The following is a 57,671-nucleotide window of genomic DNA, read 5'->3' as shown; positions in this document are numbered from 1 at the left end:
CACCCGTCGGGACCGGCGGGGCGCGAAGATCATGGATGGGACTGTCGGGTTGCGGTGGCCGCTCCTGAGCTACCTGGATCGGATCGGGCTCGTCCTCGCTTAGGATCTCCTCGAGCACCTCGGCTGCATCGACATCATCAGCGGGATCGCCCTCCTCCACCAACGTTGGCTCTTCGGGCGCAGCGTTCGGCGGCTCATCCACCGGCGCATCGCCGCCGTCCTCGGTCTTCGGCTGAGCCAGGGGGGTCTCATCGATCTGTCCGAGCTTCGGCGCCTCGGCCAGTTGACCGGCTTCCGCCAACTGCGCCGGCAGCGGCGGCTCATCCTGCGGCCGCAAGGAGAGCAGCGGGTTGCCGCAGGCGCAGCGCACGATGGGAATCCCACGGTTGTCAATCAGCACCGCCGTGCCCCCCGCGAGTCTTCTCGGACTCCCAAATGTCTCACCATTGCTAAAGCCGTGGTTGATGACGTCTAGGTGCGATTGAAGATAACCCCCTCGCAGGGCGGCCAAGCGCGCCGGCACCTCATCGCGAGGCCAGCCCAAGATGGCGGCGAAGGCGTCCCGGCGAGAAACATCCCGCGCCAGACCGGCTTGTAGGCCCGCGAGGTCGCAGGCCTGGGGATCCAAGCGAACGTACCACTCACGGGCGCCATAGCGTGCCCATAGCCCGCCTAGGGTTACGAGCTGCGGATCGAAGGCGCCGCTACCACGCTCGGGCAGATCGATGTAGGGCTCACCGACCGTAAGCACGAAGAAGGATGCGGCTCCGCGGCTCTCCGGCGCGACCAGGCGAGGTTGCTCGGCCGCGCTCCCGTTGGCAGCGTGGAGTCCGGCGATGACGAGGAGTAACCACCGCGTCCACTGCGCTCGCCCTGTATGTCGCTTCCTGACTACAGTCTCTAGAGCCACATTGGCGATTGGGCCGTCGATTCGAGCCGGAGATGTCGACGAGTACTTCACGGGCTACCATTCTAGTCTGATCTCGGTCCATAACGCAGCAGCTGCAGCGTTGTTTACCGGATAAACGCGCGCTTATGACGCGCCAATGACGCACATGAGCTTCGCCGAGACCCAGGTACTGCCCCCTTCCACGCACTATTGTCAGGTCGTTGACGCCCTCTTGTGATGATCGTCACAGGGATCTACCGATGGCTCCCCGTGTCTTGGACATCGTGAGCGCTGCGCCGCAGGCTGTTGGCCTACATCGTGGCCGTGTGCGAGGCGCTGTGGAGGTAGAGGCGACATGACCCGTATCCTGCTGGTTGAAGACAGCAAGCACCTCAGCAAGGCATTTACCATCCGCCTGGAACACGCCGGCTACGCGGTGGTCACGGCGACCCACGTGGACGAAGCCCTCGCCAAGGCCCTCGCTGAGCGCCCCGATGCCGCCATCGTCGACGTCGGCCTACCGGGTGGAAACGGCTTCGAACTCACCACGCGTCTGCGTGAGCGACTGGGGCTCCCTGTGGTGCTGGCGACCGCCAACCGCGATCCCAGCCTACAGTCTCGCGCTGAGCGGAGCGGCGCCTTTGCGCTGCTGAGTAAGCCGTTTGACGCAACGGTGCTGCTGGAGACGCTCGCCCAGGCGATCTCGATCGCCCCTGCCTTTTCCTAATGCGACTATTCGCTTAGCTTACCCCGCATCGCCGGGGGCCATGCTCAGCACTCGCCTGATCTCGTCGGACTGCAGGCCTATCGCCATCGGTCGTATGGCCCCGGGCAATACCCCTACGTCGTAGAGTTCCTCCACCACCCCACTGACCCGTAACCAGTGAGGCGCATCGCCCGTACGCAAATCCACGACCATCAGGCCGCAACGGGCCTCGACGTCGCGCTTGGCCAGGGCTTCATCCAGCGCCAGGCCGGCAAAGGTGCCCCGTTCGCCCCGTGGACGGGACAGGCCGATCACCGCATACGAACCGACAAACGCCAGGCCCCGCGCGTACCCTGGGCAAAAGGCGACTTCCTCGAAGCGCCCCGCTTGCGTGTCGACGCAACCGAAACGACCGTTCCCCGAATCCAGGACCCAAAGCTTACCCTCGTGCCAGCGGGGCGAATGTGGCATCGACAGTCCGTCCAGAACGACCTCACCAGACTCCACGTGCAGCACCACGCCACCCGTATCGCGGCGCTCACGCCAGCCATCGGCCACGTCGCTGCGACTCACGGCTGTCACGAAGCCAGGGCTCCCATCGACCATCGCCAGGCCGTTCATATGGCAGCGATCCTCCGCCGCCAAGCGAGAGATGAACGGCGGTTTCCACAGGGGCGCGAAGCTGTGCGTTTCGCTCGTCGTTGCGAGGCAGCTGAACAGGGTGCTGACGAATATCGGGCGTCCAGTGCTGTCGAGGGCGATGTCGTGGATGTCCACATCGCCCGTTGTCCACGCCGTCTGCGGTACGTACATGCGATCGTAGCCCTGGTGGCGCTCCTGCGCCCCTAGCGCGTTCTCGAAGCGCCAGAGCTGGTAGAGAGTGCTCAGGTACAGGGTCTGCGACGAGCAGTACAGCCCCATCGAGCGGTTGAAGGTCCGATTGAATAGCTCCAGGCGCCCATCCGGCTTGATTCCTATCCAAAACACCTTACCTACCTGATAGGTGGTGAAGGCAAGGCTGGCGCCCACCTCGACCAGCCAGGGCAAGAACTGGCGAGATACGGAGATTTCAAACGGCGGCGGCTGCACCGTGCCGGAGGTTCCATCCGAGACCTTGTCGCTCATGCATCCTTCCCTGCAGTAATCATTCGCTCACCAGTGTATCAGCGCGCTGGCCGCAGCGAGGGAGCCAGCCGAACGCTATACTGCTCGTAATGTCGATCGAAAAACACGCCTGATGCTCGATCTGGATCCCGTGTGGCTAACGGCGCGCCTGGCGGGCGTGACCACACTCATCCTGCTCGCCCTGGCGACTCCCCTGGCCTGGTGGTTGGCGCGCTCCCAGTCACCGTTCCGGCCCACCGTCGAGGCCATCACTGCACTGCCCCTAGTCCTCCCCCCCACAGTGCTAGGTTTCTACCTACTTACCCTGCTCAGCCCCACCGCGCCGCTTGGCCGCCTGTGGGTGCAGCTAACCGGCGATGCCCTGACTTTTTCCTTCACCGGCCTGGTGGTCGCCTCGGTGGTCTACTCCTTGCCCTTCGCAGTGCAACCCTTGCAACGAGCGTTCGAAGGCGTCGACGGGCGTCTTCTGGAAGCCGCAGCGACCTTGGGCGCCGGGCCGAGGGAGCGGTTTGCGCGCCTCGCCCTTCCGCTCGCGCGCCGCGGCTATCTGACCGCTGGGGTATTGGCATTCACCCACACGGTCGGCGAGTTCGGCGTAGTGCTCATGGTGGGCGGTGCGATACCCGGAGAGACTCGGGTGATCTCAATCGCGATCTACGAACAGGTGGAGACCCTGCGTTACGGCGAAGCGCACGTCCTGTCCCTCGGGCTGCTGCTGTTCTCGTTTTTCGTCCTGTTGCTGGTCTACGGCGGCAATAGCCGGCGTCTGTACCCCCGAGGCCCCCATGCGCGATGACTCGCGGCTGCAGCTCGACATCACAGTCGATCGGGGTACCTTCTCGCTGGTCCTCGCCGAGCGGCTCCCCCTGCGGGGCATCACCGCCGTCTTCGGCCCAAGCGGCAGCGGCAAGAGCACCTTGTTGCGCGCGATTGCAGGTTTGGATCGCGCGGCCGGGCGCATCATGCTCGCCGATCAATGCCTGCTGGACAGTGCCCGTGGGCTCGACCTCCCAGCCCACCAACGACCGGTTGGGCTGACATTCCAGGACGGCCGGCTCTTCCCCCACCTCGATGTCAGTGGCAATCTGCGATTTGCCTGGCGCCAGGTGGCGAGCCACCTGCGCCAACGGGCCTACTTCGAGGAGGTCACCGAGGCCTTCGACCTCGGCCCCCTGCTCGCCCGGCGCGTAGAGGGCCTATCGGGCGGTGAGCATCAGCGAGTGTCCCTCGCGCGGACGCTGCTGGCGAGGCCGAAGCTCCTGCTCCTAGATGAGCCCCTGTCCGCCCTGGACGCTAGTCGCAAGGGCGAGATATTGCCCTACCTTGATGCATTGTCGACCCGCTTCTCCTTGCCCGTTCTGTACGTGACCCACGCACTAGATGAAGTGACGCGATTGGCAGACCGGGTGTTGGTGCTCGACGGGGGCCGCCTGCGCCTGCTGGGCCCGGTCGGTGAGGTGTTGGCGCGGGAGGACCTCGAAGCTATCACCGGTCGCTACGATGCAGGCGTGCTGCTCCACGGCGAGGCCGATAACTACGACGAGCACTATCGCCTTATGAGCGTGAGGGTCGCCCAGCACCGCTTGGTCATCCCTACCCTCGCCCCGGTCGAGCCCGGGACGGCTCTGCGACTTCGCGTGTTGGCGCGCGACGTATCCTTGGCGCTGGATCCGCCGCAGGCGATCAGCATCCGCAACGTGCTCCGAGCGGAAGTCATCCGCTGTCGACAGGCGGGGCCAGACTCTCCCTTCGTCGAGGTGTTGTTGGCGCTCGGCGACCAGCAGCTGCGCTCACGCATCACGCGCGCTGCAAGGGAGGCGCTATCCCTGCGCGAAGGGCAAGCGCTGTACGCCCTCATCAAGTCTGTCAGCTTCGATCGGCCTGGCGACTGAACCCAGCCCCCAACAGACTCACTAGCGCTGGCGACTTTCTTCATACATGCGAGTCAGGAAACCTCTGATCGCCTGCTGCGCATCCGCTTTAGGCATCAACTGCTGCGCCTCCATCAGCGTGGCCATGTCTGCGATCGAGCGTTGACCGTCGATCATGGACATGAGAAATGCGTGGATCCGCGTGGAGGCTGCCTGCAGTTTGAACGACTCGCTGAGTGGCACGGGCGTCTCCCCCACGCTGATCCAGTCTGGCAGGCTAACGTGCGCGGCTGGTGCCGCTGCGTCTCGCGTCTTGTCGGCTGCCAGGACCAGCACCTGCTCCATCCGCGCGTGGCGACTGTGCGGCGAACGCAAGTACGGCAGCTCGTGTTCCGTCACGAGCGGCGGAGTAAAACCCGCGGCTTCCACCACCGCTAGCACTTCCTCGAGGCAATAGCGCGCCGGCGAATCCGCGCCCGAGAAGCTCAGTGATCCAAAGGAGATCCAGCGTCCCTCAGGCTTTAGCAGGCGGTTGATCCGGCGCGCCTGCTGCCCCAGATCTTCATCCACGATGTCGACCACCCACGGGGTCACTACCAGGTCCATGCTGCCCCAGATGAGGGGTGGGCGATGCACATCTGCGAGCAGGAAGTGCAGGCCCTCGCGTGCGCGCTGCGGTGCCTTAAGTCGGTGCGCGATCGCCACGTCGGCGACGCCCTTGGGCGCCAGGGGAAACTCGTGCAGCGCAATCTCACCGCCTGCGCTCAGCACATACGCGATTCGAGCCAGGAAGGGGTTGATGTCGAGCGCCAGCGTGGTGCCTTCTGCGAGGTACTGGTGAATATCGTAGCTCAGGCGCCCGGCTCCACTGCCGAGTACCAGCCGATCAGTCGTGCGATTTGGCAATGCCGCGACCACCGCCTCAAGCGAAGCGCGGTTCTCCTCGTCTCCCCAAGCCCAATCGCGAAATATGTTCGCGGTGTAAGTCAACACGCCTTGCGTCGGTGGTAGTCGCGTGCGCAGAGCGATCAGCGTGGAGAGTTCGGCGTCGATCTGCGCCGTATCCAAGGCGTCTTCTGCGAACGGTGCAAGGATCTCACCAACCTCCTGGGCGTAGCGCGCGCGGGCTTCTGCTACCTTGGCCATACGCTCGCGGCTCGGCGCCAGCACCCGCTTGCCTGCGCTGGCGAGGTGCCTGCGCAGTTCACTCGCTTCCCGCTTTGCCATCGCAATCTCTCGATGAAATCGCAATCGCCAATCGCCAAGAGCGGCCGTGGGCGCACCGTAAAGGCAGGGCAGACCCCCACGCACGGGGTATTGCGCGGAACCATCGTCAGAACACCAGGCCTGCGCAACGAGCTGGAGGGCCTGGTTGCTGATCGGGCAGGCCAACTTACCCTCCAGGGAGCTCATGGGTCCGAGCACTCACCGGTTGCGGGCTGCCGGTAACTCACTTAGCTGCGCAGGAGGTATGCGGTTTCAGCCATTGCCGTGAGGCCTCGATCGCGAAACTTCGGCTCCTCGTCCAGCACCTCCCGACGCATTAGCAAGTCGATCTCGTGCCTTGCCTCAAACAGGGCTTGAACCTCCTCCTCACGTACGGAAAACGGAGGTCCGTGCATAGCCTGCTCATCGTACTCGACCACTACCAGGAGCGTATTGCAGGCGCTCGGTAGCACCCGCGCCAGGTGATCGACGTAGCGGGCGCGCTCGGCGTCATCGAGGGCGACTAGCGCCCCTCGATCGAACACGGCGGTGACGTCGGCTAAATGCGACTGTTCGAGGGCGAAGACATCGCCAACGAAGAAGGTGACGTTTCCAGCCGCGTAGCGAGTGAGCCTGGGGCCCTCCGGCGTGACCTTCGGGGCATGTCCGTACTCCGCGAAGAACTGCTGGGCGGCGAGCTCGCTCAGGTCGATGCCGATCACCGGATGGCCGCGCGCCGCTAGCCAATCCATATCGTAGGCTTTCCCGCACAAGGGCAAAAACACGGCGCCAGGACGCTCATCGAGGCCTAGGCGGTCAACGAAGCGCTCCAGGGTCTGGTTGGTGTGACCTTGGTGAAATCCAATGGCGCCTTCGCGCCAGCGCGCCAACCAGAACTCTGCATCAGGCACCGCTGTCCCCCGTGCGTCTAGCACCACTGTGGAGGCGATTGTACCGCGCTCGGGCGCGTGGGCTAGCGTCGCGGCACGGGTACCCAGATCGCTACCTCGTCACCCATGATTCCGGTAGTCTAAGCGCCAGATTCCGACCCACAGCTAAGCCGCATGTCGCGTTGCAGACTGATCTATCGCAGCAACAGCATCGACGAGATGTTGTCCGAGACAGCCCTGGAGACACTCGCGCAGGTGAGCGCGGAAAGAAACGCCGCGCGGAACATTACCGGCATGCTCTTACTCTCGGGCGACAGGTTCCTGCAGGTGCTCGAGGGCCCTGTCCGTGCCATCAACCAGCTTTACGGCAACATCATCAACGATCCACGCCACGAGAACGTCACCCTGCTGACCTACGAGCCACTGGGTCCGGCCTACTTCGCGGAATGGGACATGGTGATGCTCGATCTGTACAACCTGCCGCTGGAACCTCGCCGATTCTTGATGAGCAAGTACGAGTCGAACGATGGGCAACTCCGCATTCCCGACCGGTTGCACGAGGTCTACGCCCTGCTCCTCGATGCCAAGGCGATTTGCCAGCTTCCCGACGCAGTCGCCGTCGGCCTGCGCCCCGTCTCCCTGGCTAAGTAAGCAGCGTCCGACGGGCAGCTACGCGTTCAAAGCCGGCGCCTCGCCATCCTGATCATTTGGCTTGGGGTCGCGAGCAAACCGCAGCGAACAGAGCAGCACCGCGGCCGCGATCCCCGCCAGCAACCAAAAGGCGGCACGCGCGCCTCCATCGAAGCTCGCAAGCACTGCAGCCTGGCCCGCCGCGGCTGCCGGCATCGCCGCCGGATCGAGCGTTGGAGCGAAACCTCCGCGGGTCATCACCAAGCTCACGGTGGCCGTGGCCAGTGCGATGCCCACCACGTTGCCCGCATTGCGCGCTAGATTAGTAAATCCGGAAACGACTCCGTAGTGCTCCCTCGGGACGGCGTTTATCACTGAACTCGTGTTCGGCGCATGGAAGGCTGCAGCGCCGAAGCTCGTGACCATCATGGCCACCACCACGAAGGCCAACGATGAAGTAGGGCCCACTAGGCCCAGTCCGATCAACCCGAGTACGCAGACGGCAAGGCCGGCGTGCGCAAAACGCCGCGCACCGAGGCGATCCGATAGGCGCCCAGTGACTGGCGAGGCGATAGCCGTCACGATGGCCGCCGGCACCAAGACCAGGCCGGTGGTGGTGGCATCTAGCGCGAGCACCGACTGGACGTGGAAAGGCACTAGGTAGCGCATAGCTGCCAGTCCCATAAAGGTGGTCAAGGTGCCGAGCACCCCCATTGCAACGATGGGAACGGAGAATAGGCGCAGATCCAGCATCGGCTCCGCTGCCACACGCTCACGCCAGACGAACAAGACCAACAGGACCAGGCCCGCGGCCAACCCAGCCCATAGTCGCGGCGAGGTCCAACCGACTCGCGCGCCACTCGACAGGCTGACCAACAAGGCGACTAGGAATGCCGCAGACAGGGCAGCGCCGAGCCAGTCAAAGCGCAGGGCTTGTTGCACCGGGCGCACCTTGCGTCGTTTTAGCACAAGCTGGGCACAGATCAGCACCGCGATGCCTGCGACGCCAACGCTCAGGAAGACCTGGCGCCAGCCGAGCGTACCGATCACCCAACCGCCAAGGGCGGGCCCTACGATCGCTCCTACGCCTACCACGCCCATCTGCAAGCCGAGCACGCGACCCCGCTCGTGGCTCTCGAAGGCGGTCGCTAGGATGGCCATGGCATTGCCTTGAGCGGCCGCGGCCCCGACCCCGGTGATCACTCGGGCCACAATGAGCATCTCGACGGAGTTGGTACTGCCCGCGACTAAAGACCCCGTAACGAAGGTGGCGAACCCAAGGAGATACACCAGCTTACGCCCGATCAGATCGCCGAGGCGCCCCATGGGCACGAGCAGGGCGGCTATCGTCAACCCGTTGCCCACAGTTACCCACTGAACGGTGGGTAGATCCGTTGCAAATAGCTGCGCCAACGTCGGCAAGGCCACAACGGTTGCGCTACTGTCCACTACAGACACGAACACGCCGAACACGACCACCACGAAGACAACCCACTTGCGATCCAAGAACCTGAACTCCTTCAGTGCGATACCAGATTGACGCTAGCTAGTGCAGCGGTTAGGTTAGCCTCAGTCTGGCCTGGAGCGATCCAAGGAAAGCAGAAACTGGATAGCCTGCTCTGCAAGCGGTGCGCTCGTCTGCGCCGATAAGGCATCCCCAGCGAGCACGTGTTGGCTTTTGTCCGCCGCGTCCTCTACCGACTGCAGGCGATTGCGTGGGTTTGCGAAGCGCTCCTGCATGGCCAGCAGCGCCGGCACGTCGAGCACTTTATCCTTCGGTGAGTAAAACGTCAGAACGGGCATGTCCAAGGCGGCGGGCGAGCCACGCTCCACGCGCTGGAGCAAACGCATCATCGTCCCCACCGCGGAGGTAGGATAGCGGGTAGTCCAATACCGTGCGTGGGCCTCATTCACGGGCGAAAACTCGCGGTACGCTCCGCCGACGATACGAGCGATGAACCCGCCGAGTGGCCAAAGAAACACGCGAGCGCCACGGTTCGCCACCCCGAAGTTAGGTGAGATGAAGACCATCGCTTTGACGGGGCCTACGTCGAGCTCATCCTCCATTGCCAAGGCCGTAGCCAGTGTTGCGCCGGTCGAACACGCGACGACGACGACTTCCTCGCCAAGTTGGTTGGCAATGGCAAGCGCCTCTCGCCCATCGTTCAGCCAGTCCTCAACGCTGGCCTGCGCCATGGCATCGCCAGTGCGGCCATGCCCGCTGAGCCTGGTGTAAAACAGGTTCGCGCCAAGGGCGTCGGCCACAAGATCCGCGAAGGGGCGGGTCTCTTGGCGAGTGGCTGAGAAACCATGCAAATAGAGCAGGGCCAGCGGTCGGCGCCCAACTTTGCCGCCATACCAGACGACCTGCTTGTCCGCGGCCTCTCGCACGTCGCCGATCGCCGCCTCGCGGGCGGCTAGCCAGGGGCTCAGCTGCGTAAGCTTGGAGGGGACGGACGGCCCGGGATCGCTCACCGCGGGCACCGCCCTGCACAAGAGGCACGCACAGAACACCACAAGCGAGCGTTGCAGCGGAACACGGACGCGAGGACGCGTCCGCAAGCGGGCAAGGTGCATAAGAAGTTCTTCACGAGCCGACGCAGAACGATGAGGCTTGGGGGCGCCGCGTTGCGTTCAGTCGAGATCCCACTCATCGGTTGCCGTCACGTCCAAGACCGCACGTCGCGCAGCCCCACCAACCCCCGATCTGCTGACGTTGCCCATCAAAGACTCTAGCGTGATCAACGACGTCGGCACGGCCAGGGGGCGCCCGGTACGTTCGCTGCGACGCGGCCCAGGCGCTCGCAGGCGCTGCGACGCGTAGGTCTGCTCGAGCACGCGCTCCCACGCATCGAAGAGGCTCCAGAGACTCTCGTCCATCGATCAGCTGTCCTTGGCTGCGCGGCGCGGCGCCGCTGCGGTGTCTGCATCATACCCACTCCGGGCCAGCGCGGGCACCGGCGGTGTATGCTCTGGCGCCATCCTCATCACAGCGGAGCTCGCGTCATGCCCCACACGCTCGTCCTCGTCCGCCACGGTCAGAGCACCTGGAACCTCGAGAACCGCTTCACCGGTTGGAAGGATGTCGACCTCACCGAGCAGGGTCGCGCAGAGGCGATCGCTGCGGGAACGCTCATCCGCGACGCCGGCCTCACATTCGATGTCGCGTACACATCCGTGCTGACACGCGCCATTCGCACCCTGTGGAGCATCCTCGATGAACTGGACTTGCTATGGCTGCCTGTCCACCGCCAGTGGGAGCTGAACGAGCGCCATTACGGCGCCCTTCAGGGGCTCAACAAGGCGCAGACCGCCGCCAAACACGGCGACGAGCAAGTACACGTTTGGCGCCGCAGCTACGACATCCCGCCGCCCCACATGGAAGGCGATGATGAGCGCCACCCCCGCCACGATCGACGCTATGCTGCGGTCGATCCAGGGCAACTGCCTGGCACGGAATCCCTCAAGGACACGTTGGCGCGCGTACAACCTTTCTGGGAAGCGGAGATCGCCCCACGCGTTCGGTCGGGTGAACGGGTCTTGATCGCCGCTCATGGCAACAGTCTTCGGGCCTTGGTCAAAATGCTCAGCGGCATTTCCGACGATGAGATTACAGGCCTGAACATCCCAACCGGAGTGCCGCTGGTCTACGAGCTCGACGACGATCTTCGAGAAATTTCCCGCGCGTACCTCGGTGACCCAGAAACGATCAAGGCTGCGGCTGCGGCCGTTGCCGCTCAGGGCCAAGCACAGGGCTAGGTACCTTGGGACAGGAAATCGAGCGCAAGTTCCTCCTACGCCATGAGGGTTGGCGACCGCTGGTGAGTCGCTCCGTGACGATGCGCCAGGCCTACCTCAGCGAGGCCGGCCGGGCATCGGTGCGCGTGCGCGTGGAGGGCGAGCAGGCAAACTTGAATATCAAGAGCAGCACACTCTCGATTGAGCGCCAGGAGTTCGAGTTTCCGATTCCCCTAGCACAGGCGCTCGCCTTGTTTCCTCTCTGCGCCGACCATCCGGTGGAAAAGACCCGTCACTACGTCCCGGACGGGCAGTTCGTCTGGGAGATCGACGAGTTCGAGGCGGCGAATGCTGGCTTGATCGTCGCGGAGATCGAACTCGCCTCGCCAGATCAAGCGCACCCAAGACCTGACTGGCTTGGGCAGGAAGTCTCCATGGATAAGCGCTACTACAACGTCTACCTAGCCAGGTGCCCCTACCGCGACTGGGACGGCACTCCGCCCGCCACGGCACGGTGATCTCACTGCAATAGCCGACCCAACGCTGCTGATAGCTAATGAGAAGGAGGCGCAGGCGAGCCTCAGCTCACCTGCGCTACCGCCCCCGCTACGGCGCGGGAGTGACGCGGGTTTCAATGATGAACTGCATCATGTCGCCGTTGCGCTCAAGGTAGGCGCGCGCGCCGTGCACCGCGTGTGACGGATCATGGAATTCGAACATGGCGTCGGCCCCGGTCTCCGCCGGTGCGAACTGGGCGAACTGTGCATCGCGGCACAAGTTAGGGCCAGAGTAGTAGTCGAGGTTCGGATCTGAGCAGTAGGGCTCGAGGAAGTTGAGAATCTGATGTCGCAGCTCGCCGCGAACGGGATGCGCCTTGCCGTGATCCCGCACCACGAGGTGCACCTCTGCCTGGGGATTCTCGTATCCCCGCCCGAAGCCCATGGGATCGACCAGCGTCCCGCTCCCAAGATCCAAGCCGCCGCCGGCCGCTGAGCGATAGATCGCCCCGACCAAGCGAATTCCACCTCGATTGGTGGTGGTACCACCGGTGGCGAAGACCACGGCGATCTGTGCGGCCTCGTTGGGGGCGATCAGCCCAGGATCAGGCGCGCCATTCTCGATGGACTCTACGTAGGCCGCGCCAAAGATATCGGTCGGGCCGCACTGCTCGGCAGCGCCGGGATTTTCCGTGCAGGCATCGGGGTTGTTGAATATCACCCACCAGACGGTAATGGCGCGGCTAAAACCCGGGTCGTCGTGATGGTCGGCGACGGCCACTTGGGCACCGAGCGCCAGGGCGGAGCCGAGCAGTAGTGCGCGAGCTAGGTTACTTGAGGTCATACGGACCCTCCTTTAGTCCGGCCGGGGAGCGAGGAGTACGATCCAGCCAGCCCAGCCTACTGGCTCGCGATCGGTGTTGGCGCCTACTCGCGGCAGGGGGATAGCTCCACAAAGGGTGATGTCCCAAGCGCGGCAGGTGCCTTGTTATTTATGCGTCGCGTGACTTCTAGAACTGTCGGAACTCTAGCGCAATCGTTGCAAATAGGCGACGACTTTTTCGGATCATGCGTTGCGCATGTAGTCGTGGCCAACTCTGACTGACAAGTGCTGGTGGTAGAAGTGGCGCCACGCCAAGGCGCAGGGCGCGCCGATGGGAAGCCTCGTCGGAGTTAGCGCGCCGCCATTCGCAGCTTGATCTCGTCCCACATTCCGCGGTACGCCATGGCTGCATCACTAGTGCTCGCGAAGCGATCGACTGGCTGACGCTTGACCCCCATTCGCTCCACGTCGACGGCGTAAGGCACACCGTGGGTCAGCGGGCTTACCTTCCCGGGAAGCTCGCTGTCCATGATCTCTCGGTGCATCTGCTTGCGTCGGTCGCACATAGAGAAGAAGGGCAGCAGCTGCATAGATGAGGAACGCTTGCCATCAAGTTCTGCCAGCAGCTGCTCCCAGGTGCGCATGGACAGGGTTGTCGGCACGATGGGGATGATGAGTGCGTCTAGGCAGCGCAGCACGCTTTGCGTAAAGCGAGTGTAGCCGGCAGGGCAGTCGAGAAAGACAAAGTCGTAGTCGTGGCGCAGGGTCTTCAGGCGGGCCGCAAGGAGCTGATGCGGTTTGCTGATCTGATGCACGAGGCGCTCGAGCTTGCGGTGCTTAGGGTCCGCTGGAATCAGGTCGAGATTGGCGTAGTCGGTGCTGCGTACGGCGTGGGCGAGCCGGCCACGCTCGCGTAGCAAGCTCTTGACCCCACCACCGGCTGCCGGCTGCATACGGTAGTAAAAGCTGACGGCGCCTTGGGGGTCGAGATCCCAAACTAGCGTCCGTGCACCTTCGCAAGCAGCCAGGTAAGCCAAGTTGACCACCGTGGCCGTCTTGCCCACGCCACCCTTGATCGCGAAACTGCCGATAATCGACGTCATAAGTTGGCAAACAGGGCCTTGCTGAGCGCTCGCATCTCCTTGCCAGCGAAGGCCCCGAGCAACGTGGCCGCCTCTCGCCCAAGGCTCCGCTGCTTGCCTTGCAGCCCGGCGCGCAGCTGTCTGATCGCGCTCGCGACGGCCGGGGTCAGAGCGTCTTGCAGGCGCATCCGCTCGGACAGTGTGCTCAGCCGCTGCTCGTGAACGTAGCAGTCGTGGTGCGTGCCAAGCTGATCCTGCAGCAGTTTGAGCTGGCGGCGCAGCGCACGCACCTCGCGCCCCGGCAGGAGCGTGGCGAAGGCATCGAGCAGGTAGCGGCAACGCTTGGCGATGATGCGCGCGTCATGCAGCCCTTGCGCGTCCTCCCCGCTTCCTGCGTTGGCGGCCGCCTTGCGCAGCTTGCGAAGGCGGCGTCGGAGGCGCTCTCGTGCAAAGCCTTCGATGGGTAGCATCGCGTGCGCTAGGGGCGTGCGCCGAGGCACCGGCGAGGCAACGAAGTCCTGAAGGGAACTCACCAAGCGCTCGAAGCGTACGGATGCCAGGCGCTCGTGGAGTCGTTCGTAGGCTTGCTCCAGCTCGCGCGCGACGAAGGCCCGACAGTGGCTCGCAAAGGCATCGCGCACCGGCCCCTCGAGCATGTCGGCATACTCATCGAGGGATAGCACCAACACGTCGAGGTCGCGCGCGTCGCCGGTAATGTCCCCGAGCCACTTTAGGTCCCGGCGGTAGCGCTCGAGCGTACGCTTAGGGAACACGCCGTCGAGCTCACCGAGCAAGGCACGCGCGCGGCGCACAGAAGTGCGGAAGTCGTGAAGAAACTCCGCGTCCGTACGCGCCCGCACGCCGGGCAAATTGCACCGCATAACCCCGAAGAAGGCGGCTAGCAGCTGTCGTGCGCCCTCGTCCGTACGCGCTTGCGGCTCGAGGACCACGCGCGGGCGGACCACGTAGCTCGCCGGTCGCCGGCCACTGAACGCCAGCGCATCGACCATCAGATCCCGTGCGGCGAGCTGCAAGCCAAGCCGCTTCACCTCGCGGGTCAGCGCCTTGCAGCTTTCCTCGTAACCTCGCAGGGGCAGCAAGCGCAGCCGCCGGCTGACCACCGGAGCGGCTTTGGAATGATTGCCGTCTGCCAGACTCCCCGTCTCGAAGATCAGCTGAGCAAGCGTCTTGCCGTGTTCGTTCTCGAAGTTCAGCGTGTGTGCCTGCGTGCGCACGATCACCTGCGGCAACAGGGCGCGGGGCTCGGTGAACCCCGACAGGCGATCGCGAAACGCCCCGACAGGAAGCTCGTGAGCGAAGTGCGGCATACGCGCATTGGGCAGCACCCGCTCTGGTGCACCGTTCACCAAACAACGCCAGTGCAAGTGATTGGAGGAGCCGTTGCGATGCTCCTCCAGCACGTAGCCCTGGTTGAAGAGCCGCCAATCGAAGGTATCGAAGTAGCAGATCACCCATCGCTGGGCGCCGAGATCCTGCAGCGCAAAGCGCTGACACAGCGTGTCGGCGATGTCTGCCGCCGCGAATTCCTCGGGCAGCGCGTATTCGTGTCTCATTAATCCCCGCGTCCAGACGCGCGGGGCGTCTGCAACCGCAGCCGCTCAGCTCCCCGGCGCCGCTTGCTCGACGCCGTGCCGCCGCTTCCCGCTAGCGCGATCCATCGTCGCTTGGGAACCCCCTGGCGGAGCGACGCTCGAGGCGCCGACTGAACTGTCTGGCCAGCCTGTCGTTCAGGCTTTTTTCCCTGCGCTTCAACGCTGCGGACGCGCGTCTTGCGGCGATCGCGATCAGCGTTTCCTGGCTTCCCTGCTTTTCTCGATGAGTTGCCGGTTGCCGTTGTACGTACGTGCCGTCTGACCTCATATCCCAAGCGCTTCTCGCATCACCGAGCTGCACGTTGAGCATCAAGCGAAGCTGTGCTCGCAAATCTGCATCTTCGATCGGGGCGATCACCTCCACCCGCGATTCTAGATTGCGACGCATGATGTCAGCCGACCCTATCCAGTATTCCTCATCACCACCGTTGTTGAAGTAAAAAACTCTGGCGTGCTCAAGAAAGCGGCCAACAATACTGATCACTCGGATGTTCTCGCTTACACCAGCGAGCCCGGGCCGCAGCCGGCATGTATCGCGAATGATGAGGTCAATCGTAACGCCTGCCATCGACGCGCGATACAGGGCACGCACCACATCGACATCTTCGAGCGCGTTGCACTTAAATTGGATGCGCCCAGGATGAGTGTCGCTATGCCGCTCGATTTCGCGCTCGATGCGTGAAATCAGCCCGGCCTTCAAGGTTTCGGGGGCGCACAATACCTTCCCATAGCGTCGCGGAGTGGGATATCCCGTCAGGTAATTGAAAAGCTCTGTAACATCGGCGCCTATGCTTTCATCGCAGGTGAACAGGCCGATATCGGAGTACAACCGCGCGGTGCCCGAGTGGTAGTTTCCGGTGCCGATATGCATGTAACGGCGCAGACCGTCGTGGTCACGGCGCACCACGTGAATCAACTTCGTGTGGGTCTTTAGTCCCAAAACCCCGTAGGTCACGTGGACGCCTGCTTCCTCCAAGCGCTTGGCCCAACGGATGTTGGCCGCCTCATCAAAGCGGGCCTGCAACTCGACCAACACGGCGACGTGCTTGCGGTTGCGCGCAGCGTCCACCAGATACTGGATGACCTTTCCCTCGTTGGAGGTCCGGTACAACGTCATCTTGATAGCTAAGACGTCGGGGTCCAGAGATGCGGTACGAAGGAAGCGTTCCACGGACGAGGTGAAGGACTCGTAGGGATGTTGCACGAGCATCGGTCCGCCGGAGCGAATCAGCTGGAACATGTTGCGCGAGTCATGCGCGAGTCGCGGGTGATCAACCGGGTGATGTGGCGCGGGCTTCAGTGATGAGATATCGAGCGCGGCGATCTCGAACAGGCTGCGCATGGCGATCATCCCCCGCACGGGGTAAACATCCTCCGGCTGCAGGCCAAGCCGGGTCATTAGGGTCCTGCGCAGCTGCGGCCTCATCTGCGCATCCACCTGCAGTCGGACGATGGGCTTGAACGGCTGCTCCTCCAGGCCGCTTTCGATGAGCTCCAGTAGGTCACCGCTGTCGACTTGCGGCAGGTCCAGGCGTGCGTTGCGAGTCACGCGGAACAGGCTGCAGCTCTCCACCTGCATCCCGGGAAAGAGCAGATCCAGGTTGTTGGCCATCACGTCTTCGAGGAGGACGAAGCGGTTGCTGTGCTCCACCCGCTGCAAGCGCGGCACCACATCGTCAGTCACGGGCACCTTGACCCTCGCGATGCGCTGCTCGCGCTCCGCCGGATAGTGCATCGTGACCAGCAGGTTGAGTGCCAAGTTCGAGATGAAGGGAAAGGGGTGACCGGGATCCATGCCCAAGGGCGTGATCAGCGGATAGACGTTGCGAATAAAGTGGTCGCGCAGCTTGGTCCGCGCTCCAGGCGACAGATCTTGCCAACGACAGATTCCTATGCCGGCTGCATCCAAGTCCGCGACAACCTCCTCGAAGATCGCCTCGCGTTGGCGCTGCACCGCAGTAATCTTAGTGCGGCAGGCCTCGATCAGTTCGCTCGGCGTACGCCCGTCTGGGCTTCGATCGGTGATGCCCGCCATCACGAGGTTGCGCAAACCACCGATACGCTTCATGAAGAATTCGTCTAGATTGCCGCTTACGATGGCGAGGAATTTCACCCGCTCGAGCAGCGGCGTGCGCGAGTCACTGGCTTCGTTGAGCACCCGAAGGTTGAAGTCGAGCCAGGTCAGCTCGCGATTTAGGTACAGGGCCGGATCGTTTAAATCGATCGCGGCTGCAGCAGGTTTGGCGCGAGAGCGGGTGGGCGGATGTCGGGTGGCAGCACTCAGAGCAGGAGTCTCCTCATTTGGGGCGCCCCCCGCGGGCCCTTTGCGGCGGGACGACAAAGCCGAGACCGCGGCGCGTTCGAACCGCAGCGTCATCATCAGGCCCGGAATCGACCAGTCTACTACGCCTGGGCCGTCTTGCGACCTGACGCGTGGACCCGCGGCAGTCTCGTCATTAGACGTGCGTGACAGCCCGGGGCAGGTACGATAGATTCGAGTGAACTTCGACTTATCCGTCCACCCACCGCCCCTTCAGGAGGTGCGCATGATTGGAGAAAGTCACGACCTGGCCGAGGAATTCCCGGAGTATCGGGATCGTATCGCTACGCTGCGGGAGTCGAGCAACGAGTTCGCTGAGCTCTACGACGACTACCAACGGGTCAACAAGGAAGTTGTGCGAACGGGCCTTCGCCGCACCGTGCACTCAGACCGCTACACCACCGAGCTGAAACGAATGCGACTCCTGCACAAGGATCAGCTCTACGCAATGCTCAGGGCCTAGCACTTAGCCAAGCCTTCGCACCGGTCGAGCCGTCCACACCAGGCGGCTCGGCCGGCCGATACCTATTGGTATTGATCGGCCTCGAGTGCTCGAACAGCTCGTTCTAGCTCGAACACGTGGTTATCCTGTTCCTTCGCCGCGCGCAGGGCGCTCGCCAACCTGAAGAGGTAGTCTCGGTTAGTCCCGCTCGGCCCTTCTGCCTGCACTATTTGACGAGCGATCTGGGCTATGGGTGCGTCGCCAAGAAAGCACGGATTCGCTGCACTGGCACGGTAGGCCACAGCGCGTAGGCGCGACGGCGAGCCGTCGGGTGAAGCCACGTGCACATGCACCTCCTCGCGCTCGTAGCCCCCCTTCTCTCGATAGTCGAGCTGATCGAACACCTGGTGCTGAACCTGACTATTGATGCGATAGGCAACGCCCCAGCAACGCTGCTCCGCTGAGCGGACCAGCGTCACGACGCGACCTGGTCGTCCCGGTCTGCCACGGTGGTCTGTGGAGCCCTGCCAGAAGCGCCGAGCCCACCCGGTGATCCATCCGCCTGCGCGCTCATCGAAGGGGAAGTCTGGCCGCCAGAGCAGGGAGCCGTAGCCGAACACCCAGCTGGATACCGATCGATCTGCGGTCGGCGCTGACCTCAACGTCTATCGGAGCCCTGTTTCTTGGCGCGCGATCACCAAGCGTTGGATCTCGCTCGTGCCCTCGTAGATCTCCGTGATCTTGGCATCACGGAAGTAGCGCTCGACGGGCATCTCTTTGCTGTAGCCCATGCCGCCGTGGATCTGCACGGCATGGTGAGCAACAAACATGGCCGTCTCGGAGGCGAACAGCTTCGCCGTGCTGGCCTCGGTGGTGAAGCGTGCGCCTGTACGCGCTGACTCCATCTTGGCCCACGCGGCACGCAGCACCAGCAGGCGAGCAGCATCGAGGCGCGTCTTCATGTCGGCGATCTTGGCCTGCGTCATCTGGAAGCTGCCGATGCGCTCACCGAAAGCGGTCCGTTCCTTCGCATACTCGATCGAGGCTTCGTACGCTGCACGGGCGATGCCGAGCGCCTGCGCGGCGATGCCGACACGACCGGCGTCGAGCACGGACATGGCGATCTTGAACCCTTCGCCTTCTTCACCGAGGCGCCCCTCGACGGGGCAACGGTAATCAGAGAGTTCGATCTCACACGTAGCGGACGCCCGAATGCCGAGCTTCGGCTCGGTCTTGCCCCGGCTGAAACCGGGCTCCTGTGTGTCGATTACGAAAGCGGTGATGCCGCGCGCACCGGCATCAGCGTCGGTCTTTGCAAACAGCACCACGTAGCGAGCCACCGGGCCTGAGGTAATCCACTGCTTCTTGCCGTTGATGACGTAATGAGTGCCATCGTCGCTGAGCTCCGCGCGCGTGTTCATGTTGCTTGCGTCCGACCCCGACTGGGACTCCGTCAAGGCGTAGGCGCCGATCGCCTCACCCGACGCCACCGGAACGACGAAGCGTTGCTTCTGCTCTTCAGTTCCGTACTGGAGGATGCCGTTGCAGTAAAGCGAATTGTTCACCGAAATGATGGTGCCGTGGGCTGCATCCGCAGCGCATACCTCTTCCATCATCAGGGCATAACCGATCGTATCGAGGCCGGCGCCACCGTAGGCCTCAGGCACCTCGACTCCCATGAAGCCAAGTTCACCGGCCTTGCGGATGGTCTGCGTCGGGAACTCCCCGCTCTGATCGTGAGCAGCAGCGACCGGCGCGATCTCCTTCTGAGCAAACTCCCGCGCTGCGTCCTGGATCATGCGCTGCTCGTCGGTGAGTGCAAAATTCATGACTGGCTCCAACCAAAAAACTGCGGCGCAAGGATACCATGGGGCTCAGGTTACGGTGACGGTCGACGGATGCGCATAAGCGCTGATGCAATAGCGGTACGTAGCCTTTCGGGAACAGGATGACATCGCACCGTACGGCGCGATGATTAGGCCACTCGGTTCGCAAAGCGTTGCAGACCCACCGCTTATGACGTATACCGGTTTGTGGTTAGAAGATTACGTTAGTCGACGTCGTCGGTGATCTTTACAGGGACGTTGAGTCGGCAGCCGGAAGGCAGATCGTTGCGCGACGCAGAATCAAAAGTTTACGGGGGCGAGGCACGGCCGTTGCATTGCCCCTCGACAGGATCAGCAACGAAGTACGGCAGCACTAGTTATGGAACGTCGTCTCAATAAACGGTACAAGGGCAGCGGTTTCGTCTACGTCTGCACCAATGGTCAGACCCGGCGCAAACTCCCGATCGGCAACTTAAGTGCCCGTGGCGTGTTCGTCCGCTCTAGCGGCTACGCCTTGCCCCTCGACACCGCCGTCGACCTGGTATTCGTGGTCAACCTCGGCAGCGTCACCAAGCTCTACCATCGAAAGGCTGTGGTCGCGCATCGCTCCCGCGAGGGCATGGGGTTGTTACTCCACCGGACGATCCGACAAGGCGTCGAACCCTCCTTGCGCATGCACTCCTGAGCGGTGAGCTGCCGGTCGCGGTCCCGCGCCGGCAGCTGCATCGCGCGCCTCAGCGGGTACCACTCGCTTCATAAATTGGCTTTCCCGAAACCCACGTCGCTCCGACCCCGATCTTCCAGATTTCCTGAGACGGAATTTCTAAGGGGTCAGCGTCGATCAGGATAAAGTCCGCCCAATAGCCGCGATCGAGGCGTCCCTGGCGGTCCTCGGCGTGCGCGGCAAACGCCCCCTCGCTGGTGAATGCACACAGGGCTTCGGTGCGGGTCATCGCCTCCTCCACGATCCACCCGGCGGCGGGCCGACCGTCGCGGCTGCGCCTGGTCACCGCCGCATGCAGGCCGAAGAACGGGTTAGCCGGCTCTACGGGGAAGTCCGATCCCGCTGCGATCTTGGCGCCACCCTCGATCAGGCGTCGCCATGCGTAAGCACCGACCAGACGCTGCGGGTCCAGGCGCTTCACCGCCATGAACATGTCACTAGTGGCGTGCGTTGGCTGCATGCTCGCAATCACGTTGAGGTCCGCAAAGCGAGCAATGTCATCTGGGTGGATGATCTGGGCATGCTCAACACGGTGCCGTCGCACCGTGCGCTCATGCGGCGGCACCTGTGCGAACGCATCGAGCACCATGCGGTTGGCGGCATCGCCGATGGCATGCACGTTGACTTGGAAGCCACGCGCAGAAGTCTCCCTGACCAGGGCCGCCAGGGCCGAGTCGGCCTTGAACGCTAGGCCTTGGTTCCCGGCCTCGTCCGCGTAAGAGGCCAGTAGCGCGGCCCCGCGACTGCCTAGCGCACCATCCGCATACACTTTGACGCTGCTCACGGTGAGGTAGTCGTTGCCCTCCCCCACCAACGGCGCCTCAAGCGCGTCGCGCGCCGATTCCGCCAACATGGCGTAGACGCGGATCGGCAGCTCACCGGCCAACGCGAGCTCACGGTAGATGAGAAGATCCTGAGGCGTGATACCGGCATCGTGCACGCCCGTAATGCCTAGGCTCGCGAGCTCGGTCAGCGCCCTCACGATCGCGGCCTTGTCATCGGCTCGAGACGGCGTCGGTACGAGGAGCTCAACCAGATTGCCGGCAGCGTCGATCAGAACTCCGGTGGGGTTGCCTCGCTCGTCCACTTCCACTCGGCCGCCCACAGGCGCATCGTCAGCGCCCGTGATTTCCGCCACCGCCAAGGCCTTCGAGTTCACCCAGGCGGCGTGACCATCGATACGGCCGAGGTACACCGGGCGATCCTTGACCACACGGTCGAGATCGCTAGCCGTGGGAAACTTGCCGCCTGGCCACTGCTCCTGATTCCACCCACGACCCACTACCCAAGGTGCCTGTGGGTGAGCTTCGGCGTAGGCCGCCACGCGTTCGAGGGCCTCATCCAGTGATCGCGTTCCCACCAGGTTGACCCGGCCGCGCGCCTCGCCGAGGGCTCGCACGTGGCCGTGCGCGTCGATCAAGCCGGGTAGCAGCGTCTGTCCTGCCCCGTCCACGATCGACATGCCGACTGGCGCCGCGGCGCGTGCCCCGACCACCTCAGCCGCGCTGGACCAGCGTTCGGCCACCCGGCCCTGGGCATCGACCTGGATAGCCACGAAGCGAGCCAAGCGACCGTTCGCCTCGCAGGTGTATCCGTTTATGTTGTGGATCAGTGTCTGTGCGTGTGCCGGCCAGGCGAGCACCGCGATAAGAGGGCCAAGCCCAATCCCGCGGGCCAACAGCGACGTGGATCGAATCATGGATGGACCTCGATGTCCTGCGAATCCTTGAGCGCTATTGGCTCACTTTAGGCACCGCGCAAGGTGCCGAGGTTGGCGATAAGTAATGCCAGGCTACTCCAAAGGACTGCCTGTGCCGCCCAGCGCCACGGCAGACGACGCAGAAGGGAGACGAAACTCGCCGTACTCACTACGGTCAGACCGGTGAAGACCGCGAGCCACATGAGCTGCCCCTCTAGCTCCGCTCGCGCGGGGTCCAAGTCGCCAGAAAAGAGTAGTACGCCCTTGATCAACATGACCAGCAGCAACACGAGCAGGATGAGTCCAGATGAGCCGAACACGATCCCTGTCAAAAACGTCAGCGGATGCACGACGACGCTTTCCGTAAGCGCGCAAAGGCGCAATCGGCGCCCTTGATCGTGCGCGGAGCCGGGTCTAGTGTTGGTTTCAAGGTGCCGCGTTCGCCATCAACTGCGACTCGCAACGCAACAACTCCACAGCGCCCGAACTCGGGCGGTCTTGGCCTCAACACCACGCTAATCCCCCAGGTGAATGAACAGATGAGAAGTATTGCATTGCCCGCCCCAGCGCTACACAAGGCGCTCGCCCTGTTCACCCTGCTCTTGTTGGTCGCTGCCGCGCCCGGGTGGGCCGGTGAAGCAAAAGCCGATGAGGAGGCGATGCCGGCGGCGAAGGATAATGTGCTGGACCAGCCACTGGAAGCTCTGCAACCAGCACAGCAGCACAAGAAGATTGTGCAGGTAGTGACCGACTTGATGGATCAGTTTCACTACGCCGGCACGGAAATCGACAATGCGCTCTCCAGTCAAATTCTTGACGGTTATATCGATGCGCTCGACGGCAACAAGTTCTATTTTTTGGCGCAGGACATCCAGCGCTTCGAACGCTATCGCACCACCCTCGACGATTCCGTCCGCGCGGGGAACGTGGCTCCCGCCTTCGACGTGTTCAACCGCTACCGCCAACGGGTGCACGAGCGCATCGTGCATGCCATCTCGCTGCTCAGCGCCGAGCCCAACTTCACGATTGACGAAGCGTACTACTTCGACCGCGAAGATCAGCCCTGGGCCGGCACGACGGCGGAGCTAGACGAGATCTGGCGCCAGCGCGTAAAGAACGATGCGCTTAGCCTAATGCTGACCGGCAAGGAGTGGGACGGGGAAGACGGCGTCGCATCCACCTTACGCAAGCGCTACGAGCGCGTTCTGCGCCGGACCAGCCAGCTCACGGAGGACGAGGTATTCGAGAGCTTCATGAACGCATACGCGGACACGCTCGATCCGCACTCGAACTACTTCTCCCCGCGCAACACGGAGGAGTACCGGATCCAAATGAGCCTTTCCTACGAGGGCATCGGTGCGTCCCTGCAGCTGCGGGAAGACTACGTGACGGTAATGAACATCATCCCCGGCGGTCCCGCCGCGATCGACGGCTCCGTCGAGCAGAAGGACCGCATCACCGCCGTCGGCCAGGGCGACGAGGGCTCGCTGGTGGACGTGATCGGCTGGCGCCTCGACGATGTGGTCGAACTAATTCGCGGGCCAGGCGGCACCACCGTCCGTCTGCAGATCCTTCCAGCAGGAGCCGCGCCCGGCTCGGCTGAGAGGATCGTGGCGCTGGTGCGCGATGAAGTACGCCTGGAAGCGCAAGCGGCGAAGCGCGAAACTCTCGATATCGAACGCGGCAACAACGCTTACAAGGTTGGCGTTATCAAGGTCCCGAGCTTCTACCAGGATTACGCCGCCCGTCAGGCCGGGCGCAAGGACTACACGAGCACCACCCGCGATGTGCGCCGCCTGATCGGCGAGCTGAAGGAAGAAGGGATGGATGCGCTAATCGTTGACCTTCGCAACAATGGCGGCGGCCATCTGTGGGAGGCACGCGCCATGACGGGTCTGTTCATAGACGGCCCGGTGGTGCAGTTCCGCGAGACCAACGGCCGCGTTCGTCAACTCAGCGACATCGAACCTGGGGTCGCCTACGACGGTCCCCTGGCGGTGCTAGTCGATCGCTACAGCGCCTCCGCCTCGGAGATCTTCGCCGCCGCCATTCAAGACTACGAGCGCGGGGTTGTGATCGGCCAAAACACCTTCGGCAAGGGCTCGGTGCAAAACCTCTACGACCTAAACCGGTGGAGCACCAAGCGGGCCACCGGTGACATGGGCCAGCTCACCCTCACGATTGGCAAGTACTACCGCGTGACCGGCGGCAGCACCCAGCTGCGCGGTGTGGCCCCGGACATTCAGCTGCCCTCCCCGGTGGACGAAGATCTGGTCGGCGAGTCGACTCGCGAGACCGCGTTGAACTGGGACCAGATCGACGCCACGCGCTTCCGCCAGGGCACGCCGCTCGACACGCAGATCGTCAGCCTCGAGCGCTACCACGGCAAACGCGTTGCCGACGACCCGGACTTCCGCCTGTGGCAGACCGAGATCGAGGATCTGGAGGAGTTCAGCTCCCGCACGTCCGTATCCCTGAACTACGATACTCGCAAGGCCGAGCGCGATGACCGTCAGCAACGTCGCCTGGCACTCGAGAACGAGCGCCGCGAAGCACTCGGCATGGAGGCGCTAAAAGACGTGGAGGCCCTGGAGGACGTGGAGCCGGTAGACGTGATGCTGCATGAGGCGGCCGAGATCATCACCGACTACTCGAGCCTCTCCGGGCTGCTGCCACAGCGCACCGCGGCGAGCACGCCTGGTCCGAGCAAGGCCGAGGCGGTGATGAACTAGCCCGGTCAAGGCCCGAGTCCCGGCGTCTTATGCGATGCGCCTGGATCACTCGAGGCGAGGGGGAGTGGTGCCCAGAGGGTGCCCTCCCCCTTTTTTGTGGCACCGGCGCGAGCCCTGTCACCAAACGGGGATCGAGCGCCTACGTCTTGTTGGGATGTGCGCAACCAATCGCGGCAGTCGGACGTCGAAGGCAGGAGGATGCTCGCGGCCGTGCTGGGGACTTGCGCATACGTAGTTTGGTGTTATACTCATCTACAACACTAATTGACCACTACGGCAAACCGGTAACACGGCTAACTCTAGTAGCTGCGGACTGACCTGCACGGCGAGGCACCCCCCATGACTGACCCCAAGCTGCAACGACTGCCCCAAGCACTACCCAACGATCGAACCCTGCGCTTGCTTCCCCTGGCGCTCCTGCTCGGCTTCTCCTTGACCGCCGTGCTGACCGGCTGCAGTGCCGGCGAGGACGCGGAGCTTGCCGATGCCGACGAGGGGGAGGCTACCATTCCCGTCGAAGTGGCCGCCGTGCAGCGCGGTGACATTCTCGCCGTCTACTCGGCTACTGGCTCCCTAGAGGCCGAGCGCGACGCCGAGGTGGTAGCCAAGGTCGAAGGCCAAATCACTGAGATCCTTGTAGAGGAAGGCGATGTGGTGAAGGCCGGCGACGTCCTCGCCCGCCTCGACGGCGACCAGCTTCGCCTCGAACTGGCCCGGGCGCGGGCGTCCCTGGAGAAGCTCGAGGCGGAGTACGGACGTAACAAGGCCCTACACAGCAAGGGTCTAGTGACGAAAGAGGCTTACGACACGATCCACTTCGACGTGCGGGCCAATCGGGCCGATGCTGAACTCTCTGCCCTGCGCCTTGGATACACGCAGATCCGCGCTCCGATAGACGGCGTGGTCAGCGAGCGCATGGTCAAGGTGGGCAATACCATCACCGCCAACACCCCCACCTTCCGCGTGACCGATCTCGAGCCTCTTATCACAGAGCTTTTCGTGCCGGAACGCGAGTACCGCAAGCTCGCCGCGGGTCAGCAGGCGCAGGTCAAGGTGGACGCCCTCGGTGACGCTAGCTTCGCCGGGCGCATCGCCCGCATCTCGCCGGTGATCGATCCCACGACGGCGACTTTCAAGGTCACGGTAGAGACCACCGATGCTGGGGGGCGCCTGAGCCCTGGAATGTTTGCACGGATCAACGTGGTCTACGACGTGCACCCCGATGCCCTCCAAGTCCCGCGTGATGCGCTCGTCGACGGCGTCGGCGACCAGGCCGTCTTCGTTGTGGGCGAGGAGAACACGGCGGAGCGGCGCACGGTCGTCACCGGCCTCGACAACGGGGGGCGCGTAGAAATTCTCGACGGCCTGAGCGATGGCGAAGAAGTCGTCGTCGTCGGCCAGTCCAGCCTGCGCGACGGCGGTCAAATCAACGTGGTCAACCGCCGCGTAGAACCGATCACCGAAGCGTTCGCCGGGGATCTCTTCCAACCCTAGTAAGGGTTCTAGGTGACGGGCCGCCTGACTGCCGGCGGCCCGCTCACCCCGCTCAACGCCACCCCTAGCCTCGTCCACCAGGGCGCGGCCTGCCACTATTCCGAGCGCCTAGTCCACGGGAGGATCCGCGCATGACTCTCGCCGAACTCGCTACCAAGCGGCGCGTCACGGTCATCATGTTCACGACGGCAGTGATCCTCTTCGGCCTGGTGTCCCTAGGGCGGCTCAACGTCAACCTGCTGCCGGACATCGCCTACCCTACGCTCACCGTGCGCACGGAGCTCACCGGCGCAGCACCCCAGGAGATCGAAAACCTGCTCAGCAAACCGATCGAGGAATCGGTGGGTGTGATCAAGAATGTTCGCCAAGTTCGATCCGTCTCCCGCTCCGGTCAGTCCGATGTGATCTTGGAGTTCCTCTGGGGTACCAACATGGATCTGGCCGCAGTTGACGTGCGTGAGAAGCTCGACACGCTACAGCTCCCGCTGGAAGCAAAGCGCCCATTACTACTTCGCTTCGACCCCTCCTCGGAACCCATTATGCGCCTGGCCCTAATGGACACGGCCTCGGACGAGAGCCAGGTCGAGTCCGGTGAGGCGCGTCTGAAGTGGCTGCGGCGTTTCGCCGAGGACAATCTCAAGACCGACCTGGAGGGAATCGAGGGTACGGCCGCGGTGAAGGTGAGCGGCGGTCTGGAGGACGAGATCCAGATCCTGGTCGACGAGGACAAGGTAGCGGCCCTCGGCTACTCCATCGATACGATCGCACAGCGGATCCGGGCGGAGAACGTCAATCTCTCTGGCGGTCGCCTCGAGCAGGGCTCACAACGCTTCTTGGTGCGCACGCTCAACGAATTCACTAGCATTGAGGACATCGCCCGCACGATCATCGCCACGCCAGAGGGGCGCACCGTATTCCTGGATGATGTCGCAACTGTCATTCGCGGCTACAAGGAGCGAGAGGCCGTCACCCGAGTCGACGGCCGCGAGTCCGTCGAGCTTGCGATCTACAAAGAAGGCGATGGCAATACGGTGCAGGTCGCCTCGCGGTTGCAGACGCGTCTGGAGACCGTCCGTGAAGCGCTGCCCGAGAGCCTAGAGCTTAGAAGCCTCTACGATCAATCGCGGTTCATCAACGCAGCCATCAGCCAGGTGCGTAACGCCGCCCTGGTCGGCGGCCTACTCGCCGTGCTGGTGCTGTTCCTTTTCCTTCGCGACCTCCGCTCGACGCTGATCATCGGGCTCACGATCCCGGTTTCGGTGATCGGTACCTTCATCGCCATGTACAGCTTCGATCTCACGCTCAACATCATGTCGCTGGGCGGTATCGCCCTCGCGGTCGGGTTGCTGGTCGACAATTCCATCGTGGTGTTAGAGAGCATCTTCCGCCGCCGAGAGTTCGGCGAGGATGTCGTGAGCGCAGCCCAGCATGGCACGGACGAGGTTGGTACTGCGATCACCGCTGCCACCTTGACCTCGATCGCGGTGTTCTTCCCAATGGTGTTCGTCTCTGGGATCGCCGGTCAGCTGTTCCGCGATCAAGCATTGACGGTGACCTTCGCCCTCGCCTTCTCACTGCTGGTCGCGGTCACGCTGATTCCGATGCTCGCCTCCGTCGGCGGCGGCGAACGCTTCCAAGAAGCGAGCGGCGCGGAACCGCCGGGGCGCTTCACCCGCGGCTTCTCGTTCGTCGTGCGCTGGCTTGCCCGCGCCGTCGGCGCCGTGACTTGGGTCGTCTTCAGCCTCCTGCTGCGCCCCTTCACCTGGCTGTTCCGACGCGCCTACGAGTTGGTTGCCGGCGCCTACCGGCCGGTGCTCGCAGGCGCCCTACGCCATCGCCTAGTGGTGACGTCGATTGCGGTGGCAATCTTCGCCGGTACGATGACCCTAGTACCTCGCCTGGGCACGGAGCTGATTCCCCAGCTCAGCCAAGGGGAGTTCAACGTCGACCTGCGCCTGGCCCCTGGCGCGCCCCTCGCGAGCACGGATAAGGTGGCCCGAGAAGTGCAGATGGCGGCCCAGGATATCCAGGGCTACGACCGTGCGTTCTCCGTCGCCGGCACTGGCAATCGCCTGGACGCCAACCCCGTGGACGCCGGCGAGAACACGGCCCAGCTCAGCATCAAGCTCGAGGCGGGGGCCAAGCGCGCCGCGGAAGCCCAGGCGATGCAGGTGTTGCGCGAGCATCTCGAGCAGCAGCCGGGCGTCGAGTACGAGTTTAGCCGGCCTGCCCTGTTCTCCTTCAGCACACCCCTGGAAGTTGTGCTGCGCGGCTATGAGCTCGATAAGCTGCAGGCGACCAGCGAACGCGTTGCCGAAACCCTACGCGGCTCGGATCGCTTCGCCGATGTGCGCACCACCATGCAGTCTGGCCAGCCCGAGATCCAGATTCTCTTCGACCACGAACGGGCCGCGCGCCTAGGCCTCGCGGTGAGGGATATCGCGGACGAGGTCGTGGCCAAGGTCCGCGGCGAGCTTGCCACGCGCTACACCCTGCGCGACCGCAAGATCGACGTGCTGGTGCGCTCCCTAGATACGGAGCAGGCCTCGATCCAGGAGGTGCGCGAGCTGATCGTCAATCCCCTATCCGAACGTCCCGTCACCCTCGAGGCCGTGGCCGATGTGCGCATTGCCGCCGGACCCGCGGAGATCCGCCGCGCCGATCAGGAGCGCGTCGCCTTGGTTCGCGCGAACCTGGCTCACGGGGATCTCGGCGAAGCGGTCGATAAGCTCGACTCATTGCTCGCCAACGTACCCATGCCGGGCGGCGTCACCGCTCAGATCGGTGGCCAGAACGAGGAGATGGAGGCGTCCTTCCAATCCATGCGCTTCGCCCTGTTAATGGCGGTGTTCCTCGTATACCTCGTGATGGCCTCACAGTTCGAGTCGCTCATCCATCCGTTCGTCATTCTGCTCACCGTGCCGCTAGCCCTGGTCGGTGCCGTGCTCGGACTCACGGTCACCAACACGAGCATCAACGTCGTCGCGCTCATCGGCGTGATAATGCTCGTCGGCATCGTCGTCAACAATGCGATAGTACTCGTGGACTACATCAACCAATCGCGGATGAAGGGCATGCCACGAGAGCAGGCGATCATGGAGGCGGGCCAGGCGCGCCTGCGGCCAATCCTCATGACCACGGCGACCACCGCCCTTGGTCTGCTGCCAATGGCCCTCGGCATCGGTGAAGGAGCCGAGATCCGAGCACCGATGGCCATCACCGTGATCGGCGGCCTGCTCGTGGCCACGGTGCTGACCTTGGTCGTAATACCCGTGGTGTATTCGCTCCTAGACCGCAAGCGCTACGCCGCCCCCGCAAGCAGCAATAACAACGCCCTGGCTGTCAGCTAGGCCCGACGAGCATCAAGGAGATCAGCCGATGAAGCACACGCGTCTGGCCCTCAGCCGCCCCGTCGGCACCGTGATGATCTTCATCGCCTTGGGTCTGGTCGGATTCATCTCCGCGCGCCAGCTGTCCCTGGAGTATCTACCGGACATCCAGTTCCCTGGGTTGTTCGTGCAGATTCCCTACGCGGGCTCTACGCCTGAGGAAATCGAAGAGCGCATCACCCGACCCGTGGAGGAGGTGCTGGCTACGCTGAGCGGTGTCAAACGCATCGAGTCGACCACGACGCAAGATCAGGCCGAGATCTTCCTTGAGTTCGACTGGGACACCGACGCCTCCGCCGGGGGCATCGAGGCGCGCAGCAAGATCGATGCGATTCGTGACGAACTGCCCGCCGATATCCAGCGCATCTTGGTCTTTACCGGGTCGCTCGGCGATCAACCGATTCTACAGCTACGTATCTCCTCTGAGCGCGATCTTTCAGATGCCTACACGATGCTCGAACGCGAGCTTAAGCGTCCGATCGAGCGCCTACCAGGGGTGTCGCGGGTGGAGCTCCAAGGGGTTGAGCCGCGCGAGATTCGCATCCTATTGGATTCCGATCGCGTAGCCGCCTACGGGGTCGACCTGGGCGCCCTCGTCGAGCTTTTGCGCAAGAGCAACTTTGCCGTCAACGCTGGTCGAATCACCGACGGCGGGCGACGCCTGAGTCTGCGCCCCCAAGGAGAGTTCCGCTCCCTGGACGACGTGCGCAACATCGCGGTCAACGGCAGCGTGCGCCTGGGCGATATCGCCAACGTCAGAGTCACCGCCCCGGAGCGCGACTACGGACGCCACTTGAACGGCACCTACGCGATCGGCTTAGCCGTGTTCAAGGAGACCGAAGCCAACATGGTCGACGTCGCCGAGCGGGTGGTTGAGGAAGTCGAGCGCATCGGCGAAAAGCCCATGATGCGCGGCGTATCCCTGTTCGAGTTGGAAAATCAGGCGGATGGGGTCAAGACCTCGCTCGCCGACGTGCTACGCTCCGGGCTGATCGGCGCCCTCCTCGCCATCGCCGTACTCTACCTATTCCTGCGCCAGCTCTCTACGACACTGATCGTCACCCTGTCGGTGCCCTTCTCGCTGCTGATCACCTTGGGTGTGATGTACTTCTCCGGGCTCACCCTGAACATCCTCACCATGATGGGCCTAATGCTGGCGGTGGGCATGCTGGTCGACAACGCCGTGGTGGTCACGGAGAGTGTCTTCAAGTACCGTCAGGAACACCCTGATGAACCGCCTACGCAGGCCACTATCAAGGGGGTAAGGAACGTGGGCATCGCCGTCCTCGCCGGCACGGCCACGTCAGTCATCGTGTTTCTCCCGATCTTGTTCGGGATCAAAGCGGAGATCACGATCTTCCTTTCCCACATGGCGATAACCATCGTCGCCTCGCTTGTCGCCTCGCTGATCATTGCGCAAACGCTAGTGCCGATGCTCGCTGCCCGCGTGGCACCTCCGCCACAGAGTCAGCGATCGAGTGTCATGCGCCGGCTCACCGACCTCTATGTGCGACTGCTCGACGCCTGCCTGCGCCGACCCTGGCTCTCCCTCTTTGCGATCGTAGTGATCGTGGTGAGCGTAGCGATTCCGGCCAAAGTGGTCACCTTCGATATGTGGCCGGAAGACGGGCAACGACGGCTGATGCTCCATTACCACGTCGACGGCGTGTACCCCGTCGAGCGTACGGAAGCCCTGGTCAACGACGTGGAGGCGTTCCTAGACGCGCATCGCGAGGAGTTTGAGATCCGCGACGTCTACAGCTACTTCGATACGGTCCAAGCGCAATCATCAATCTTGCTGTCGCCTAGGGAAGAGGCTGTGCTATCGGCCGCTGAGATCAGAAAACGCATCGAGGACGGGCTGCCGACCCTGGCGATCGCCGCCCCAAGCTTCGAGCAAAATCGCCAAGGCGGCAGCGAGGGGTTCAGCCTACAACTCAGCGGCGACTCGATGGACGTGCTAGCGCCGTTGACCGACGAGCTGGTGCGCGCGCTGGCTAGCATCGACGGGCTCACCAACATACGTTCCGACGTCCGTGACGGCGATGAAGAGGTACGGATCGTCGTCGACCGCGAGCGAGCGATGAAGTTTGGCCTCTCGGCGCAGACCGTCGCCTCCTCAGTCGCCACCGCCATGCGCGGGGAAAACCTGCGCGAGTTCCGCGGCACCGATGGCGATGTCGACATGCGCCTAGCGTTCCGCGACACCGACAAATCCGATCTCGAGAGCCTGCGCCGCTTGCCCCTATTTGCCGCCGACGGAGAGCAGATTTCCCTAGCGGCTGTCGCCGACCTGCAGGTGGTGAGGGGTGCCCGCCGGATCAAGCGCGTGGACCGGGCGACCGCAGCCGTGATTAGCGCCGACCTGCGTGACCTTACCCTCGATGAGGTCAAACCACGCGTTGAGTCCCTCATGGCACAGTTCGATCTGCCGCCTGGCTACAAGTGGAAATTTGGCCGTGGATTCTCGCGAAATGACGAGACCGGACAGATCATGCTCGTCAACACCTTGCTCGGAATTGCATCGATATTTCTGGTGATGGCCGCCCTGTTCGAGTCCACGCTCCTGCCGATGTCAATCATCACCTCGATCGTGTTCTCAATCATCGGCGTGTTCTGGTTCTTCATGCTGACGGGCACCTCGTTCTCGTTCATGGCGACGATCGGGATCCTGATCCTGATCGGCGTCGTGGTGAACAACGGCATCGTACTCGTTGATCACATAAACAACTTACGACTCGAGGGCGTACCGCGACGACAGGCGATACTCGATGCGGGACGCGATCGCCTACGGCCCATCCTGATGACCGTGGCCACCACCGTGCTAGGGCTGCTCCCGCTAGCTGTGGGCGACACGCAGGTCGGCGGAAACGGCCCGCCCTACTACCCAATGGCGAGAGCCATCATCGGTGGGCTGGTGTTCTCCACCGTCACCTCCCTGCTCATCGTGCCACGCGTATACGTGTGGTTCGATCAGCTGGATAACTGGTGGCGCATGGTGATCCGCACCGCATTCAGGACGGCCCGCACCGCCTAGCACGATGCGGCCGAGAACGCCGGGCTAGCGAATTCTTATACTAGGTGATGAGGGCCTCGCTGGCCGACCAGTAGTCGTCAGCGAGAATATTAACGTCGACCTGAACGCCGGCCTGACCTTGGTGAAACTCCAGCGGAAAGGTCGCCATGGACTCGACCGTTGGCACGGTCGCCTGATCGCCCTGAAACTGAGCCTTCAGCTTCAGGTGCCGCGCACGCAGCTTTAGCTCATCCGCGTAACCGCGCTTGTTGGCCATCTGCTGCATGGATCGTTCGATGATCTCCATTAGTGCTTCACAGTCGCGCTGGGAACCGTAGGCCACCTCCGTGACCGACGCCGACATCGCCTTGCGACTGAACGCGGCCAAGGAGTTTTCCGAGAACTCGACGAAAAGATACTGGGCAAAGGCCAGCACCGCGAGGTTGATCTTGCGCCTCGCCTCCACGCTCAGACCTGAGAAATCAGGCGGCTGTTGATCTAGCTGCGCCTTTCGCTCCTGGCGAAGCTGATCGACGCGACCGCGGATCTCCGTGACCACCGCTTCCTGGTGGGAGAGCTCATCGCGGACGCCGCGACGCTTGAAGTGATTCCAGAATCCCTTCAAGGCCTTTAGCCGTGCCTGCTGATCAAGAATCGTCTGCCGTTCTCGGGCGTACTCTTCGCCGATGCGCGCTAGACGCTCGTCGAAGACTGCTAAGCTTTGCTGCTGTTGAGCGCGAAAGCCCTGCGCTCGATCATCGCGTTCGCGACCTAAGTGTTGCTCCTGAAGCTGCTCGGAGAATTCTATCAGCTGGTTATGGCAGAAACGCCACAGGCCACGAAGCTGGAAGTACACCAGCGCCGGGTATGCCGTCTCGCGTTCGCTCAGGCGCTGCTCCAAGGCAGCCAGTCGTTGGTTGCTCTGCGCTGGGTCCGCCTCGATGGCAGCCAGGCGCTCGCGAAGGTGGTCACACTCCGAGCGCAATTCGGAAAAGGCTTTCTTCAGTTCGGCCCGGTTCTTGAAAAGCGCTACCAGACGGTCGTCCGCGTCCCCGTTCGTGGGGACGGGATCGAGGCCCGTAACCTCATCCAAAGCGACGGGGCCAGCTTCGGCCCCGGTGGGGCCAGCACGTTTGCGCACGAGTTTTGAAAGCAAATCCGGCATCACTGCGACAGGCCGTTGGAACGTCACCTAGCCCGTTAGGGCAAACCGCGAATAGTAATGGCTGGCACGTCCCCGCGTGGGCACACGGGTCACACAATGGTGGCTACCGCGTTAGCGCAGGTGCCCCGCTCCAACCGCGAAGCGATGGCCACGATCCGCGCAGTACTCCAACCACTTGTTGAGCATGATGTTCCGAGTCCACCGACGGCGCAACTCCGCGCCCGTGTGAGTATCGAAGTGACTCAGTGCGGGGTGGAACCTTCGGCCACCGCACGCCATCGCCTCGGCGAGACGCGCATCACGGTAAACACGCACGCTCAAGTCGGGGTCAGCGACTTGCTCATCGTGCTCCACGAAGCGGTAGGTGAGGTGCAGGGTGGTGGTGTAGGAGCTGACCTCGGTCACTCTCAGGTAGAGAGTGCAATCGCCCTCCACATCGGAGCGGTAGTCGCGCCCGACAACTCCGAGCCCACCCAGCGGTTCGATGATCCAGGATAGACGCAGGAAGTTACTCTCGTACAACGACATGAGCGCCGCAAAACTCTTCGGCGGCGCGAGCGTTGGCGTGAGTATGGCGCTGTCGGCGACCACGAATCGCTGTCTCCGGTGGGTCACTTTCGCTGGACTATAGCATAGGGATCTGGCGCTACCGCCAGCGTGAGTAAACCATGACGAGACCCATGTCACCGAGCGCGCTTCCGCGGAGATTGCGCGGGCCCAACCCTTGCCTGGAACCGCGACTTCGTGTAGGGGTTTGTGCGTTACACGGTATTCTCAGCGCGCGTTGCCTGCGCAGCCCCACGGCTTGGCCCGCTACCGTACCGCAAGAGCACTAGTTTATGGATCCGATCACCGTCTCCACCGTCCCCTTCGACGATCAACGCCCAGGTACGGCGGGCTTGCGCAGGCGCGTAGCGGTGTTCAAGCAGACCCATTATCTGGAGAACTTCGTCCAGGCCACGCTGAATGCGTGCTTTGCGAAGGGCAGCACTCTGGTCATCGGTGGAGATGGTCGCTACTTCAACGACCGCGCTATTCAATCGATCATCCGCCTGAGCGCTGCGCACGGCATCGCACGGCTGATTATCGGCCGCTGGGGCTGGTTGTCCACCCCGGCCGCAGCGAATCTGATCGCCACGTGCGACGCGGATGGCGGATTGATCCTAACCGCGAGCCACAACCCGGGTGGCCCGAGTGGCGACTTCGGGATCAAGATCAACGTGCGTGGTGGCGGGCAGGCGAGTGCGAGCTTGGCAGACGAGATATGGCGGCACACGAAAACCCTGCGAGAGTATCGCCTCGTCGAGGCTCCCGACGTCAGCCTGGAACAACTGGCCCAGCACGACTTCCACGGCATGCGGATCGACATCGTGGAGCCGCTGGCGGACTACTGCGCGATGCTGGAAAGACTGTTTGATCTTGATCGCCTACGGGAATTGATCGGACGCGGATTCCGTATGCGCTTTGATGCGATGCATGCGATTACCGGTCCCTACGCCAAGCGCTTGCTGGAGGGCACGTTAGGTGCGCCGCCAGGAACCGTGATCAACGCGTCGCCCAAGGAGGACTTCGGAGGCGGTCACGCAGACCCGAATCCCGTGGACGCTGCGGCTCTGGTCGATTTCATGAGCGGCGACCGGGCGGTCGACTTTGCAGCCGCCTCCGACGGCGATGGTGATCGAAACATGATCCTCGGTCGCCGCTTAGTGGTGTCCCCGGGCGATAGCTTGGCGATGCTCGCAGCACACGCCACGACGGCACCTGGCTATCAGGGTGGGCTGGCGGGAGTAGCCCGCTCCATGCCCACAGCGCGCGCGGTCGATCGCGTCGCGCACGCCCTGAAGATACCGTGCTACGAAACCCCTACGGGGTGGCGATTCTTTGCCTCCTTACTGCAAAGTCAGCGCATCACCCTGTGCGGCGAAGAGAGCTTCGGCACGGGCTCGAGCCACGTGCGCGAGAAGGACGGTCTGTGGGCCGTGCTGTTTTGGTTGAACGTGATCGCGGTGACCGGGCGCTCTATCGATCAGCTCGTGCGTGAGCACTGGGCCCGCTTTGGCCGCGACTTCTTTGCCCGCCACGACTACCACGTGGGCGAACGTGAGCGCGCAGCGCAAGTGATGTGCTCTCTCGAAGAGCGGCTAGGCGCCCTCGCGGGCAGCAGAGCAGGCGCCCTCACGGTGGCCAACGCGCTTCGCTTTGACTATACGGATCCGGTGTCCGGAGAGGTCGCCACCAACCAGGGGCTGATCGTCCACTTCACAAACGGAGCTCGCGCAGTGTTTCGACTCTCCGGCACTGGCACCGGAGGTGCGACGCTTCGCCTGTACGCGGACCGTCACGTCACCGAGCAGCGAGACCTCAACCGGGACCGTCACACGATGCTCGGCGAGACCACCACGGCGGCCGCAGAGCTGGCTGAACTTGCCCGCCACACGGGCCTGGATCGACCGAGCGCGGTGATCTAGTCGCGTCGGGCGCGTACGGGCAGGCGCATGCGACTGACCATACGCGCCGCCACCTCTTCGACGGAGGAATGGGTGGTATTGGTGTAGGGCACCGCGTGGCGTTTGAACAAGGCTTCGGCCTCGCGCACCTCGAAGCGTATCTGCTGCGGCGAGGCGTAGCGACTGTTCGGCTTGCGATCCTCGCGAATCTGCACCAGGACCTGCGGCTCTATCGTCAGGCCGTAGAGCTTGCGCTGATAGGGACGAATCGGTGCCGGCAACCCTCGCCCATCGCGATCGAAGTGCTCCTCCGTGAGGGGGAAATTGGCAGCGAAGACGCCGTAGTGCAAAGCGAGGTAGAGGGAGGTCGGTGTCTTGCCGGAGCGAGACACGCCCACCAGAATCACGTCTGCGTCCTCGTAGCTCTTCGGCTGCAGGCCATCGTCGTAGGCGAGGGAGAAGTTGATCGCATCGATCCGTGCCCGATAGACGGCGTCATCGGCCTGGCCGTGGGCGCGGCCTGTGGTATGCGTGGACGCGACCCCGAGTTCCTCCTCCAGGGGACCGATGAAGGCGTCAAAAAAGTCCAAGAAGTAGGCTTCAGCAGTCTGCAGAACGTGGCGGATGCGATCGTCGACGAAGGTCGCGCAGACGAGGGGCCGCTCCCCCTCGAGTTCAGCGGTCAAGTTGATCCGGCGGATCGCTTCGCGGGCCGCTTCGTCATCGGAGACGAAGGGCATCGTGATCATCCGAAACTCGATGTCCTCGAACTGGGTCAGCAGGCTCCGCCCCATGGTCTCAGCGGTGATTCCCGTCTGATCCGACACGAAGAAGACCGTGCGCTTTTTCGCCGCTGCCGCCACCGGTGCACGTTCCTGAGCTAAAATGTCCGACCGATTTTGCGTCGCTGAGCGGAGAAAACCAAGGCCGTGACCCAGTACGTGATCCCCTTTCAGGAGCTAGGACTTGATGACCTGCCCCAGGTAGGCGGCAAAAATGCATCCCTCGGCGAGATGATCAGGGGCTTATCCAGCCTCGGCGTCAGCGTGCCCGATGGTTTCGCCACCACCGCAGATGCTTTCCGTGAGTTCCTACGCCAGGATGGCCTCGATGCGCGGATCCGCGAGATTTTGGACCATCTAGACACCAACGACGTGGAAGCCTTGGCATCCACGGGCAAGCAGATCCGCGAGTGGATCGGCAGCACCCCGCTGCCCTCTGGCCTACGCGAGGCTATAGGTAAGAGCTACCGCGATATGTGCGAGCAAGAGGGCCGTGAGATCGACGTAGCCGTGCGCTCCTCGGCGACGGCCGAAGACCTGCCGGACGCATCCTTCGCCGGCCAGCAGGAGACTTTCCTGAACGTGCGCGGCGTGCAGGACGTGCTAGATATGGTGCGTACGGTGTTCGCCTCCTTGTTCAACGATCGCGCCATCTCCTATCGCGTACACAAGGGATTCGTTCACCACGAGGTCGCCCTGTCCGTCGGCGTGCAGCGAATGGTGCGCTCTGATCTAGGGGCTAGCGGCGTGATGTTCACGATCGACACCGAATCCGGCTTCCCGGACGTGGTATTCATCACCTCCGCCTACGGCCTTGGCGAGACCGTGGTCCAGGGAGCGGTCAATCCAGACGAGTACTACGTTTACAAGCCCGCTCTGGAAGCGGGTAAGTTCCCAATCCTGCGCCGTAACCTCGGCGGCAAGGCGATCAAGATGATCTACTCGGACGGAGGCGCCGACCGCGTACGCACGGTCGATGTGCCAAGCGCCGAGCGACGCCGATTCTCCCTCACGGACGAGCAGGTACAGTCCTTGGCCCGTCAGGCCATGATCATCGAGAAGCACTACCAACGCCCTATGGACATCGAATGGGGCTTGGACGGGAGCGACGGCCAGCTGTACATACTGCAGGCGCGCCCGGAGACGGTACAGAGTCAGTCGGGTGGGCGCATCGTACGCTGCAAGCTCAAAGAGCGCGGCGAGGTGCTCACCTCCGGGCGAAGCATCGGCAATCTGATCGGCAGCGGCCCCGCTAAGGTAATCGGCGGTATCGAGCAGATGAGCCTGGTGCGCGAAGGTGACGTGCTCGTCACGGACATGACCGACCCCGATTGGGAACCGGTGATGAAGCTCGCCTCAGCCATCGTCACCAACCGAGGCGGGCGCACATGTCACGCCGCGATCATCGCCCGCGAGCTAGGCATCCCCGCTGTGGTTGGCACCGGCGACGGCACGCGCCGCATCGAGCCGGGCGCGCCGGTAACCGTGTCTTGTGCGGAGGGCGACGAGGGCTTCGTCTACGGCGGGCGCCTGGAGTTCGAGCGCAGCGAGCTCGCCCTGGATAAGATGCCCGACGTACCCGTCAAGCTAATGATGAATGTAGGCAACCCCGACCGCGCCTTCGACTTCGCCATGCTGCCTCACCGCGGGGTGGGCCTGGCGCGCCTGGAGTTCATCATCAACCGGATGATCGGGGTGCACCCGAAGGCCTTGCTGGAGTTGGACGCCGTGGACCCATTCGTTCACGACGAGATCCGTTTGCAGATGGCGGGCTTCGACGACCCCGTGGACTTTTACGTGCGGCGCCTGGCCGAGGGCATCGCCACGATCGGCGCGGCCTTCGCCCCGGAACCCGTGATCGTACGCCTCTCCGATTTCAAGTCTAACGAGTACGCCAACCTAATCGGCGGTGACCGCTACGAGCCGAACGAAGAGAACCCAATGCTCGGGTTTCGTGGCGCGTCGCGCTACATCGCCGAGGAGTTTCGCCCTTGCTTCGAGCTCGAATGCCGAGCCCTGCGGATGGTGCGCGAGGAGATTGGCCTGAACAACGTGTGGGCCATGGTGCCCTTCGTACGCACGGTCGGCGAGGCAAAACAGGTACGTGACCTCCTAGCGGCCAACGACCTGGAAAGCGGCAGGCACGACCTAAAGATCATGATGATGTGTGAATTGCCCTCGAATGCCCTGCTCGCCGAGCAGTTCCTCGAGTTCTTCGACGGTTTCTCGATCGGCTCCAACGACCTGACCCAGCTGACGCTTGGCCTCGATCGCGATTCCGGCATCATCGCCGAACTGTTCGACGAGCGTGACGAGGCAGTGAAGATGCTGCTCACGCGCGCCATCGACGCCTGTCGCAAGGCCGGAAAGTATGTGGGGATCTGTGGCCAGGGGCCCTCGGATCACCCGGATCTCGCCCAGTGGCTGCTCGATCAGGGAATCGAAAGCATGTCCCTAAACCCCGACACGGTCGTCGAGACGTGGATCGCCCTAGCGGAAGGTCATGGCAGAAAGGCCGGCGGATGATGCGACAGCCGGTCGCGGCGAGGACCGTGCTCCGGAGGATAGCGCGCATAGTCACGCGGCGGGCGAATCCGCGGCGGAAGGCGCCGTGCTACCGACTCCGCTTGCGGCCAAAGAGCGCCCCGATGCTGAGCTAGCAGACGAGGACGACCCGGAGTACCTCGCACTACCCGGTCGCTGGGGCCTACTGCGAGATGCCGCGGCTTTTCAGGTGAAGTTGGTGGTGGATGGATTGCGCGACGTGCTGCTAAGTCCCCTGTCCCTGATCGCCGCCATTGCCGGCCTAGCTCTCGGTCGCCACGAGTGGTTCTACGACCTGCTGCACCTCGGCCGGCGAACGGAGCGTTGGATCGATCTGTTCAGCGCCGCCCGTCGCGTGGGCGAGGCGCAGTCTCAGGCGCCGTCCGAACGGGCTCGTGAGGCCGAGCATCGGCGTTACTATCGACGGCCACCCTCACCGGTGGGCACGCAAGAAGCTCCCGATCAGCACCGAGAGAACTCGCAGCCGCCTCGTCTGCCGGAACAGCCGCGAACCTGGTATAGCGATTCGCGCTGGAGCAACGAAGATCAGAAAAACGTCGACGCTGAGTCCATCGACGATCTCATCGGGGCGCTCGAGAGTCGCCTGCAGGAGCAGTATCAGCGCGGGGGCGTCACGGCGCGCGCCAAGCATACGATCGACCGTATGCTCGACGCCGTCGAGAAACGCTACCGAGAGGGTCAGCGAACGCCCCCGGAGTCCGACACCTAAGGGCCCTTCAGATCCCCCGCTAGGGATCTGCTTCGGCGACGACGATCGCCAGACGATCCCCCCGAGGCGAAATCGCCAACCGGTTGATCTCGCCGCCAGGGACCGCGAGGTCGCCCACTGCCAACCACCGCACCTGGTCAGGCGCAAGGCGAAGCAGGGTCTGGCCCAGCACGGTGAAGGCCGCGCCGCTCGCCGGATCGATCGCGAAGTCACCGCTTCCGTCCGGCGCCATCGGTGCCCAGGTCGACACCTTACCTGTAGCCACCTCGTACCGTCGCAGCTCGGGGTTGCGCGCGTCGTGTGTTTGGACGAAGACGACGTAGCGCCCGTCGGCGGATCGGGCGAGCGCGCGACCGATGTCTTGTGCGATAGGGGTGAGGGGCGACGCCCCCCCGCTCTGCGTACGGTCCCCGCGGTCGGCAAGCACCAGGGCGAGGGGATCGGCGACGAGGAATAGGGCCAGGCTCGTCTCAGACACCCACGTGTGATAGCCCACGTTGTCGAGCCTCGGCAACAGGCGCGTGACGTCCGTGCCGACACCGGTAATGCGCCAGAGATGTTGAGCGCCATCGGGCTCTACGCGCACGGTGGACAGGCCTCCCCCGGGCATCGGCGTCGGCGAGTATTCACTCATGGTCCGCGTCGTCGTAAGCCGCACGGGTCGAGCGCCTTCTTCTACGAGGGAAAGGCGGTAGATGTCTGCCTGTCCGTCCTCACGAATCGACGTGTAGAACAAAGCTCGGCCATCGGACGAGAAGGCGGGCTGGTTGTCGTAGCCAGCCCGAGCTGTCACGTTGCGCGGGCGTCCCAGCAGCACGTAATCGCCGTCACCGCCGAGGGTCGCTAAGTAGATATCCGTTTGCGGCGCGCCGGCTGACACGGCGGTAACGGCGGCGGGCGCTCCGCCCTCGCCCTCCTCGGCCATGGCCTGCGGTGCGTTCAGGGCCGTGCTCGCCAACGCGCCGATGGCCAAAAGGAGTTTAGTAGCAGTCACCACCACTGCCCTCGATGGACCGAGCGAGTACTGCTCGCAGCCGAAGACCCTCCAATACCGGGGGTCATGTCATCACGATGGCGCATAGGCAAGTCTCCCTGGGGGCCTGTGGCCCGTGGCGAGTAGTGTTTCAAGGGTGCCAGCCCCTGCATCCGAGGTCACCCCGCGGCTGCCGGCTACGCGACCGACCTTGGCCGTGCGGCATCTCCTTAGCCGCCACTAGTGCTGCATCGCAGGCGTCGTCACACTGCTCGCGCTAGAATAGGCGTTCTGCGCGCGAGGTAAATCCATGGTCATCACCCGGCAGGCACTTTCCAACCCCGTTGCGGTCGTGGTGGCCGTGCTCATGGTGTTGCTGTTCGGCAGCATCAGCCTGTTCGGCCTGCCCGTACAGATGATTCCCACAGTGGAAACCCCGCGCATTCAGATCCAGACCTTCTGGCGCGCGGCGGCGCCGGAGGAGGTGGAATCGGAGATCATCGAGCCCCAAGAGGACGCGATGCGCGGACTGCCGGGACTTAAGCGGATGACCTCTTCGGCGAGCCGAGGCAACGCCAACATCGATCTTGTCTTCGACATAGACGTCGAGATCGACCGAGCACTCATCGAGGTGATGAACCGCCTTAACCGGGTGCCGAGCTACCCGGCGGACGTCGATGAACCCATCATCAACGTTGGCCAGGATGAGAACCGCAACGCCATCGCGTGGTTTGCTGTGCGTCCCCTGCCGGGGCAGACCATCGACATGGCAGCCCAGCAGGACTTCGTGGACGATGTGATCGTGACCGCCATCGAGCGCGTGCCAGGCATCTCCAGCTCATCCGCCTTCGGTGGTCGACCCTCGGAGGTTCGCATCACCTTCGATCCCTACAAGGCAGCAGCTTACGGCATCGAGATCCCCGCCCTCGCTGCCCTTACCGGTGGTAACAACGACACCTCCGGTGGCTTCAGCGAGGTCTTTCGCCGTCAATACACCCTACGCTTCGCGGGCAAACCGAGCTTAGAGGGATTCGGTGAACTGGTGTTGGACTGGGCCGACGGCTCGCCCGTACGCCTGCGCGACATCGCCAAGGTCGAACGCACGCTGGTCGATCGGAGCGGGATTCTGAGCCAAAACGGCGGCCCCTCGATCGCCTTTAACGCGCAACCACAGACCGGCGTGAACGTGTTGGAGGTGATGCGGGGACTGAAGGATACCGTTCAGTCCCTCAACGACGGCCCCGTCGGTCGCCGCGGCATGTTCATCCGACAGGTCTACGACGAGACCGTGTACATCGAATCCTCGATCAGCATGCTGCGCACCAATCTGCTTCTCGGCATCACCCTGGCCGTGGTGATTCTGTGGTGGTTCATGCGCAAGCTGAGACCGACGGTGATCGTCGCCCTCGCCATCCCGGTGTCCCTGTTCTTCGCCTTCACCGCCCTGCAGTTCTCCGGTCGCACGCTAAACATCATCTCCCTCGCTGGCCTTGCGTTCGCGATGGGGATGGTGCTGGACGCCGCGATCGTGGTGCTGGAGAACATCGTGCGCCTGCGTGAGCAGGGAAAATCCAGTGCAGACGCCGCCCACGATGGCGCGGCGCAGGTATGGGCCGCTCTCGTGGCCTCCACCGCCACCACGGTGGCCATCTTCCTGCCCATCTTGTTCCTGCGCGACGTTGCGGGGCAGCTATTCGCGGATCTGGCCTTCACCCTCGCCGTGGCGGTGGTCACCTCACTGCTCATCGCCATCACGATCATACCCACCGCCGCCACGACGTGGCTGCGCAAGGTGCAGCTCACCGACCCCCACTCGAGTTGGTGGGACCGCGGCTCGCGCACGGTGATGGCGCTTACGGACACACCGCGCAGACGCTACTTCTGGATCGCCGCGCTAGTCAGCGTTGCGATCGGCCTGACGGTCTGGCTCAAGCCCGAAGCGGACTACTTGCCCGAAGGCCAGATGAACTTCGCCTTCGGCTTCATCCTGCCGCCGCCCGGGCAGAGCATCGACACCACGGAGACGGAGTTCGTTGATGTCGTCAATGAGCGCATGAGCCGCTTCCTCACCGGTGAAGCCCAACCGCAGATGCGGAACTACTTTCTTGGCCTGTTTGGGAACTTTGGATTTTTCGGTATGCGCGCAACGGACCCTAAGGACTCCGATGCGTTGATCGAAGCGGTAAACACTACGGTATTCGAAGATCTACCGGATACGATCGCCTTCGCCCAACGCTCGTCGATATTCGATCGACTTGGCGGTGGGCGCGAGATTGAGGTGACCATCCAGTCCCGGGACATCGAAGCGACCTTTGCCGCAGCTGGCGCGGGCCTAGGGGCCATTCAGCAGGCTATCCCCGGCTCCCAAGTGCGACCAATCCCTGGCCTTGAGTTCGCCGAACCCGAGCTACGCATGGTGCCAAACGATCGGCGCATCGCCGAGGTCGGATGGGATCGTAAGAACGTCGCCGATGTGGTCCGTGCCCTTGGCGATGGTCTGTTTGTTGGCGACTACTTCGATGGCGAGAAGAGCTACGACGTCGTGCTCCGTGGGTCGGACTGGGCTACCCCCGAGACCTTGGCTGCCACTCCCCTGCAGACGCCGGCTGCAGGGGTTACTGCCCTCAACGAGGTGGTTACGATCGAACGCACGTCCGGCCCCAGCGAAATTCGCCGAGTCGATCGCCGACGCTCTGTCACCCTCGCGGTCACTCCACCGGATGTCTCCCTCGAGGAAGCCCTCGCGGTGCTGCAGGAAGAAATCGACCCAGTGATTCGCAGCCAGCTGCCTGAAGATGGCGAGGTCACCTACTACGGTAGCGCCGATGAGCTCGCCATCGCCCTCGGCAACATGGCCCGCAGCTTTACCCTCGCCGTGGCCATCCTGTTCCTGCTGATGGCAGCGCTGTTTCGGTCCTTCCGCGACAGCGTGCTGGTCATACTCGCCTTGCCACTGGCTACCGTGGGCGGCGTCGTAGCCTTACGCATCACAAACTTCTTCGTGTTCCAGCCGATGGACCTAATGACAATGATCGGCTTCATCACGCTGCTCGGCTTGGTGGTGAACAACGCGATCCTGCTCGTGCATCAAACACGCATGTCTGAACGCGACGGCATGACCCGGCGAAACTCCGTGGCGCAGGCCGTACGCCTGCGCTTGCGCCCGATCCTCATGAGTACCCTAACCAGCCTATTTGGTATGCTTCCCCTACTGTTGATACCTGGGCCCGGCACGGAGCTGTACCGTGGTTTAGCGGCGGTGATCGTCGGCGGCATGACCGTCTCTACCGTCTTCACCCTGATTCTCTTGCCGAGCCTGCTGCGCATCGGCGAGGCGCGAATGGCACCCGATACTGAGCCCACGAACAACAGCACGAGCGGTGGCCCCTTGCGTGAGTCCTACGCTGAGAGGCACTCCTCCCTATGACCGAAGCTACCTTTTGCACCGACTGCCCTCGCCGGACGGCGAGCGGCACGCTGTCCCTGTTGCTGGTGATGGCGGCGCCGAGCTCACTCGCTCAGGGGCAGCCTCCAGAGGGGTTTCCGCCGCCGCCGGTGCGTGTGGAGCGCGCACAGATCACCTCCCTGGCACCCACGATTCCCGTGCCTGGATCGGTGATAAGCCGCGATGACACCCGCCTCGCGGCAGAGGCAGCAGGCCGATTAGTGAGCCTTGCCGAGGTGGGCGATCGCGTATCGGCCGGCGATGTCATCGCCCAGGTGGACGACGCCCTGCTGCGCCAAGAACGGGCCCAGATCAACGCGGAACGCGCCCGCGCCGAAAGCCAGCTAGCCTTTCTCGAGCGCGAAGTAGACCGCCTCACCACGTTGGCCGCGACCAACGTGGCGGCGGAGCGAGAGCTCGACGACACGCGATCCCAACGCGACGTCTCCGCCCGCGATCGCGATGTGATCGATGCGCGCCTGGCGCAGAACCAGATCAACCTCGACCGGGCCGCGTTGCGGGCACCCTTCGGCGGCACGATCACCCAACGGTTCGTCAATCCGGGCGAACGGGTGGCGGTCGGCGACCAGGTGCTGCGGGTGGTCGGCAACGAGCGCATCGAGATCGTGTCGCAAACCACCGTCACCGCCGCGCGCTATCTCTACGTGGGTGGCAACGTGAAGGTCGCTGACGAGACGGGGCGTCGGGGCGACGGCCTCGTACGCACGATCGTGCCATTCGGAGACTCCACCCGTCACATGTACGAGATGCGCATCGACGTGCCCGCCGAGGATTGGTTGATCGCGCAAGCAGTAGTGCTGCAAGTGCCGGTGTCGGTGCCCCAGGAGGTCTTGGCCGTGCCGCGCGATGCCCTGGTGTTGCGCCAGGAAGATACCTATGTCATGCGCGTCAACGCCGATGACACAGCGGAACGTGTGGATGTCGGCACCGGGCTCTCGGATGGGGCTCTGATCGCCGTCACTGGCGACCTGCAGCCTGGGGACCGGGTGGTAGTGCGTGGTGCCGAACGCCTCATGCCCGGCACCAAGGTACGGGTGCTGGCCGCCCCGGAACCGCTCGGTCCCGCCGCGGTAGAGGTCAGCGAGGAAGGTTAGGCGCTGCCCGCCGAGCGCCAGCGAACGAGCAAGTTATTGGCCGGCATTTGGTGGACTTCCTCGCAATGGAGCTGGGCCTTCGCCGCCAGCGCATCGAGGGCCTCTAGATCACGGATACCCATGTGGGGAGCAGACTCGCGCAAGGCGCCGTCGAAGCGCTCGTTGCCCTCACTCGTGTGTTCACCGCCGCGCTTGAAGGGGCCGTACAGAAGAAATACCCCGCCGGACAGTAGACTTCTCGACGCCAGCGAGACCATCTGAGTGACCTGCTTCCAGCTCATGATATGGGCCGTATTGGCGCTGTACACCGCCTCCACGGCAGGTCGAAACGCCGCTTCGAAGTCGGCGACGTCAAGCACGTGTGGCCCCTCGACGTTGTCCAGAGCAGCTTCCTCACGCCACGCCTCAATGCCCGCGTGGTTTTCGCGTCGATCGCTCATAATCCACGTGAGGTGCGGCAGGGCCGCCGCGAAGTAGACGCCGTGCTGCCCCGTGCCTGACCCAATTTCAAGTACACGCGGCCTGACCCATTGCGCAAGAGTCGGGCGCAATTTCTCGAGTATGGGGTCGCGGTTTCGCTCGCAGGCGGGGGCGAACGGTTTCATTCGCTGGATCTCACAGCCGTCGAGACGAGCTAGTTGTTGGGCAGCGAGATGAAGTGCTCCCGATAGAAGCGAAGCTCTCGGATAGACTCGCGGATGTCGTCCAGGGCCACGTGCGGTGCGCGCTTTTCAAAGCGGACAGCCATGTCCGGTGCCCAGCGCTTGGCTAGCTCTTTGAGCGTGCTCACATCAAGGTTTCGGTAGTGAAAGAAGCGCTCGAGATCGGGCATTAGACGGGCCATGAAGCGCCGGTCCTGGCAGATACTGCTGCCACACATGGGAGAGTTACGGGGGGGCACGAGTTGGCGCAGAAAGTCCAGGGTTTGGTCCTGAGCCTCTTGCGGAGTGGTCGTGCTCGCACGCACGCGATCGAGGAGACCCGATTCCCCATGCGTGCGCTTGTTCCAATCGTCCATTCCCTCCAGCACCTCGTCGGGCTGGTGAATGGCGAGGACAGGACCTTCGGCGATCAGCCCGAGGTGCTTATCGGTGACCACGGTCGCGATTTCGATGATCTGGTCATTCACGGTGTCGAGACCGGTCATTTCCAGGTCTATCCAGATCAGGTTTTCAGGGCTTGCTACCATACGATAGGAGTCTAGCAGCGCAGCCGCCCGAGCGCCTATGCTTGCGCCACTCTTGCAAACACGCGCGGGCGCCCACACCTCCACCCTGTCTAGCGCGGAAATCTTGAGCGCAGTAGGGGAATACCACTACCATCGGGGCCCAACGACACGCCCAGACGGTCTCGAACGCGAAGCTAATCAACGAGCTAGGACACTACCCAACGATGCACTGGATGACGCCCCTTTTCCTGGCCCTGCTAGCCGCCACCACTATCGTGCGCCTGTGGCTCAGCAGCCGACAGATCGCCGCCGTACGCCGCGGTCGCGAACGTGTCCCAGCCCCCTTCGACGACACGATCTCCCTCGAACAGCACCACAAGGCCGCGGACTACACGATGGCCACCACGCGCCTCAGCCGCGTCGGTACCTTGGTGGACGCGATACTGCTGCTCCTGTGGACCCTCGGCGGTGGCCTGATGCTCGTGCACTCGCTCGTCTCCGCCCTCAGTCTGGGCCCCCTGCTGACGGGCACCTTGGTGACCTTGTTGGCCTTCATCGCGATGTCTGCGCTCGAATTGCCCCTAGCGATCTGGCGCACCTTCCGCATCGAGGCGCGCTTTGGGTTTAACCGCATGACCCCGAGCCTGTTCATTTCCGATCAACTCAAGTCGCTCGTTTTGATGGCGGTGCTCGGCACGCCCATGATCGCTGTGGTGCTGTGGCTGATGGCCGCGGCAGGCAGCCTGTGGTGGTTGTACGCGTGGGTTGTGTGGGTGGCGTTCAGCCTCGCACTGTTCTACCTGTACCCGGCGTTCATCGCTCCCCTGTTCAACCGCTTCACCGAACTCACGGACGCTGGCCTGAAGGCGCAAATCGAATCGCTCCTGCAGCGGTGCGGGTTCAAGAGCCAGGGTGTTTTCGTAATGGACGGCTCACGCCGCTCCAGCCACGGAAACGCCTACTTTACCGGCATGGGCAATAACAAGCGCATCGTCTTCTTCGACACGCTACTCGAGTCCCTCAACGGTCAGGAGATCGAGGCCGTACTGGCCCACGAACTTGGGCATTTCCGCCGTCAGCACGTGCGCAAACGCCTAATGAAAAGCTTCGCTATGACCCTAGTTGGCTTAGCCTTGATCGGCTGGCTGCGTGCGTCACCGGATGCGATGGCGGCGCTTGGGATCACCGTGCCGACCGATGCGCTGGCCCTGCTCCTCGCGCTGGTCATCTCTCCGGTCTTCACCTTCCCGATGACGCCGATCACCGCTGCCCTCTCGCGCAGAGACGAGTTCGAGGCGGACGAATACGCGGCGGAGCAGTCCGATCCCACGGCGCTGATCGAAGCCCTGGTGAAGCTCTACCGGGACAACTCGAACACCCTGACGCCGGACGAGACACACTCGCGCTTCTACGACTCCCACCCTCCCGCCCCGATTCGCATCGCACGCTTGAGTCAACTCGCCAACAGCCGCTGAGCCGATATACCTGTGCCCGCTGGAGGGCGACGTCGCGAGCGGCGAGCGCAGGAGGCGCGAGGAGCGCACACGAGCGGATCTTCGCAAGCCGCTGAGGCGGGCCTGGTGGTCGCCAGCTTCGGCCGACGCTGCCTGGTAGAGGAGCTAGGGGCTGCGCCCCGTAAGCGCCACCGCTGCGTGCCGCGGGGGCGCAAGCTGCGTATCGTCTGCGGCGATCAGGTGCGCTGGCAGCGGGCCCAAGGCGGTGCGCGCGACGGCCAAGTGCTCAATGTCGAGCCGCGTGAGAATGCCCTGGAGCGTCCCAACCTTCGCGGCTTCAACGAGGTGCTGGCAGCGAATCTCACCCGTCTAGTGGTCGTCGTTGCACCGGCCCCCGCACCAGACCCCTTCATGGTGGATCGTTACCTGGCGCAAGCTGAGCTCATGGGATGCAAGGCGCTGATCGTTCGCAGTAAAGCAGATCTCCCCTCACCGAACGACAGCGGTCTGCTCGAACGCGCATTCGACGAGTGGCGCCACGCCGGCTACGAGACCTTACCCGTGAGCGTCGGCGAGGCGTCCGCCATCACGAGGCTCAGCGACGCCTTGCGGGACGACACCTCGATTCTCGTGGGACAGTCGGGGGTGGGCAAATCATCGCTTCTAAACGCTCTGGTGCCTGACCTGCGGCTCGCCACCGGCGAGCTGTCGGAGAGCTCCGGCGAGGGGCGCCATACGACCACCGCTGCCCACCTTCATCACCTTCCCCGGGGCGGACAGGTGATCGACTCACCCGGGGTGCGAGACTATGCGCCAGGTCGGGTCGCGAAGGCGGACGTGGCAGTGGGCTTTCGAGAGATTCGTGCCTTGGCACACGGCTGTCGCTTCCACAATTGCCTACACATGCACGAGCCAGGCTGTGCGGTACGCGCAGCAGCGCAGGGTGATGGGCCGCATTCACTCGCCCCGCGTCGCTACGAGAGCTACCGCCGCCTTGTTCGCCTAATGGAAACGCTGAGTCGCGGACATCACTAGGGATCAGACCCAGCGCGAACGGGCGCGTATGGGCTTACCCCAAGAGCACCGGTCTGCCAGCGTACATAGCCGGGGCCGCGACCTCTCAGAAGCGTTGGCGCCCGGACAAGGCGTGAGCCAGAGTGCCCGCATCCACGTACTCCAGCTCTCCGCCAAGGGGAACGCCGTGGGCGATGCGCGTCACCTGCACGCCAGCCTCGCGGGCGAGCTCTCCCACGTAGTGCGCCGTGGCCTCGCCCTCGACGGTCGGGTTGGTGGCTAAGATCAGCTCGCGGGGTGTGCGTTCGCTGAGGCGCTGTTCGAGTACATCGAGGCCAAGTTCGGCGGGGCCGATGCCATCCAGGGGCGAGAGGTGCCCCATCAGCACGAAGTACTTACCCGAGTAATCCGCGGTCTGTTCTATCGCAACCACGTCGGCAGGTGACTCCACGACGCAAAGTAGCCCGTCATCGCGGCGCGGCGATGCGCAGATAGCGCACAGGTCGACTTCACTTAGCATGCGGCAATCGCGGCAACGCCCCATCCGCTCTGCCGCATCTGCCAGCACGCTCGCCAGCGTGCGAGCCGCCTCCCGATCGCGGTCGAGAAGATGGAATGCCATGCGCTGCGCGCTCTTCGGACCTACCCCCGGAAGGCAACGCAGTGCGTCGATGAGGCGCGTAAGCAGTGGCGAGTAGATCACAAACGTAAGTGCGGGTTCAGAAGGGGAGCTTCATACCGGGAGGCATCAGGCCTGCGGCTAGCCCCGACATACGCTCCTTGGAGGTTTCCTCAACCTTGCGCAGGGCGTCGTTGACCGCCGCGGCGACGAGATCCTCGAGCATCTCCTTATCTTCCATCGCCGACGCATCATCGATCGTGATCGACTTCACCTCATGCTTGCAGGTCATCGTCACGTTCACCATGCCACCGCCGGACTGGCCGGTCACCTCAACGTTGGCCAGCTCATCTTGCGCACGCTGCATGTCGGCCTGCATCTTTTGCGCCTGCTTCATCAGCTTGCCGATATCGCCCTTCATGGTTGTCCTCTTCTGTAACGTTGTGGTGAGCGCCCAACCGGCGGCTCGCCCGTGCTAACGGCCACCTGCTTCACGCACATGCGGCGCCTGAGCTGGGGGGCGCCCGTTCCCTGATGGAGCGCTGTCCTTCGCGGTGGCAACGGTGCTCACGGCGGTGCGCGCTGGCGCTTGCCGCGGCTGCACTGTCTCTTCGATGAGCTCAGCGCCGAACGTCTGCTGGAGCGCCCTCACGTAAGGGTCTTCGCGCATGGACTGCACGGCCTGGGCGTGGCGCTCAGTGCGAGCGATCTCGGCTCGCTGAGCGGCCGTCTGCGTCTGCGGCTGTCCGACTGAAAAGTCCAGGCGCCAGCCCTGGTCAGCGCGGTGCTCACGCCATGACTGTTCCATCGCTGAGCACTGCTGAGCCGTCAGCAGGTGCTCACGTGTCTCATCCACCTGTAAGCGCAGGATCTTACCGTCGACACCAATGATCACGCTGTTGTCGGCGAGCTGGCGAAGCATTCCGCTCGCGCCCAGCGACTGCGCAAAACGCTCCCAGTCTCCTTGCTGCGGTGGATCCGCTGGGGTCGGTGTCGTCCTTTGCACGACATCCGCAACGATGGCTGGTGCTGGCGCAGGCGCTGCGGAACTTGGCGACGCCGCAGCGTCGATCGAGGAGGTGGGCGCTGCGGGCGCGAGCGGCGTCACCTTCGGGGTGGGCACCTCAGCAGCCACCTTCGACTGACCTTGGATCTGTGGCCTGCTCTCCTTCGAGGCTACCGTCCGGCCCGCAGACGAGACACCGTTAGGTTGATCTTGGCTAGCGGGTGTGGGCGACGCCGATGCCTTGGAAACGGCGGCCTTGGCCGCCCCTGATCGCGACGCCGGCTTACCCCTTGGGCTGGACCCGCTGGCGCTGGCGCTATGCCCTGAATCATCCTCGCCCCCAACCTCAACCTGGAATGCGAGCATGCGCAGCAGGGTCATCTCCAACCCCAACCACGGCGTTGGCGCCAGGGGCAGATCGCGCCGGCCGTTCACGGCGATTTGGTACCACAGCTGAACGGCATCCGCCGGCGCCCTGGTGGCGAGCGCATGAATAGCCTCCGCATCCTGCACCCGTTCCGCCAAGGCATCGGGCACCACCTGGGCGAGCGCCAGCTGCTGACAGCCACTGGCTAGCTCACTGAGGACGCTGTCCGCGCCGAGGCCTCGCTCCGCGAGCTCGCTCGCTACCCCCATGAGCGCCGCCCCGTCGCCATCGGTCAACGCCTCCAGTAGGCGCAAGACGTGGGTGCGATCGACGGTGCCCAGCATGTCGGCAACCGCGTCCCGCTCGAGGTTGCCACCGGCGTGAGCGATCGCCTGATCGAGCAAGCTAAGGGCGTCGCGCATACTGCCATCCGCCGCGCCCGCGAGGAGCGACAGAGCGGACGCCTCGTGGGCATAGCCCTCGGCGTGTGCGATGCGTGTCAACTGCGCCTCGATCACCGTGGGCGGCAAGCGCTTCAGGTTGAACTGCAAGCAGCGTGATAGCACGGTCACCGGCAGCTTCTGCGGATCGGTGGTCGCGAGCAGGAACTTCACATGGGCTGGCGGCTCCTCCAACGTCTTCAACAGCGCGTTGAAGGAGTGCGTCGAGAGCATGTGTACCTCGTCAATGAGGTAGACCTTATAGCGCCCGCGCGTCGGTGCGTACTGCACGTTGTCGAGCAGCTCGCGCGTGTCGTCCACGCGTGTGCGCGAGGCCGCGTCGACCTCCAGCAAGTCCACGTAGCGGCCCTGGTCGATCTCCACGCATGCGCTGCACTCACCGCACGGAGTTGAACTCACACCGCGCTCGCAATTGATCGACTTGGCGAAGATACGCGCCAAAGTGGTCTTGCCCACGCCGCGGGTTCCCGAAAACAGAAACGCGTGGTGCAGGCGGTCGTTGTCGAGGGCGTTAATCAGGGCACGCAGTACATGCTCCTGGCCGGCGACTTCACTGAAGGTCTTCGGGCGCCACTTGCGCGCCAGCACGAGGTAGCTCATGCCGAGCGATCGTCCTGCTGCGTGAGGGGATGGGCGACGAACTGGCTCATGGCGCCGAATTTAGCACGCTCAGCTACCGCGGACCGGAGTTCCCACCGATCGAGTTGGAGGCGGCCCGCGCCAGTCACACCCCGGCGCCCGGTATGACCGCTACCGCTGCTCCCTTCCGGGCCTGACGGGGTTGACGGCTGACCGCCGCGAGGGGACCGACGCGGCCCACCATAGCGAGCTGCTAATATTACCATCGCGCCGGCCCAGACGACATGCCCTGCGGTAAGCTAGTCGCCCTTCTGCCCCCATCTTGGAGCGACCAGAATGGCCGAACGTAGCACCCCCACCTTCCCCGTCGTGGGCCTCGCCCTCGCCAACGAGCAATTCCGCGACGTGATCAAGACGGGCACGAAGTTGCAGGTCGTGCTCATGAGCATCCCCGAGGGCGAGGAGATTGGCGCCGAGGCCCATGAAGGCCATGACCAGGTGCTAGTGTTCGTCGAAGGCACGGGCAAGGCCGTCCTCGGCGGGGAGGAACGCGTGGTAAAGGCCGGCGATCTGGCCTTCGTCGCCTCCGGCACCTACCACAATTTCATCAATATCGGCACCGGGCCCCTGAAGCTCTACACCCTCTACGGGCCACCGGAGCACTCCGCCGGCACGGAGCACGGCACGCGAGCCGAGGCGGAAGCTGACGAACACGATCATTAGGTAGCTTCAGAGCCCTCTAGCCGGCGGACAGGAGCCGCTGGAGTTCCGCCTCGTCCGTCTCACCCCACGCCTCGCCAGCGGCCGCGCGCGCCTGCTCCATGAGCTGGCGCGCCTGCGGTCGGTCACCCTCAAGTTCGGCGTAGCGCGCACGGGCCTTCAAGCCTAGGGGGCTCGGTGGGAACTCGAGCAGGCGTCCGATGAAGGGCGCCGCCGCGGCCACATCCCCCAAGGCAAGCTGGCTCTGCGCCAACTTTGCCAACAACCCCGCCTCCTTACTGCCCCAGCTAAGCGCCTCCACCTGTTGCAGGGCAGCCGAGTACTGTTCGAAGGCAAGCGCCGCGTCGCTGGCCGCGAGCGAGAGGTCGCCCTGAAGCTCCAATCCCTGCACGTGCACCTGGGCCAGTCCGTCGTCCTGGGCTGACGCAGCAACCACGGCTCGGGCCATCTTCCCTGCCTGTGAGAAATCGCCCTGTGCCATGCGCACACGGCCGACCTGCACGTCAGTCTGCAGCGAGTGGAACCGATCCTGGATCGCGTCGAACACCCCGCTCGCCTCTCCCAGGTGACTGGCGGCCGTGGGCAGATCACCACGCGCAAGCTCGATCTCGCCGAGCAGTGCCAGTGCCCCCCCTTCCCAGAGGCGATCGCGCGCCTCGCGGGCCACGGCCAGAGCAGCTTGCGCCGAGGCCTCGGCAGCGCCTAGGTCGCCGCGCTCCTGGTACAGGGCGGCCAGCAGGTTATGGATGCGGCCAACCCCAGTGCGATCGCCGATCTCCTCGCGGATCTCCAACGACTGGCGATGATAGGGTTCGGCGTCCTCCAGCCTGCCCTGCTGGCGGCGAAGGTAACCGAAGTTGTTCAGCGCCATGGCCTCCAGGCGCCGATCACCCACGTTGCGCCAGGACTCCAAAGCTCGGGTCAGATGGCCCTCCGCATCTGCGTAGCGTCCCTCGCTCATCGCGATGTTGGACAGGGTGTTGTACACGTATCCGGGGGGCGGATCGTAGCCGGCCGCCTGGTAGGCGAGCTGCGCACGGCCGAGCAGGGCCTTCGCCGCGGACAGATCCGGCCGCCCCTTCTCCAGGATAGCGAGGTTAACGAGAGTCTTCGCCTGCACCTCAGCGCTCTCGACGGCCTCAGCGACCTGAAGACCTCGGGTAAGGGTGCTGCGCGCCAGATCTGGCGAGGCGGTGCGTAGGTACACGATGCCGAGGAGATTGAGTACCTGGGCGAGCTCGCGGTTCGGCGCTCGCGCCGAGTACTCCTCGTCCATCGCTAGCAGCAGCGCGGTGGCCTCGTCCGTGCGCCCGAGCAACCTCAGGCAGAAGGCCTGATCGAAGCGCGGTAGGAATAGTCCGGGATCCTGAGTTCGCGCCACTTCGAGCAGCGGCAGCGCCTCAGCGCAGCGTCCTTCGAGCGCCAAGCCCTTGCCGCGGGCGTAGGCCTCGTTGACGAAGGCGTCACCGGAGCCCGCATCGCTCACCTCTAGGCGCCGCTGGCCCACCAGGCGCGCACCGACGCTGCGGGTGACCGCCTCAGCGAGGCGCAAGGTCTCATCGCCCAGCATAGTCGAGCGACTGGGCGTGTCTTTCGGACCGAACAGACTGAAGTCCATTCGCAGCGCACCGGCATCCTGCGTGAGGCGCATCGCCAACACGTGAGTGGCCCCGTAGGCGCTGCGCAAGCGCTCGCGCACGGCATCGCCCACTGCTTGATCGGTGAGGGCCACGCCGCTGCCCAGGTTCTTCGCCAGCTGCACCACGTTGGCATCACTCAGGACATCCACGCCCAACTCGGCGAGGCCGTTGCGCGCCAGCGACATGAGTCCGAGATCGACCCAATTTAGTGCGTCGTCCCCCGTGTCGTTCACTACTGGCAGGACCGCCACGCGCAACCCCTCCGCGCGGGCAGGCTCCGTGGTGGACTGCCCGATCCACCAGAACGAAGCGGCGACCAGGACAAGCGCCGCGGCCGCGAAGGGCAAAAGATGCGTGCGTGACCGCTCGGCTGGCGCCGCCGCGACGGTGGCTGGTGTGGGCGCCGGTGGCGGGGCCGTGCTCGGCAATGTATCGGCCGCCTCGGCACCCGAAACGATGGAGCCTGGCAGCCCTGGCGGGGCAAGAGGGCTCGGGGCGGTGACCTCACCGAGGAAACGGTACCCATGGCCGTGCACGGTCTTGATCAGACGCTGGCCGGTCGCATCGTCATTAACAGCGCGGCGCGCCTTCATCACGGCCCGCGTAAGGGCGGTCTCCGAAACGATGACCCCGGGCCACACCGCGTCCTGAAGTTCCTCCTTTGACACCGCCCGCGCGCGGTGCTCCACGAGGTAGGCGAGAAGATCGAAGACTCGGGGTTCGACCTGGCGTGGAGCTCCAGCGTGGCGCAGCTCGCGCCTGTCCGGATCGAGCACGTACCGCTCGAACTGCATGGGGCCGCTCAGCATCGAGCCCGCGCACTGCGCCATAGGGGCCGCTTCTGCTCCCACCGCCAACCGCCCTGGGGCCCGCTTGGACGGGCCAAAAACCCACGTACCTGCATGATTTTATTCACGTCGCCCAAATGGTCAGGGAAGCGTCAGGGAATGGTCGTCACAGAGCTGAGTGTACGGCCTACCTTGCCGAGCACACCAGGGCTGCGCACGCTCGTCTCAGACCTGGCGCCTACCAGTCCCATACGTCTTGAGGCCCGTTGGATACCCCGCAAACCACCCTGAGGAGTCCGTCATGTTGAAGCGTATTTGCCCGTTCGCCTGGTCCCTATTCTCCTACGCCGTCTTCTTTGCCACCTTTCTGTACGCCGTTGGGTTCATCGGCAATCTGTTCGTGCCGAAGGGTATCGATTCCGTACCGGAGCTGCCGCTGTGGCAGGCGATCGCCGTAAACGTCGCTCTACTGCTGGTGTTTGCCCTCCAGCACAGTGTGATGGCACGACCAGCCTTCAAACGCTGGTGGACGCAGTTGATTCCGGCCGCGGCAGAGCGCGCCACCTACGTGTTGATGTCCTCGCTGGCGATGCTGCTCCTGTTCTGGGGCTGGCAGCCGATCGGCGGCGTCATCTGGCAGGTCCAATCAGCCCCCTGGGAAGCTCTGCTCCTTAGCGTATACCTGGGCGGCTGGCTGCTGCTCCTAGCCGCTACGTTCATGCTCGATCACTTCGAGCTCTTCGGTCTGCGCCAGGCGTGGCAAGCAATCCGAGAGAAGCCCGCCGTGGCCCCCCAGTTCAAGACGCCATGGCTCTACAGCCACGTGCGTCACCCCATCTACGTGGGCTGGCTAACGATCGTATGGGCGACGCCAACGATGACCGCGGCACACCTGCTGTTCGCCCTTGGTTGTACCGCTTACATCGTCGTCGGCACGCTGCTCGAGGAGCGCGACCTGCTGCGTGCACACCCGGAGTACCAGGAATACCGGCGGCGCGTCCCGATGCTCGTGCCGTCCCTGCGCAAGCGCTGGGTCGCCGACGCGTCGCCTGTTGCTCCCGCAGCAGTGGGCGAGGCATGAGCGCCCGATCGGCGCGCAACGCCGTCGCTCCGATCAGCAGCTCCACCTGGGGACCCAGGCTCACTGCCGCCGGGATCGGATTCTTCTTCGCCAAGGGAATGCTGTGGCTTTTGCTGGGTGCCACCCTGTGGCGACACGGCACTTAGCATCGCCGGGCTGCTCCGCTATCGGCGGAGCAGCTGCCTCAGAGGCGCCAGAGCTTGTGAATCCGAACAGGCGCTTACCGCGATTATGCAGGGGACATTCACCACGCCACTGGGAGATCCTCGACGTGAACAAGTTCTTGAGTCTGGTCGCTGGCCTAATCGCCACGGCACCCGTCCTGGCCTGCGAAAGCACGCTCCTCGACCACACCTTCGATCGCCTTGCCTCGGATGAGCAGGTCAACCTCTGCGAGGCCTACTCTGGCAAGGTCGTGATGGTCGTCAACACCGCCTCGAAGTGCGGCAACACGCCGCAGTACGACGGTCTGGAGAAGCTCTATAAGGAGTACGGCGACGACGGTCTGGTAATCCTCGGCTTCCCGTCGAACGACTTTGCCGGTCAGGAGCCCGGCACAGAGGAGGAGATCAAGAGCTTTTGCCGACTCACCTACGGCGTAGAGTTCCCGATGTTCGAGAAGAGCACGGTGAAGCGTAAGAACGCAAACCCGCTCTTCGCCGGCCTAGCCGAGGCCTCCGGCACTTACCCTACCTGGAACTTCCACAAGTTCCTGATCGGTCGCGACGGTGAGCTGATCACCGAGTTCGCCCCGCGGACCAAGCCCTACGACAAGCGCATCGTAAAGGCCATCGAAAGCGCGCTAGCGCAGGAAGGCTAGGAGCTCTCGGCGTCGGCCCCGCGCGTGCCGGCGGGGCCGAC

47 protein-coding genes and 1 other RNA gene (1 of these 48 running past the window's edge) are annotated in these 57,671 nt (G+C 63.8%); 22 read left to right on the top strand and 26 right to left on the bottom strand.

Annotated elements, in window-relative coordinates:
• Nucleotides 1–961, bottom strand: the 5' portion of a protein-coding gene (locus tag AAGA68_05765; GenBank protein ID MEM9384548.1) for a DUF6777 domain-containing protein. Its footprint begins 290 nt before the window's first position; the window shows 961 of its 1,251 coding nt (coding positions 1–961); its start codon is at nt 959–961; its stop codon lies off the left edge, out of view.
• A gap of 283 nt (nt 962–1,244) precedes the next feature.
• On the opposite strand from AAGA68_05765, the gene AAGA68_05760 reads away from it, so the two are divergent.
• Nucleotides 1,245–1,616 carry a response regulator gene (locus AAGA68_05760; GenBank protein MEM9384547.1) on the top strand — a complete coding sequence of 124 codons (372 nt, stop codon included), beginning with the start codon at nt 1,245–1,247 and terminating at the stop codon, nt 1,614–1,616.
• 18 nt (nt 1,617–1,634) lie between these two features.
• Here AAGA68_05760 and AAGA68_05755 read toward each other — a convergent pair whose 3' ends face one another.
• A complete protein-coding gene (locus AAGA68_05755) occupies nt 1,635–2,720 on the bottom strand; it encodes a TIGR03032 family protein (GenBank protein ID MEM9384546.1) in 1,086 nt (361 codons plus the stop codon).
• Between the two features lie 112 nt (nt 2,721–2,832).
• Here AAGA68_05755 and modB point away from each other — a divergent pair, with 112 nt between their 5' ends.
• Together modB and modC are read left to right on the top strand one after the other, a co-directional pair.
• A complete protein-coding gene (gene modB, locus AAGA68_05750; protein ID MEM9384545.1) occupies nt 2,833–3,516 on the top strand; it encodes a molybdate ABC transporter permease subunit in 684 nt (227 codons plus the stop codon).
• Nucleotides 3,506–4,612: a molybdenum ABC transporter ATP-binding protein gene (gene modC / locus AAGA68_05745; protein ID MEM9384544.1), complete on the top strand. Its 1,107-nt coding sequence runs from the start codon at nt 3,506–3,508 to the stop codon at nt 4,610–4,612. The genes modB and modC overlap by 11 nt, the downstream gene beginning before the upstream one ends.
• A 21-nt stretch (nt 4,613–4,633) precedes the next feature.
• Here the strand turns inward: modC and AAGA68_05740 are convergent, their stop codons facing one another.
• Nucleotides 4,634–5,818, bottom strand: coding sequence for a class I SAM-dependent methyltransferase (locus AAGA68_05740; protein MEM9384543.1), 1,185 nt, complete (start codon nt 5,816–5,818; stop codon nt 4,634–4,636).
• A gap of 227 nt (nt 5,819–6,045) precedes the next feature.
• Complete coding sequence (locus AAGA68_05735) at nt 6,046–6,708, bottom strand: thiopurine S-methyltransferase (GenBank protein MEM9384542.1); 663 nt, start codon at nt 6,706–6,708, stop codon at nt 6,046–6,048.
• A 153-nt stretch (nt 6,709–6,861) separates the two neighbouring features.
• Here AAGA68_05735 and AAGA68_05730 point away from each other — a divergent pair, with 153 nt between their 5' ends.
• The gene (locus AAGA68_05730; protein MEM9384541.1) at nt 6,862–7,338 is read left to right on the top strand and encodes a BLUF domain-containing protein; all 477 of its coding nucleotides are present in this window, start codon (nt 6,862–6,864) and stop codon (nt 7,336–7,338) included.
• A gap of 18 nt (nt 7,339–7,356) precedes the next feature.
• Here AAGA68_05730 and AAGA68_05725 read toward each other — a convergent pair whose 3' ends face one another.
• The 3 genes from AAGA68_05725 to AAGA68_05715 all read right to left on the bottom strand — a co-directional run bounded on the left by AAGA68_05725 (nt 7,357) and on the right by AAGA68_05715 (nt 10,197).
• The gene (locus tag AAGA68_05725) at nt 7,357–8,823 is read right to left on the bottom strand and encodes a DHA2 family efflux MFS transporter permease subunit (protein ID MEM9384540.1); all 1,467 of its coding nucleotides are present in this window, start codon (nt 8,821–8,823) and stop codon (nt 7,357–7,359) included.
• Between the two features lie 63 nt (nt 8,824–8,886).
• Entirely contained in the window at nt 8,887–9,792 is a 906-nt protein-coding gene (locus AAGA68_05720) for an alpha/beta fold hydrolase (GenBank protein ID MEM9384539.1), read from the bottom strand.
• 159 nt (nt 9,793–9,951) lie between these two features.
• Nucleotides 9,952–10,197: a hypothetical protein gene (locus AAGA68_05715; protein MEM9384538.1), complete on the bottom strand. Its 246-nt coding sequence runs from the start codon at nt 10,195–10,197 to the stop codon at nt 9,952–9,954.
• A 126-nt stretch (nt 10,198–10,323) separates the two neighbouring features.
• Here AAGA68_05715 and gpmA point away from each other — a divergent pair, with 126 nt between their 5' ends.
• Together gpmA and AAGA68_05705 are read left to right on the top strand one after the other, a co-directional pair.
• The gene (gene gpmA, locus AAGA68_05710) at nt 10,324–11,076 is read left to right on the top strand and encodes a 2,3-diphosphoglycerate-dependent phosphoglycerate mutase (protein ID MEM9384537.1); all 753 of its coding nucleotides are present in this window, start codon (nt 10,324–10,326) and stop codon (nt 11,074–11,076) included.
• Between the two features lie 5 nt (nt 11,077–11,081).
• Nucleotides 11,082–11,573: a CYTH domain-containing protein gene (locus AAGA68_05705; protein MEM9384536.1), complete on the top strand. Its 492-nt coding sequence runs from the start codon at nt 11,082–11,084 to the stop codon at nt 11,571–11,573.
• A gap of 88 nt (nt 11,574–11,661) precedes the next feature.
• Here the strand turns inward: AAGA68_05705 and AAGA68_05700 are convergent, their stop codons facing one another.
• The 4 genes from AAGA68_05700 to ppk1 all read right to left on the bottom strand — a co-directional run bounded on the left by AAGA68_05700 (nt 11,662) and on the right by ppk1 (nt 17,450).
• Nucleotides 11,662–12,396 carry a hypothetical protein gene (locus AAGA68_05700; GenBank protein ID MEM9384535.1) on the bottom strand — a complete coding sequence of 245 codons (735 nt, stop codon included), beginning with the start codon at nt 12,394–12,396 and terminating at the stop codon, nt 11,662–11,664.
• Nucleotides 12,397–12,725: 329 nt separating this feature from the next.
• A complete protein-coding gene (locus AAGA68_05695) occupies nt 12,726–13,478 on the bottom strand; it encodes a ParA family protein (protein ID MEM9384534.1) in 753 nt (250 codons plus the stop codon).
• Entirely contained in the window at nt 13,475–15,031 is a 1,557-nt protein-coding gene (locus AAGA68_05690; protein MEM9384533.1) for a CHAD domain-containing protein, read from the bottom strand. The genes AAGA68_05695 and AAGA68_05690 overlap by 4 nt, the downstream gene beginning before the upstream one ends.
• 91 nt (nt 15,032–15,122) lie before the next feature.
• Nucleotides 15,123–17,450, bottom strand: coding sequence for a polyphosphate kinase 1 (gene ppk1, locus AAGA68_05685; GenBank protein MEM9384532.1), 2,328 nt, complete (start codon nt 17,448–17,450; stop codon nt 15,123–15,125).
• A 166-nt stretch (nt 17,451–17,616) separates the two neighbouring features.
• Here ppk1 and AAGA68_05680 point away from each other — a divergent pair, with 166 nt between their 5' ends.
• Nucleotides 17,617–17,853, top strand: coding sequence for a DUF465 domain-containing protein (locus AAGA68_05680; protein ID MEM9384531.1), 237 nt, complete (start codon nt 17,617–17,619; stop codon nt 17,851–17,853).
• A gap of 62 nt (nt 17,854–17,915) precedes the next feature.
• Here the strand turns inward: AAGA68_05680 and AAGA68_05675 are convergent, their stop codons facing one another.
• Together AAGA68_05675 and AAGA68_05670 are read right to left on the bottom strand one after the other, a co-directional pair.
• Nucleotides 17,916–18,494 carry a gamma-glutamylcyclotransferase gene (locus tag AAGA68_05675; protein ID MEM9384530.1) on the bottom strand — a complete coding sequence of 193 codons (579 nt, stop codon included), beginning with the start codon at nt 18,492–18,494 and terminating at the stop codon, nt 17,916–17,918.
• Between the two features lie 3 nt (nt 18,495–18,497).
• On the bottom strand, nt 18,498–19,661 hold the full coding sequence (locus AAGA68_05670; protein ID MEM9384529.1) for an acyl-CoA dehydrogenase family protein: 1,164 nt from the start codon (nt 19,659–19,661) through the stop codon (nt 18,498–18,500).
• A 376-nt stretch (nt 19,662–20,037) separates the two neighbouring features.
• Here AAGA68_05670 and AAGA68_05665 point away from each other — a divergent pair, with 376 nt between their 5' ends.
• Complete coding sequence (locus AAGA68_05665) at nt 20,038–20,343, top strand: hypothetical protein (protein MEM9384528.1); 306 nt, start codon at nt 20,038–20,040, stop codon at nt 20,341–20,343.
• Between the two features lie 49 nt (nt 20,344–20,392).
• On the opposite strand, the gene AAGA68_05660 is transcribed toward AAGA68_05665, so the two are convergent.
• Nucleotides 20,393–22,081 carry an amidohydrolase family protein gene (locus AAGA68_05660; protein ID MEM9384527.1) on the bottom strand — a complete coding sequence of 563 codons (1,689 nt, stop codon included), beginning with the start codon at nt 22,079–22,081 and terminating at the stop codon, nt 20,393–20,395.
• A gap of 47 nt (nt 22,082–22,128) precedes the next feature.
• Nucleotides 22,129–22,431: a hypothetical protein gene (locus AAGA68_05655; protein MEM9384526.1), complete on the bottom strand. Its 303-nt coding sequence runs from the start codon at nt 22,429–22,431 to the stop codon at nt 22,129–22,131.
• A 189-nt stretch (nt 22,432–22,620) separates the two neighbouring features.
• Here AAGA68_05655 and AAGA68_05650 point away from each other — a divergent pair, with 189 nt between their 5' ends.
• From AAGA68_05650 to AAGA68_05635, 4 genes are all read left to right on the top strand, one after another.
• Complete coding sequence (locus AAGA68_05650) at nt 22,621–24,813, top strand: carboxy terminal-processing peptidase (GenBank protein MEM9384525.1); 2,193 nt, start codon at nt 22,621–22,623, stop codon at nt 24,811–24,813.
• Nucleotides 24,814–25,152: 339 nt separating this feature from the next.
• A complete protein-coding gene (locus AAGA68_05645; protein ID MEM9384524.1) occupies nt 25,153–26,307 on the top strand; it encodes an efflux RND transporter periplasmic adaptor subunit in 1,155 nt (384 codons plus the stop codon).
• Nucleotides 26,308–26,438: 131 nt separating this feature from the next.
• Nucleotides 26,439–29,657: an efflux RND transporter permease subunit gene (locus AAGA68_05640; GenBank protein MEM9384523.1), complete on the top strand. Its 3,219-nt coding sequence runs from the start codon at nt 26,439–26,441 to the stop codon at nt 29,655–29,657.
• 28 nt (nt 29,658–29,685) lie between these two features.
• Entirely contained in the window at nt 29,686–32,733 is a 3,048-nt protein-coding gene (locus AAGA68_05635; protein MEM9384522.1) for an efflux RND transporter permease subunit, read from the top strand.
• Between the two features lie 40 nt (nt 32,734–32,773).
• Here AAGA68_05635 and AAGA68_05630 read toward each other — a convergent pair whose 3' ends face one another.
• Together AAGA68_05630 and AAGA68_05625 are read right to left on the bottom strand one after the other, a co-directional pair.
• Complete coding sequence (locus AAGA68_05630) at nt 32,774–33,868, bottom strand: hypothetical protein (GenBank protein MEM9384521.1); 1,095 nt, start codon at nt 33,866–33,868, stop codon at nt 32,774–32,776.
• Between the two features lie 120 nt (nt 33,869–33,988).
• On the bottom strand, nt 33,989–34,468 hold the full coding sequence (locus AAGA68_05625) for a DUF1249 domain-containing protein (GenBank protein MEM9384520.1): 480 nt from the start codon (nt 34,466–34,468) through the stop codon (nt 33,989–33,991).
• 248 nt (nt 34,469–34,716) lie between these two features.
• On the opposite strand from AAGA68_05625, the gene AAGA68_05620 reads away from it, so the two are divergent.
• Nucleotides 34,717–36,345: an alpha-D-glucose phosphate-specific phosphoglucomutase gene (locus tag AAGA68_05620; protein MEM9384519.1), complete on the top strand. Its 1,629-nt coding sequence runs from the start codon at nt 34,717–34,719 to the stop codon at nt 36,343–36,345.
• Here AAGA68_05620 and AAGA68_05615 read toward each other — a convergent pair.
• Nucleotides 36,342–37,187: a pyruvate, water dikinase regulatory protein gene (locus AAGA68_05615; GenBank protein ID MEM9384518.1), complete on the bottom strand. Its 846-nt coding sequence runs from the start codon at nt 37,185–37,187 to the stop codon at nt 36,342–36,344. The genes AAGA68_05620 and AAGA68_05615 overlap by 4 nt on opposite strands.
• A gap of 66 nt (nt 37,188–37,253) precedes the next feature.
• On the opposite strand from AAGA68_05615, the gene ppsA reads away from it, so the two are divergent.
• Entirely contained in the window at nt 37,254–39,632 is a 2,379-nt protein-coding gene (gene ppsA, locus AAGA68_05610; GenBank protein MEM9384517.1) for a phosphoenolpyruvate synthase, read from the top strand.
• Nucleotides 39,610–40,380 carry a hypothetical protein gene (locus tag AAGA68_05605; protein ID MEM9384516.1) on the top strand — a complete coding sequence of 257 codons (771 nt, stop codon included), beginning with the start codon at nt 39,610–39,612 and terminating at the stop codon, nt 40,378–40,380. The genes ppsA and AAGA68_05605 overlap by 23 nt, the downstream gene beginning before the upstream one ends.
• A gap of 19 nt (nt 40,381–40,399) precedes the next feature.
• Here the strand turns inward: AAGA68_05605 and AAGA68_05600 are convergent, their stop codons facing one another.
• Entirely contained in the window at nt 40,400–41,374 is a 975-nt protein-coding gene (locus AAGA68_05600; protein MEM9384515.1) for a hypothetical protein, read from the bottom strand.
• Nucleotides 41,375–41,663: 289 nt separating this feature from the next.
• On the opposite strand from AAGA68_05600, the gene AAGA68_05595 reads away from it, so the two are divergent.
• The gene (locus AAGA68_05595) at nt 41,664–44,780 is read left to right on the top strand and encodes an efflux RND transporter permease subunit (GenBank protein MEM9384514.1); all 3,117 of its coding nucleotides are present in this window, start codon (nt 41,664–41,666) and stop codon (nt 44,778–44,780) included.
• Nucleotides 44,777–45,913 (top strand): efflux RND transporter periplasmic adaptor subunit, encoded by a 1,137-nt coding sequence (locus AAGA68_05590; GenBank protein ID MEM9384513.1) that lies wholly within the window; start codon nt 44,777–44,779, stop codon nt 45,911–45,913. Before AAGA68_05595 ends, AAGA68_05590 begins: the two co-directional genes overlap by 4 nt.
• Here AAGA68_05590 and AAGA68_05585 read toward each other — a convergent pair.
• Together AAGA68_05585 and orn are read right to left on the bottom strand one after the other, a co-directional pair.
• Entirely contained in the window at nt 45,910–46,518 is a 609-nt protein-coding gene (locus tag AAGA68_05585; protein MEM9384512.1) for a DUF938 domain-containing protein, read from the bottom strand. The two genes, AAGA68_05590 and AAGA68_05585, sit on opposite strands and share 4 nt — an antisense overlap.
• A 29-nt stretch (nt 46,519–46,547) precedes the next feature.
• Entirely contained in the window at nt 46,548–47,102 is a 555-nt protein-coding gene (gene orn, locus AAGA68_05580) for an oligoribonuclease (protein ID MEM9384511.1), read from the bottom strand.
• Nucleotides 47,103–47,314: 212 nt separating this feature from the next.
• Between orn and AAGA68_05575 the strand changes: the two genes are divergently transcribed.
• Complete coding sequence (locus AAGA68_05575) at nt 47,315–48,556, top strand: M48 family metallopeptidase (GenBank protein MEM9384510.1); 1,242 nt, start codon at nt 47,315–47,317, stop codon at nt 48,554–48,556.
• Between the two features lie 12 nt (nt 48,557–48,568).
• Entirely contained in the window at nt 48,569–49,570 is a 1,002-nt protein-coding gene (gene rsgA / locus AAGA68_05570) for a ribosome small subunit-dependent GTPase A (protein ID MEM9384509.1), read from the top strand.
• Nucleotides 49,571–49,655: 85 nt separating this feature from the next.
• Here the strand turns inward: rsgA and recR are convergent, their stop codons facing one another.
• From recR to ffs, 4 genes are all read right to left on the bottom strand, one after another.
• On the bottom strand, nt 49,656–50,252 hold the full coding sequence (gene recR / locus AAGA68_05565) for a recombination mediator RecR (protein ID MEM9384508.1): 597 nt from the start codon (nt 50,250–50,252) through the stop codon (nt 49,656–49,658).
• Between the two features lie 16 nt (nt 50,253–50,268).
• Nucleotides 50,269–50,589, bottom strand: coding sequence for a YbaB/EbfC family nucleoid-associated protein (locus AAGA68_05560; protein ID MEM9384507.1), 321 nt, complete (start codon nt 50,587–50,589; stop codon nt 50,269–50,271).
• Between the two features lie 54 nt (nt 50,590–50,643).
• Nucleotides 50,644–52,602, bottom strand: a complete 1,959-nt coding sequence (dnaX, locus tag AAGA68_05555) for a DNA polymerase III subunit gamma/tau (protein ID MEM9384506.1) — start codon at nt 52,600–52,602, stop codon at nt 50,644–50,646.
• A 115-nt stretch (nt 52,603–52,717) separates the two neighbouring features.
• Nucleotides 52,718–52,814, bottom strand: an RNA gene (gene ffs / locus AAGA68_05550) — signal recognition particle sRNA small type.
• A gap of 103 nt (nt 52,815–52,917) precedes the next feature.
• Here ffs and AAGA68_05545 point away from each other — a divergent pair.
• On the top strand, nt 52,918–53,304 hold the full coding sequence (locus AAGA68_05545; GenBank protein ID MEM9384505.1) for a cupin domain-containing protein: 387 nt from the start codon (nt 52,918–52,920) through the stop codon (nt 53,302–53,304).
• A 16-nt stretch (nt 53,305–53,320) separates the two neighbouring features.
• On the opposite strand, the gene AAGA68_05540 is transcribed toward AAGA68_05545, so the two are convergent.
• Complete coding sequence (locus tag AAGA68_05540; protein MEM9384504.1) at nt 53,321–55,735, bottom strand: tetratricopeptide repeat protein; 2,415 nt, start codon at nt 55,733–55,735, stop codon at nt 53,321–53,323.
• A gap of 295 nt (nt 55,736–56,030) precedes the next feature.
• Between AAGA68_05540 and mddA the strand changes: the two genes are divergently transcribed.
• Together mddA and AAGA68_05530 are read left to right on the top strand one after the other, a co-directional pair.
• Entirely contained in the window at nt 56,031–56,810 is a 780-nt protein-coding gene (mddA, locus tag AAGA68_05535; protein MEM9384503.1) for a methanethiol S-methyltransferase, read from the top strand.
• Nucleotides 56,811–57,081: 271 nt separating this feature from the next.
• On the top strand, nt 57,082–57,630 hold the full coding sequence (locus AAGA68_05530; GenBank protein MEM9384502.1) for a glutathione peroxidase: 549 nt from the start codon (nt 57,082–57,084) through the stop codon (nt 57,628–57,630).
• Nucleotides 57,631–57,671 lie beyond the last annotated feature (41 nt).

It is taken from the genome of Pseudomonadota bacterium (assembly GCA_039193195.1).
Classification (GTDB): domain Bacteria; phylum Pseudomonadota; class Gammaproteobacteria; order Steroidobacterales; family JBCBZW01; genus JBCBZW01.
Note: the sequence above shows the minus strand (reverse complement) of the source record. Positions and strands in the feature narration are given on the sequence as shown.

Bases quoted from the DNA above. Each gene is read 5' to 3' on its own strand.
- AAGA68_05760 (MEM9384547.1), top strand. From the start codon at position 1,245: ATGACCCGTATCCTGCTGGTTGAAGACAGCAAGCACCTCAGCAAGGCA.
- AAGA68_05755 (MEM9384546.1), bottom strand. From the start codon at position 2,720: ATGAGCGACAAGGTCTCGGATGGAACCTCCGGCACGGTGCAGCCGCCG.
- modB (MEM9384545.1), top strand. From the start codon at position 2,833: ATGCTCGATCTGGATCCCGTGTGGCTAACGGCGCGCCTGGCGGGCGTG.
- modC (MEM9384544.1), top strand. From the start codon at position 3,506: ATGCGCGATGACTCGCGGCTGCAGCTCGACATCACAGTCGATCGGGGT.
- AAGA68_05740 (MEM9384543.1), bottom strand. From the start codon at position 5,818: ATGGCAAAGCGGGAAGCGAGTGAACTGCGCAGGCACCTCGCCAGCGCA.
- AAGA68_05730 (MEM9384541.1), top strand. From the start codon at position 6,862: ATGTCGCGTTGCAGACTGATCTATCGCAGCAACAGCATCGACGAGATG.
- AAGA68_05715 (MEM9384538.1), bottom strand. From the start codon at position 10,197: ATGGACGAGAGTCTCTGGAGCCTCTTCGATGCGTGGGAGCGCGTGCTC.
- gpmA (MEM9384537.1), top strand. From the start codon at position 10,324: ATGCCCCACACGCTCGTCCTCGTCCGCCACGGTCAGAGCACCTGGAAC.
- AAGA68_05700 (MEM9384535.1), bottom strand. From the start codon at position 12,396: ATGACCTCAAGTAACCTAGCTCGCGCACTACTGCTCGGCTCCGCCCTG.
- AAGA68_05695 (MEM9384534.1), bottom strand. From the start codon at position 13,478: ATGACGTCGATTATCGGCAGTTTCGCGATCAAGGGTGGCGTGGGCAAG.
- AAGA68_05690 (MEM9384533.1), bottom strand. From the start codon at position 15,031: ATGAGACACGAATACGCGCTGCCCGAGGAATTCGCGGCGGCAGACATC.
- ppk1 (MEM9384532.1), bottom strand. From the start codon at position 17,450: ATGATGACGCTGCGGTTCGAACGCGCCGCGGTCTCGGCTTTGTCGTCC.
- AAGA68_05680 (MEM9384531.1), top strand. From the start codon at position 17,617: ATGATTGGAGAAAGTCACGACCTGGCCGAGGAATTCCCGGAGTATCGG.
- AAGA68_05670 (MEM9384529.1), bottom strand. From the start codon at position 19,661: ATGAATTTTGCACTCACCGACGAGCAGCGCATGATCCAGGACGCAGCG.
- AAGA68_05665 (MEM9384528.1), top strand. From the start codon at position 20,038: ATGGAACGTCGTCTCAATAAACGGTACAAGGGCAGCGGTTTCGTCTAC.
- AAGA68_05660 (MEM9384527.1), bottom strand. From the start codon at position 22,081: ATGATTCGATCCACGTCGCTGTTGGCCCGCGGGATTGGGCTTGGCCCT.
- AAGA68_05650 (MEM9384525.1), top strand. From the start codon at position 22,621: ATGAGAAGTATTGCATTGCCCGCCCCAGCGCTACACAAGGCGCTCGCC.
- AAGA68_05645 (MEM9384524.1), top strand. From the start codon at position 25,153: ATGACTGACCCCAAGCTGCAACGACTGCCCCAAGCACTACCCAACGAT.
- AAGA68_05640 (MEM9384523.1), top strand. From the start codon at position 26,439: ATGACTCTCGCCGAACTCGCTACCAAGCGGCGCGTCACGGTCATCATG.
- AAGA68_05635 (MEM9384522.1), top strand. From the start codon at position 29,686: ATGAAGCACACGCGTCTGGCCCTCAGCCGCCCCGTCGGCACCGTGATG.
- AAGA68_05620 (MEM9384519.1), top strand. From the start codon at position 34,717: ATGGATCCGATCACCGTCTCCACCGTCCCCTTCGACGATCAACGCCCA.
- AAGA68_05605 (MEM9384516.1), top strand. From the start codon at position 39,610: ATGGCAGAAAGGCCGGCGGATGATGCGACAGCCGGTCGCGGCGAGGAC.
- AAGA68_05595 (MEM9384514.1), top strand. From the start codon at position 41,664: ATGGTCATCACCCGGCAGGCACTTTCCAACCCCGTTGCGGTCGTGGTG.
- AAGA68_05590 (MEM9384513.1), top strand. From the start codon at position 44,777: ATGACCGAAGCTACCTTTTGCACCGACTGCCCTCGCCGGACGGCGAGC.
- AAGA68_05585 (MEM9384512.1), bottom strand. From the start codon at position 46,518: ATGAAACCGTTCGCCCCCGCCTGCGAGCGAAACCGCGACCCCATACTC.
- orn (MEM9384511.1), bottom strand. From the start codon at position 47,102: ATGGTAGCAAGCCCTGAAAACCTGATCTGGATAGACCTGGAAATGACC.
- AAGA68_05575 (MEM9384510.1), top strand. From the start codon at position 47,315: ATGACGCCCCTTTTCCTGGCCCTGCTAGCCGCCACCACTATCGTGCGC.
- AAGA68_05560 (MEM9384507.1), bottom strand. From the start codon at position 50,589: ATGAAGGGCGATATCGGCAAGCTGATGAAGCAGGCGCAAAAGATGCAG.
- dnaX (MEM9384506.1), bottom strand. From the start codon at position 52,602: ATGAGCTACCTCGTGCTGGCGCGCAAGTGGCGCCCGAAGACCTTCAGT.
- AAGA68_05545 (MEM9384505.1), top strand. From the start codon at position 52,918: ATGGCCGAACGTAGCACCCCCACCTTCCCCGTCGTGGGCCTCGCCCTC.
- AAGA68_05540 (MEM9384504.1), bottom strand. From the start codon at position 55,735: ATGCAGTTCGAGCGGTACGTGCTCGATCCGGACAGGCGCGAGCTGCGC.
- mddA (MEM9384503.1), top strand. From the start codon at position 56,031: ATGTTGAAGCGTATTTGCCCGTTCGCCTGGTCCCTATTCTCCTACGCC.